Origin of the sequence: Pseudonocardia kongjuensis, assembly GCF_039526905.1 — a bacterium.
Classification (GTDB): Bacteria; Actinomycetota; Actinomycetes; order Mycobacteriales; family Pseudonocardiaceae; genus Pseudonocardia; species Pseudonocardia kongjuensis.
Genome location: NZ_BAAAJK010000053.1, coordinates 1 through 56,006 on the forward strand (window position 1 = coordinate 1; position 56,006 = coordinate 56,006).

At 72.7% G+C, this 56,006-nt stretch carries 62 protein-coding genes (1 of these 62 running past the window's edge); 54 read left to right on the forward strand and 8 right to left on the reverse strand.

Annotation, left to right across the window (positions count from 1 at the left end):
- From ABD160_RS29665 to ABD160_RS29685, 5 genes are all read left to right on the forward strand, one after another.
- The coding region (locus ABD160_RS29665) for a hypothetical protein (protein ID WP_344028811.1) at positions 1–722 on the forward strand (722 nt) is incomplete at its 5' end.
- Between the two features lie 292 nt (positions 723–1,014).
- Positions 1,015–1,575: a 50S ribosomal protein L10 gene (gene rplJ, locus ABD160_RS29670; protein WP_344028815.1), complete on the forward strand. Its 561-nt coding sequence runs from the start codon at positions 1,015–1,017 to the stop codon at positions 1,573–1,575.
- Positions 1,576–1,616: 41 nt separating this feature from the next.
- Entirely contained in the window at positions 1,617–2,009 is a 393-nt protein-coding gene (gene rplL / locus ABD160_RS29675; RefSeq protein ID WP_344028818.1) for a 50S ribosomal protein L7/L12, read from the forward strand.
- Positions 2,010–2,584: 575 nt separating this feature from the next.
- Positions 2,585–6,082 (forward strand): DNA-directed RNA polymerase subunit beta, encoded by a 3,498-nt coding sequence (gene rpoB, locus ABD160_RS29680; RefSeq protein WP_344028820.1) that lies wholly within the window; start codon positions 2,585–2,587, stop codon positions 6,080–6,082.
- Positions 6,083–6,131: 49 nt separating this feature from the next.
- Positions 6,132–10,043, forward strand: coding sequence for a DNA-directed RNA polymerase subunit beta' (locus tag ABD160_RS29685; protein ID WP_344028823.1), 3,912 nt, complete (start codon positions 6,132–6,134; stop codon positions 10,041–10,043).
- Positions 10,044–10,249: 206 nt separating this feature from the next.
- Here the strand turns inward: ABD160_RS29685 and ABD160_RS29690 are convergent, their stop codons facing one another.
- Complete coding sequence (locus ABD160_RS29690) at positions 10,250–11,146, reverse strand: alpha/beta hydrolase (RefSeq protein ID WP_344028826.1); 897 nt, start codon at positions 11,144–11,146, stop codon at positions 10,250–10,252.
- Positions 11,147–11,768: 622 nt separating this feature from the next.
- Here ABD160_RS29690 and rpsL point away from each other — a divergent pair.
- The 41 genes from rpsL to ABD160_RS29895 all read left to right on the forward strand — a co-directional run bounded on the left by rpsL (position 11,769) and on the right by ABD160_RS29895 (position 38,276).
- Positions 11,769–12,143 (forward strand): 30S ribosomal protein S12, encoded by a 375-nt coding sequence (rpsL, locus tag ABD160_RS29695; RefSeq protein WP_020622943.1) that lies wholly within the window; start codon positions 11,769–11,771, stop codon positions 12,141–12,143.
- Positions 12,143–12,613 (forward strand): 30S ribosomal protein S7, encoded by a 471-nt coding sequence (gene rpsG / locus ABD160_RS29700; RefSeq protein WP_344028829.1) that lies wholly within the window; start codon positions 12,143–12,145, stop codon positions 12,611–12,613. Before rpsL ends, rpsG begins: the two co-directional genes overlap by 1 nt.
- A gap of 47 nt (positions 12,614–12,660) precedes the next feature.
- The gene (gene fusA, locus ABD160_RS29705) at positions 12,661–14,763 is read left to right on the forward strand and encodes an elongation factor G (protein WP_344028833.1); all 2,103 of its coding nucleotides are present in this window, start codon (positions 12,661–12,663) and stop codon (positions 14,761–14,763) included.
- A 179-nt stretch (positions 14,764–14,942) separates the two neighbouring features.
- Positions 14,943–16,136, forward strand: a complete 1,194-nt coding sequence (gene tuf, locus ABD160_RS29710) for an elongation factor Tu (RefSeq protein ID WP_344028836.1) — start codon at positions 14,943–14,945, stop codon at positions 16,134–16,136.
- 482 nt (positions 16,137–16,618) lie between these two features.
- Positions 16,619–16,924 (forward strand): 30S ribosomal protein S10, encoded by a 306-nt coding sequence (gene rpsJ, locus ABD160_RS29715; protein WP_003938093.1) that lies wholly within the window; start codon positions 16,619–16,621, stop codon positions 16,922–16,924.
- Between the two features lie 17 nt (positions 16,925–16,941).
- The gene (gene rplC, locus ABD160_RS29720) at positions 16,942–17,613 is read left to right on the forward strand and encodes a 50S ribosomal protein L3 (RefSeq protein ID WP_344028838.1); all 672 of its coding nucleotides are present in this window, start codon (positions 16,942–16,944) and stop codon (positions 17,611–17,613) included.
- Entirely contained in the window at positions 17,610–18,302 is a 693-nt protein-coding gene (gene rplD, locus ABD160_RS29725; protein WP_344028840.1) for a 50S ribosomal protein L4, read from the forward strand. The genes rplC and rplD overlap by 4 nt, the downstream gene beginning before the upstream one ends.
- A complete protein-coding gene (rplW, locus tag ABD160_RS29730; RefSeq protein WP_344028843.1) occupies positions 18,299–18,598 on the forward strand; it encodes a 50S ribosomal protein L23 in 300 nt (99 codons plus the stop codon). Before rplD ends, rplW begins: the two co-directional genes overlap by 4 nt.
- Positions 18,599–18,614: 16 nt before the next feature.
- Positions 18,615–19,448: a 50S ribosomal protein L2 gene (gene rplB / locus ABD160_RS29735; protein ID WP_344028846.1), complete on the forward strand. Its 834-nt coding sequence runs from the start codon at positions 18,615–18,617 to the stop codon at positions 19,446–19,448.
- Positions 19,449–19,462: 14 nt separating this feature from the next.
- The gene (rpsS, locus tag ABD160_RS29740) at positions 19,463–19,744 is read left to right on the forward strand and encodes a 30S ribosomal protein S19 (protein WP_020622935.1); all 282 of its coding nucleotides are present in this window, start codon (positions 19,463–19,465) and stop codon (positions 19,742–19,744) included.
- A 38-nt stretch (positions 19,745–19,782) separates the two neighbouring features.
- Positions 19,783–20,220: a 50S ribosomal protein L22 gene (rplV, locus tag ABD160_RS29745; protein WP_344028849.1), complete on the forward strand. Its 438-nt coding sequence runs from the start codon at positions 19,783–19,785 to the stop codon at positions 20,218–20,220.
- Complete coding sequence (gene rpsC / locus ABD160_RS29750; RefSeq protein WP_344028852.1) at positions 20,220–21,056, forward strand: 30S ribosomal protein S3; 837 nt, start codon at positions 20,220–20,222, stop codon at positions 21,054–21,056. Before rplV ends, rpsC begins: the two co-directional genes overlap by 1 nt.
- A gap of 2 nt (positions 21,057–21,058) precedes the next feature.
- Positions 21,059–21,478, forward strand: a complete 420-nt coding sequence (gene rplP / locus ABD160_RS29755; RefSeq protein ID WP_344028856.1) for a 50S ribosomal protein L16 — start codon at positions 21,059–21,061, stop codon at positions 21,476–21,478.
- A complete protein-coding gene (gene rpmC, locus ABD160_RS29760) occupies positions 21,478–21,723 on the forward strand; it encodes a 50S ribosomal protein L29 (RefSeq protein ID WP_020622931.1) in 246 nt (81 codons plus the stop codon). The genes rplP and rpmC overlap by 1 nt, the downstream gene beginning before the upstream one ends.
- Complete coding sequence (rpsQ, locus tag ABD160_RS29765) at positions 21,720–22,004, forward strand: 30S ribosomal protein S17 (protein WP_344028858.1); 285 nt, start codon at positions 21,720–21,722, stop codon at positions 22,002–22,004. Before rpmC ends, rpsQ begins: the two co-directional genes overlap by 4 nt.
- Before the next feature lie 8 nt (positions 22,005–22,012).
- Positions 22,013–22,381: a 50S ribosomal protein L14 gene (rplN, locus tag ABD160_RS29770; protein WP_068797776.1), complete on the forward strand. Its 369-nt coding sequence runs from the start codon at positions 22,013–22,015 to the stop codon at positions 22,379–22,381.
- 15 nt (positions 22,382–22,396) lie between these two features.
- A complete protein-coding gene (gene rplX / locus ABD160_RS29775) occupies positions 22,397–22,723 on the forward strand; it encodes a 50S ribosomal protein L24 (protein ID WP_344029796.1) in 327 nt (108 codons plus the stop codon).
- A 1-nt stretch (position 22,724) separates the two neighbouring features.
- Positions 22,725–23,288: a 50S ribosomal protein L5 gene (rplE, locus tag ABD160_RS29780; RefSeq protein ID WP_344028865.1), complete on the forward strand. Its 564-nt coding sequence runs from the start codon at positions 22,725–22,727 to the stop codon at positions 23,286–23,288.
- Positions 23,289–23,292: 4 nt separating this feature from the next.
- Positions 23,293–23,478, forward strand: a complete 186-nt coding sequence (locus ABD160_RS29785) for a type Z 30S ribosomal protein S14 (RefSeq protein ID WP_068797778.1) — start codon at positions 23,293–23,295, stop codon at positions 23,476–23,478.
- Positions 23,479–23,602: 124 nt separating this feature from the next.
- Positions 23,603–24,001 (forward strand): 30S ribosomal protein S8, encoded by a 399-nt coding sequence (gene rpsH / locus ABD160_RS29790; protein WP_344028868.1) that lies wholly within the window; start codon positions 23,603–23,605, stop codon positions 23,999–24,001.
- Between the two features lie 17 nt (positions 24,002–24,018).
- Positions 24,019–24,558: a 50S ribosomal protein L6 gene (gene rplF / locus ABD160_RS29795; protein ID WP_344028871.1), complete on the forward strand. Its 540-nt coding sequence runs from the start codon at positions 24,019–24,021 to the stop codon at positions 24,556–24,558.
- A 41-nt stretch (positions 24,559–24,599) separates the two neighbouring features.
- Positions 24,600–24,968 (forward strand): 50S ribosomal protein L18, encoded by a 369-nt coding sequence (gene rplR / locus ABD160_RS29800; RefSeq protein ID WP_425563691.1) that lies wholly within the window; start codon positions 24,600–24,602, stop codon positions 24,966–24,968.
- Between the two features lie 34 nt (positions 24,969–25,002).
- Complete coding sequence (rpsE, locus tag ABD160_RS29805) at positions 25,003–25,635, forward strand: 30S ribosomal protein S5 (RefSeq protein ID WP_085912602.1); 633 nt, start codon at positions 25,003–25,005, stop codon at positions 25,633–25,635.
- Between the two features lie 5 nt (positions 25,636–25,640).
- Positions 25,641–25,826: a 50S ribosomal protein L30 gene (gene rpmD, locus ABD160_RS29810; RefSeq protein ID WP_344028880.1), complete on the forward strand. Its 186-nt coding sequence runs from the start codon at positions 25,641–25,643 to the stop codon at positions 25,824–25,826.
- Positions 25,827–25,855: 29 nt separating this feature from the next.
- Entirely contained in the window at positions 25,856–26,296 is a 441-nt protein-coding gene (gene rplO / locus ABD160_RS29815; RefSeq protein ID WP_344029799.1) for a 50S ribosomal protein L15, read from the forward strand.
- Positions 26,297–26,591: 295 nt separating this feature from the next.
- The gene (secY, locus tag ABD160_RS29820) at positions 26,592–27,902 is read left to right on the forward strand and encodes a preprotein translocase subunit SecY (RefSeq protein ID WP_344028883.1); all 1,311 of its coding nucleotides are present in this window, start codon (positions 26,592–26,594) and stop codon (positions 27,900–27,902) included.
- A gap of 127 nt (positions 27,903–28,029) precedes the next feature.
- Positions 28,030–28,584, forward strand: a complete 555-nt coding sequence (locus ABD160_RS29825) for an adenylate kinase (RefSeq protein WP_344028885.1) — start codon at positions 28,030–28,032, stop codon at positions 28,582–28,584.
- Positions 28,585–28,632: 48 nt separating this feature from the next.
- The gene (map, locus tag ABD160_RS29830; protein WP_344028887.1) at positions 28,633–29,478 is read left to right on the forward strand and encodes a type I methionyl aminopeptidase; all 846 of its coding nucleotides are present in this window, start codon (positions 28,633–28,635) and stop codon (positions 29,476–29,478) included.
- Positions 29,479–29,599: 121 nt separating this feature from the next.
- A complete protein-coding gene (locus ABD160_RS29835; protein WP_344028890.1) occupies positions 29,600–30,718 on the forward strand; it encodes a Re/Si-specific NAD(P)(+) transhydrogenase subunit alpha in 1,119 nt (372 codons plus the stop codon).
- The gene (locus tag ABD160_RS29840; RefSeq protein ID WP_344028893.1) at positions 30,718–31,050 is read left to right on the forward strand and encodes an NAD(P) transhydrogenase subunit alpha part 2; all 333 of its coding nucleotides are present in this window, start codon (positions 30,718–30,720) and stop codon (positions 31,048–31,050) included. Before ABD160_RS29835 ends, ABD160_RS29840 begins: the two co-directional genes overlap by 1 nt.
- A gap of 50 nt (positions 31,051–31,100) precedes the next feature.
- Positions 31,101–32,480 carry an NAD(P)(+) transhydrogenase (Re/Si-specific) subunit beta gene (locus tag ABD160_RS29845; protein ID WP_344029803.1) on the forward strand — a complete coding sequence of 460 codons (1,380 nt, stop codon included), beginning with the start codon at positions 31,101–31,103 and terminating at the stop codon, positions 32,478–32,480.
- 244 nt (positions 32,481–32,724) lie between these two features.
- Positions 32,725–32,946, forward strand: coding sequence for a translation initiation factor IF-1 (gene infA / locus ABD160_RS29850; protein ID WP_010228514.1), 222 nt, complete (start codon positions 32,725–32,727; stop codon positions 32,944–32,946).
- A 61-nt stretch (positions 32,947–33,007) separates the two neighbouring features.
- Positions 33,008–33,121, forward strand: a complete 114-nt coding sequence (gene rpmJ, locus ABD160_RS29855) for a 50S ribosomal protein L36 (protein ID WP_010228516.1) — start codon at positions 33,008–33,010, stop codon at positions 33,119–33,121.
- A 197-nt stretch (positions 33,122–33,318) separates the two neighbouring features.
- Positions 33,319–33,699: a 30S ribosomal protein S13 gene (rpsM, locus tag ABD160_RS29860; RefSeq protein ID WP_344028896.1), complete on the forward strand. Its 381-nt coding sequence runs from the start codon at positions 33,319–33,321 to the stop codon at positions 33,697–33,699.
- Entirely contained in the window at positions 33,699–34,106 is a 408-nt protein-coding gene (gene rpsK / locus ABD160_RS29865; RefSeq protein WP_344028899.1) for a 30S ribosomal protein S11, read from the forward strand. The genes rpsM and rpsK overlap by 1 nt, the downstream gene beginning before the upstream one ends.
- Before the next feature lie 17 nt (positions 34,107–34,123).
- Positions 34,124–34,729 (forward strand): 30S ribosomal protein S4, encoded by a 606-nt coding sequence (gene rpsD, locus ABD160_RS29870; RefSeq protein ID WP_344028902.1) that lies wholly within the window; start codon positions 34,124–34,126, stop codon positions 34,727–34,729.
- Between the two features lie 91 nt (positions 34,730–34,820).
- Positions 34,821–35,873 carry a DNA-directed RNA polymerase subunit alpha gene (locus ABD160_RS29875; protein WP_344028904.1) on the forward strand — a complete coding sequence of 351 codons (1,053 nt, stop codon included), beginning with the start codon at positions 34,821–34,823 and terminating at the stop codon, positions 35,871–35,873.
- Positions 35,874–35,875: 2 nt separating this feature from the next.
- Positions 35,876–36,613, forward strand: coding sequence for a 50S ribosomal protein L17, sunset domain variant (gene rplQ / locus ABD160_RS29880; RefSeq protein WP_486362826.1), 738 nt, complete (start codon positions 35,876–35,878; stop codon positions 36,611–36,613).
- A 74-nt stretch (positions 36,614–36,687) separates the two neighbouring features.
- On the forward strand, positions 36,688–37,491 hold the full coding sequence (gene truA / locus ABD160_RS29885; RefSeq protein ID WP_344028906.1) for a tRNA pseudouridine(38-40) synthase TruA: 804 nt from the start codon (positions 36,688–36,690) through the stop codon (positions 37,489–37,491).
- Positions 37,492–37,517: 26 nt separating this feature from the next.
- Positions 37,518–37,964 carry a nucleoside deaminase gene (locus ABD160_RS29890; RefSeq protein ID WP_344028909.1) on the forward strand — a complete coding sequence of 149 codons (447 nt, stop codon included), beginning with the start codon at positions 37,518–37,520 and terminating at the stop codon, positions 37,962–37,964.
- A 15-nt stretch (positions 37,965–37,979) separates the two neighbouring features.
- Positions 37,980–38,276 carry a YciI family protein gene (locus ABD160_RS29895; protein WP_344028912.1) on the forward strand — a complete coding sequence of 99 codons (297 nt, stop codon included), beginning with the start codon at positions 37,980–37,982 and terminating at the stop codon, positions 38,274–38,276.
- Positions 38,277–38,278: 2 nt separating this feature from the next.
- Here the strand turns inward: ABD160_RS29895 and ABD160_RS29900 are convergent, their stop codons facing one another.
- The 5 genes from ABD160_RS29900 to ABD160_RS29920 are packed head-to-tail and all read right to left on the reverse strand — an operon-like array spanning position 38,279 to position 43,406.
- The gene (locus ABD160_RS29900; protein WP_344028914.1) at positions 38,279–38,932 is read right to left on the reverse strand and encodes an ABC transporter ATP-binding protein; all 654 of its coding nucleotides are present in this window, start codon (positions 38,930–38,932) and stop codon (positions 38,279–38,281) included.
- Positions 38,929–39,885 (reverse strand): ABC transporter ATP-binding protein, encoded by a 957-nt coding sequence (locus tag ABD160_RS29905; RefSeq protein WP_344028916.1) that lies wholly within the window; start codon positions 39,883–39,885, stop codon positions 38,929–38,931. The genes ABD160_RS29900 and ABD160_RS29905 overlap by 4 nt, the downstream gene beginning before the upstream one ends.
- Complete coding sequence (locus tag ABD160_RS29910) at positions 39,882–40,811, reverse strand: ABC transporter permease (protein ID WP_344028919.1); 930 nt, start codon at positions 40,809–40,811, stop codon at positions 39,882–39,884. The genes ABD160_RS29905 and ABD160_RS29910 overlap by 4 nt, the downstream gene beginning before the upstream one ends.
- Positions 40,804–41,814 (reverse strand): ABC transporter permease, encoded by a 1,011-nt coding sequence (locus ABD160_RS29915; RefSeq protein WP_344028921.1) that lies wholly within the window; start codon positions 41,812–41,814, stop codon positions 40,804–40,806. The genes ABD160_RS29910 and ABD160_RS29915 overlap by 8 nt, the downstream gene beginning before the upstream one ends.
- Complete coding sequence (locus ABD160_RS29920; RefSeq protein WP_344028924.1) at positions 41,811–43,406, reverse strand: ABC transporter substrate-binding protein; 1,596 nt, start codon at positions 43,404–43,406, stop codon at positions 41,811–41,813. The genes ABD160_RS29915 and ABD160_RS29920 overlap by 4 nt, the downstream gene beginning before the upstream one ends.
- A 127-nt stretch (positions 43,407–43,533) precedes the next feature.
- On the opposite strand from ABD160_RS29920, the gene eccB reads away from it, so the two are divergent.
- On the forward strand, positions 43,534–44,949 hold the full coding sequence (gene eccB, locus ABD160_RS29925; protein WP_344028927.1) for a type VII secretion protein EccB: 1,416 nt from the start codon (positions 43,534–43,536) through the stop codon (positions 44,947–44,949).
- Here the strand turns inward: eccB and mycP are convergent.
- A complete protein-coding gene (gene mycP, locus ABD160_RS29930) occupies positions 44,884–46,242 on the reverse strand; it encodes a type VII secretion-associated serine protease mycosin (protein ID WP_344028930.1) in 1,359 nt (452 codons plus the stop codon). The genes eccB and mycP overlap by 66 nt on opposite strands.
- Entirely contained in the window at positions 46,239–47,615 is a 1,377-nt protein-coding gene (gene eccD / locus ABD160_RS29935; protein WP_344028933.1) for a type VII secretion integral membrane protein EccD, read from the reverse strand. Before eccD ends, mycP begins: the two co-directional genes overlap by 4 nt.
- Before the next feature lie 121 nt (positions 47,616–47,736).
- Here eccD and eccCa point away from each other — a divergent pair, with 121 nt between their 5' ends.
- The 7 genes from eccCa to glmM form a co-directional block, all read left to right on the forward strand.
- On the forward strand, positions 47,737–51,615 hold the full coding sequence (gene eccCa, locus ABD160_RS29940; RefSeq protein ID WP_425563686.1) for a type VII secretion protein EccCa: 3,879 nt from the start codon (positions 47,737–47,739) through the stop codon (positions 51,613–51,615).
- A complete protein-coding gene (locus ABD160_RS29945; protein WP_344028936.1) occupies positions 51,612–52,904 on the forward strand; it encodes a type VII secretion-associated protein in 1,293 nt (430 codons plus the stop codon). Before eccCa ends, ABD160_RS29945 begins: the two co-directional genes overlap by 4 nt.
- A gap of 114 nt (positions 52,905–53,018) precedes the next feature.
- Positions 53,019–53,330 (forward strand): WXG100 family type VII secretion target, encoded by a 312-nt coding sequence (locus ABD160_RS29950; RefSeq protein ID WP_344028939.1) that lies wholly within the window; start codon positions 53,019–53,021, stop codon positions 53,328–53,330.
- A 13-nt stretch (positions 53,331–53,343) separates the two neighbouring features.
- Complete coding sequence (locus ABD160_RS29955) at positions 53,344–53,637, forward strand: WXG100 family type VII secretion target (RefSeq protein ID WP_344028942.1); 294 nt, start codon at positions 53,344–53,346, stop codon at positions 53,635–53,637.
- Between the two features lie 266 nt (positions 53,638–53,903).
- Positions 53,904–54,347: a 50S ribosomal protein L13 gene (gene rplM / locus ABD160_RS29960; RefSeq protein ID WP_344028945.1), complete on the forward strand. Its 444-nt coding sequence runs from the start codon at positions 53,904–53,906 to the stop codon at positions 54,345–54,347.
- Between the two features lie 29 nt (positions 54,348–54,376).
- Complete coding sequence (gene rpsI, locus ABD160_RS29965; protein ID WP_344028947.1) at positions 54,377–54,973, forward strand: 30S ribosomal protein S9; 597 nt, start codon at positions 54,377–54,379, stop codon at positions 54,971–54,973.
- Between the two features lie 11 nt (positions 54,974–54,984).
- Positions 54,985–56,006, forward strand: partial view of a phosphoglucosamine mutase gene (glmM, locus tag ABD160_RS29970; RefSeq protein ID WP_344028950.1) — the 5' portion only. The gene runs 313 nt beyond the window's last position; 1,022 of the gene's 1,335 nt are visible here — the first part of the coding sequence; the start codon lies at positions 54,985–54,987; its stop codon lies beyond the right edge, outside the window.

A 56,006-nucleotide genomic window follows, 5' to 3' on the forward strand; every position in this document is an offset into this window, starting at 1 on the left:
GCCCCGGCGGCCGCGCCGCCGAGGGCAGCCGCGCCGCCGAGGGCAGCCGCGCCGCCGAGGGCAGCGGCACCACCGAGGGCAGCAGCATCGGGGGCAGCAGCACCACCGGGGGCCCCGCCGGCCCGGGCAGCACCGGCCCGGCCGACACCGCGGACGACCCGCCGGCCCCCCGGGCGCGCGGCCGGGCCGCCGCCCTGCTCACCGCCCCGGCGACCACCCGGGGCGCCGCGGCGCTGCTCGCGGTCACCGTGCTGCTGACCGCGGCGGCGGTGTTCTTCGGCGTCTCCTGGTACCGCACCGCCTTCACCGGCTCGGCCGGGAACACCGCACTCACCGACGTCGGCGCCACCGCCCAGGTCAGCGAGCAGGTCACCGAGGCCGTCACCAAGGTCTACTCGTTCGACCACGCCCGGCTCCAGCAGGCCGAGGACGACGCCCGCGCCGTCATCACGCCGGAGTTCCAGCCCGAGTTCGACCGGATCTTCGGCAGCGTCCGGGAGCTCGCGCCGCAGCAGAACGCCGTCGTCACCGCGACGATCCCGAAGTCGGCGGTCGCCCGCATCGACGGCGACGACGCGTCGGTCTACGTGTTCGTCAACCAGGTCATCCGCCGCGAGGACGACGCCGGCGTGCCCCAGGAGGGCGCCGCTGCCGCCCGGCTGCGGGTCGACGCCCAGTTCGTCGACGGCCGCTGGAAGATCTCCGCCATGAACCCGGCCTGAACCCGGCCCGGGCCCGTCCCGCACCCCCGGTGCACGGGGGTGCGGGACGCAGGCGTACCGTTGTCGTCGATCCACCGAAGACCGCAGGTCTGCCCCCCGGACTCGTCCGGAGGCACGAAGGTCCCGGAGCACCGGGCGACCCGCGCAGGAGGACGAGGCGATGCAGGGCGCTCGGCGCCCGCACGATCTTCACGCCCCGTGCCCTGCGCACGGGGCGTTCGTCGTCTCTCGGGGTCCGGGCGGTGGCACACCGCAAGAGCACGAGGACCAACCACCCGAGAGGAGGGCAGCGATGGCACGACCCGACAAGGTCGCGGCGGTCGACGAGATCGCCAACCGGTTCCGCGAGTCATCCGCGTCGGTCGTCACCGAGTACCGCGGGCTCAGCGTCGCCAAGCTGACCCAGCTGCGCCGGGACCTGGGTGCGACCGCGAACTTCCGCGTCGCGAAGAACACCCTGGTCAAGCGTGCGGCAGCGGACGCCGGGGTGCAGGGTCTGGACGACCTGCTCGCCGGCCCGACCGCGATCGCGTTCATCCAGGGCGAGCCCGTCGACGCGGCGAAGGCGATCAAGACCTTCGCCAAGGAGAACCCGGGCCTGTCCATCAAGGGCGGGTACATGGACGGGCGCGCCCTGTCCACCGCCGAGGTGGAGCAGCTCGCGGACCTCGAGTCCCGCGAGGTGCTGCTCGGCAAGCTCGCCGGCGCGATGAAGGCCAACCTGTCGAAGGCGGCGACGCTGTTCAGCCAGCCGGCCTCGCAGGTCGCCCGGCTCGCCCAGGCGCTGGCCGACAAGAAGGCCGACGGCGAGCCCGCCCCGGCCGAGGCCGACGGCGACTCCGCCGAGAGCTGATCTCCACCACCCCCAGTCTGCTGTAGAGAAAGGACGCCATCATGGCGAAGCTGTCCACCGACGAGCTGCTCGACGCCTTCAAGGAGCTCACCCTGATCGAGCTCTCGGACTTCGTGAAGAAGTTCGAGGAGACCTTCGACGTCACCGCCGCCGCCCCGGTCGCCGTCGCGGCCGCCGGCCCGGCCGCCGGTGGCGCCGCTGCTCCCGCCGAGGAGGAGAAGGACGAGTTCGACGTCGTCCTCGAGAGCGCCGGCGACAAGAAGATCCAGGTCATCAAGGTCGTCCGCGAGGTCGTCTCCGGGCTGGGCCTCAAGGAGGCCAAGGACCTCGTCGAGTCCGCCCCGAAGGCGCTCCTGGAGGCCGTGGGCAAGGACGCCGCCGAGGCCGCCAAGACCAAGCTCGAGGAGGCCGGCGCGAAGGTCTCCCTCAAGTGACCTCACGCTGAGCCGGGCGTGCCGCGCACGCCCACTCGCCCGGAGGGGCGGGACCCGCACCGGGTCCCGCCCCTCCGTCGTTGCCGGGCCGTCCGCCCGGTCGGCGCCCGGCCGGTGGCGACGATCATGAAAATCGCCCGGAACGGGCGAGGGGCCTACCGGTCGTCCCGGGCATTCGACCGCTCATCGACGGATCGGGGCTTGACTCGGTGCGCCGCGCAGGTCACTCTTGGACAACGATGGTTGCCTGAGTGTTGGAATCGGCGACCTGTCTCGACAGCTGCGTTCTGAGCAGCTATAGTCATTCTTTGCGCTGCCTGCGGCCAGGCTCTGCGCGCTTGCTACCGGGAAGTATCCGGGCCGGGACTGGTTCTGCCAGGCCGACCGCCGGAGAGGGTCCGGCGGAGCGCGTGTGGGGCCCGACCGCGTTCAGCAGTGCCTGACAACAGACGGCGTGCGACGTGGGCCCGCTATCGACCGTCGGTCCGGGGGAGACCCGATCGGATCGAGGGAGACGGTAGCGCTCGCCACCGGCGTACGCCAGACGAGAAGCGCAGTTCTCGGAAGGACGCATCTTGGCTGTCTCCCGCGCCGCCGCGACCACCTCGACCCTCTCCGCTTCGGCGAACCCGAACTACCCCGGCGCACCCACCCGGGTCAGCTTCGCGAAGATCGCCGAGCCGCTGGAGGTCCCGGACCTGCTCGACCTGCAGATCCAGTCCTACGAATGGCTGGTGGGCAGCGAGGCCTGGTTCCAGCGCCGGATCGAGGCCGGCGACGACCTTCCGGTCAGCGGTCTGGAGGAGATCCTCACCGAGATCTCCCCGATCGAGGACTTCTCCGGGTCGATGTCGCTGTCCTTCTCCGATCCCCGCTTCGACGAGGTCAAGGCCTCCGTCGAGGAGTGCCGGGACAAGGACATGACCTACGGGGCCCCGCTGTTCGTCACGGCGGAGTTCACCAACAACACCACCGGCGAGATCAAGTCCCAGACGGTCTTCATGGGCGAGTTCCCGGTGATGACCGACAAGGGCACCTTCATCATCAACGGCACCGAGCGTGTCGTGGTGTCCCAGCTCGTCCGGTCGCCCGGCGTCTACTTCGACCACGCGATCGACAAGACGACCGAGAAGGACGTCTACTCCGTCAAGATCATCCCGAGCCGGGGTGCCTGGCTGGAGTTCGACGTCGACAAGCGCGACACCGTCGGCGTCCGGATCGACCGCAAGCGCCGGCAGCCGGTCACCGTGCTGCTCAAGGCCCTCGGCTGGACCGCCGAGCAGATCGGCGAGCGCTTCGGCTTCTCCGAGACGATCATGACCACGCTGGAGAAGGACAACACCGCGGGTCAGGACGAGGCGCTGCTCGACATCTACCGCAAGCTGCGCCCCGGCGAGCCGCCGACGCGGGAGAGCGCCCAGGCCCTCCTGGAGAACCTGTTCTTCAAGGACAAGCGCTACGACATGGCCAAGGTCGGGCGCTACAAGGCCAACAAGAAGCTCGGTCTGGACATCGACAACTCGGTCGGCACGCTGACCGAGGAGGACGTCGCGACGACCATCGAGTACCTCGTCCGGCTGCACGCCGGCGAGACCACGATGACCGTCGGGGAGAACGAGATCCCGGTCGAGACCGACGACATCGACCACTTCGGCAACCGGCGCCTGCGCACCGTCGGCGAGCTGATCCAGAACCAGGTGCGGGTCGGCCTGTCCCGGACCGAGCGGGTGGTCCGTGAGCGGATGACCACGCAGGACGTCGAGGCCATCACGCCGCAGACCCTGATCAACACCCGGCCCATCACGGCCGCGATCCGGGAGTTCTTCGGCACCTCGCAGCTGTCCCAGTTCATGGACCAGCACAACCCGCTCGCGGGCCTGACCCACAAGCGCCGGCTCTCGGCGCTCGGCCCGGGCGGTCTGTCCCGGGAGCGGGCCGGCATGGAGGTCCGCGACGTCCACCCGTCGCACTACGGCCGGATGTGCCCGATCGAGACCCCGGAGGGCCCGAACATCGGCCTGATCGGGTCGCTGTCGTCGTTCGCCAGGGTCAACCCGTTCGGCTTCATCGAGACGCCGTACCGCAAGGTCGTCGACGGCGTGGTCACCTCGCAGATCGACTACCTGACGGCCGACGAGGAGGACCGCTTCGTCGTCGCCCAGGCCAACGCCCGGCTCAACGACGACGGCTCCTTCGCCGAGGACCGGGTGCTCGTCCGCCGCAAGGGCGGCGAGGTCGACCTGATCTCGCCCTCGGGCGTCGACTACATCGACGTCTCGCCGCGCCAGATGGTGTCGGTCGCGACGGCGATGATCCCGTTCCTCGAGCACGACGACGCGAACCGCGCGCTGATGGGCGCGAACATGCAGCGCCAGTCCGTGCCGCTGCTCCGCTCCGAGTCGCCGCTGGTCGGCACCGGCATGGAGCTGCGCGCCGCGGTCGACGCCGGCGACGTCGTGGTGGCCGAGCAGGCCGGTGTGGTCGAGGAGCTGTGCGCCGACTACATCACCGTCATGGACGACGAGGGGCAGCGTCAGACCTACCGTCTGAACAAGTTCCGCCGCTCGAACCAGGGCACCTGCAACAACCAGAAGCCGATCGTCGACGAGGGCGCGCGGGTCGAGGTGGGCCAGGTGCTCGCCGACGGTCCGTGCACCGAGAACGGCGAGATGGCGCTGGGCAAGAACCTGCTCGTGGCGATCATGCCGTGGGAGGGCCACAACTACGAGGACGCGATCATCCTGTCGCAGCGCCTCGTGCAGGACGACGTCCTCACCTCGATCCACATCGAGGAGCACGAGGTCGACGCCCGGGACACCAAGCTGGGTGCCGAGGAGATCACGCGGGACATCCCGAACGTCTCCGAGGACGTGCTCGCCGATCTCGACGAGCGCGGCATCATCCGGATCGGTGCCGAGGTCCAGCCCGGCGACATCCTGGTCGGCAAGGTCACCCCGAAGGGCGAGACCGAGCTGACCCCGGAGGAGCGGCTGCTGCGCGCGATCTTCGGTGAGAAGGCGCGCGAGGTGCGCGACACCTCGCTGAAGGTGCCGCACGGCGAGAACGGCAAGGTCATCGGCATCCGGGTCTTCTCCCGCGACGACGACGACGAGCTGGCTCCCGGCGTCAACGAGCTGGTCCGCGTGTACGTGGCCCAGAAGCGCAAGATCTCCGACGGCGACAAGCTCGCCGGCCGGCACGGCAACAAGGGCGTCATCGGCAAGATCCTCCCGGTGGAGGACATGCCGTTCCTCGCGGACGGCACGCCGGTCGACATCATCCTGAACACCCACGGTGTGCCGCGCCGGATGAACATCGGCCAGATCCTGGAGACCCACCTCGGGTGGATCGCCAAGACCGGCTGGGAGATCGAGGGCACGCCCGAGTGGGCCTCCCGGATGCCCGAGGAGCTGTACTCGGTGCCCGCCGACACGAAGACCGCGACCCCGGTCTTCGACGGCGCCCGCGAGCACGAGATCACCGGCCTGCTGGGCAGCACGCTGCCCAACCGGGACGGCGAGCGGATGGTCGGGTCGGACGGCAAGGCGAACCTGCTGGACGGCCGCTCCGGCGAGCCGTACCCGTTCCCGGTCGCGGTCGGCTACATGTACATCCTGAAGCTGGCCCACCTGGTGGACGACAAGATCCACGCCCGGTCCACCGGCCCGTACTCGATGATCACCCAGCAGCCGCTGGGCGGTAAGGCGCAGTTCGGTGGCCAGCGCTTCGGTGAGATGGAGTGCTGGGCGATGCAGGCGTACGGCGCGGCGTACACCCTGCAGGAGCTGCTGACGATCAAGTCCGACGACGTCGTGGGCCGGGTCAAGGTCTACGAGGCGATCGTCAAGGGCGAGAACATCCCGGAGCCGGGGATCCCCGAGTCGTTCAAGGTGCTGCTGAAGGAGCTTCAGTCGCTCTGCCTGAACGTCGAGGTGCTCTCCAGCGACGGTGCGGCGATCGAGATGCGGGACGCCGACGACGAGGACCTCGAGCGCGCCGCGGCGAACCTGGGCATCAACCTGTCCAGCCGCCCCGGCTCGGAGTCGATGACCGTCGACGACGTCGTCAACTGACCCTGCCGTTCGACTAGCCGACCTTAAAACGAAGAAACAGAGGACTTACGTGCTCGACGTCAACTTCTTCGACGAACTGCGCATCGGCCTGGCCACCGCCGAAGGCATCCGCCAGTGGTCGCACGGTGAGGTCAAGAAGCCCGAGACCATCAACTACCGCACCCTGAAGCCGGAGAAGGACGGGCTCTTCTGCGAGAAGATCTTCGGTCCGACCCGGGACTGGGAGTGCTACTGCGGCAAGTACAAGCGCGTCCGGTTCAAGGGCATCATCTGCGAGCGCTGCGGCGTCGAGGTCACCCGCGCCAAGGTGCGGCGTGAGCGGATGGGCCACATCGAGCTGGCCGCGCCGGTCACCCACATCTGGTACTTCAAGGGCGTCCCGAGCCGGCTGGGCTACCTGCTCGACCTGGCTCCCAAGGACCTCGAGAAGATCATCTACTTCGCGGCGTACGTGATCACCTCGGTGAACACGGAGCTGCGGCACAACGACATGTCCACGCTCGAGAACGAGATGAGCGTGGAGCGCCGGCGGATCGAGCAGACCCGCGACGCCGACCTGGAGGCCCGGGCCCAGAAGCTCGAGGCCGACATCGCCGAGCTCGAGGCCGAGGGTGCCAAGGGCGACGTCCGGCGCAAGGTCAAGGACGGCGGCGAGCGGGAGATGCGCCAGCTCCGCGACCGGGCCCAGCGCGAGCTGGACCGGCTCGACGAGATCTGGACCACCTTCACCAAGCTGGACGTCCAGCAGCTGATCGCGGACGAGTCGATCTACCGCGAGCTGTACGACCGCTACGGCGACTACTTCACCGGTGCCATGGGTGCCGAGGCGATCCAGAAGCTGCTGGAGAACTTCGACATCGAGGCCGAGGCCGAGAAGCTGCGCGAGATCATCCGGTCCGGCAAGGGCCAGAAGAAGCTGCGCGCGCTCAAGCGGCTGAAGGTCGTCGCGGCGTTCCAGTCCACCGGCAACTCGCCGATGGGCATGGTGCTCGACTGCGTCCCGGTCATCCCGCCGGACCTGCGCCCGATGGTGCAGCTCGACGGTGGCCGCTTCGCGACGTCGGACCTGAACGACCTGTACCGCCGGGTCATCAACCGGAACAACCGCCTCAAGCGACTGATCGACCTCGGCGCGCCCGAGATCATCGTCAACAACGAGAAGCGGATGCTGCAGGAGGCCGTCGACGCGCTGTTCGACAACGGCCGCCGCGGCCGGCCGGTGACCGGGCCGGGCAACCGCCCGCTCAAGTCGCTGTCCGACCTGCTCAAGGGCAAGCAGGGCCGGTTCCGGCAGAACCTGCTCGGCAAGCGCGTCGACTACTCCGGCCGTTCGGTCATCGTCGTCGGCCCGCAGCTGAAGCTGCACCAGTGCGGCCTGCCCAAGCAGATGGCGCTGGAGCTGTTCAAGCCGTTCGTGATGAAGCGCCTGGTGGACCTCAACCACGCGCAGAACATCAAGTCGGCCAAGCGGATGGTCGAGCGCGGCCGCTCGCAGGTGTGGGACGTGCTGGAGGAGGTCATCTCCGAGCACCCGGTGCTGCTGAACCGGGCGCCCACGCTGCACCGCCTCGGCATCCAGGCCTTCGAGCCGCAGCTGGTGGAGGGCAAGGCCATCCAGCTGCACCCGCTGGTCTGCGAGGCGTTCAACGCGGACTTCGACGGTGACCAGATGGCGGTGCACCTGCCGCTGTCGGCCGAGGCGCAGTCCGAGGCCCGGGTGCTGATGCTGTCGTCGAACAACATCCTGTCCCCGGCGTCCGGCCGCCCGCTGGCGATGCCGCGCCTGGACATGGTGACGGGTCTGTTCCACCTGACCCGCCAGCGCGACGAGGCCGAGGGCGCCGGCAACCACTACGGCTCGTCGGCCGAGGCGATCATGGCCTACGACCGGAAGGTGCTGCACCTCCAGGCGCCGATCAAGATCCGGCTCCCGCAGGTCGTGCCCACCCCGGGTGCCGCTGCCGAGTCGGTCACCGAGGAGGGCGTCTGGACGGCGGAGACGACCCTGGGCCGGGTGCTGTTCAACGAGCTCCTGCCCGCGGACTACCCGTACGTCAACGAGCCGCTGCCCAAGAAGCGCCAGGCCGCGATCATCAACGACCTGGCCGAGCGCTACTCGATGACCGAGGTCGCGCAGGTCCTGGACCGGCTCAAGGACGCGGGCTTCTACTGGGCGACCCGCTCCGGCGTCACCCTCGCCATCGACGACGTCGTGGTCCCCCCGCGCAAGCAGGAGATCCTCGACTCGTACGAGGCGAAGGCCGACCAGATCAACAAGCGCTACCAGCGTGGTGCCCTGTCGCACCAGGAGCGCAACGACGAGATGGTCAAGATCTGGTCGCAGGCCTCCGAGGAGGTCGCGCGGGCGATGGAGGAGAACTTCCCCCAGGACAACCCGATCCCGACGATCGTGCAGTCCGGTGCCGCGGGCAACATGGCCCAGGTCCGCCAGCTGGCGGGCATGAAGGGCCTGGTGGCGAACCCCAAGGGCGAGTACATCCCGCGGCCGATCAAGTCGAACTTCCGCGAGGGCCTGTCCGTGCTGGAGTACTTCATCTCCACGCACGGCACCCGGAAGGGTCTGGCGGACACCGCGCTGCGGACCGCCGACTCGGGTTACCTGACCCGGCGGCTGGTCGACGTGTCGCAGGACGTCATCGTCCGCGAGGTCGACTGCGGCACCGAGCGCGCCATCCCGATGGCGGTCACCGAGGAGACCAGCGACGGGCGGCTCATCCCGCACCGTTACCTGCGCACCTCGGTCTACGCCCGGACCTCCGGCGAGGAGGTCACCGCGCCCGACGGCACGGTCATCGTCCGCAAGGGCGACGACCTCGGTGACCCCGCACTGGACGCGCTGGTCGAGGCCGGCGTGAAGACGATCCGGGTGCGGTCCGCGCTGACCTGCGCGTCGGCCACCGGCATCTGCGGCATGTGCTACGGCCGCTCGATGGCGACCGGCAAGCTGGTCGACGTCGGCGAGGCCGTCGGCATCGTCGCCGCCCAGTCGATCGGTGAGCCGGGCACGCAGCTGACGATGCGTACCTTCCACATCGGCGGCGTGGCCGGCGACGACATCACGACCGGTCTGCCGCGTGTCACCGAGCTCTTCGAGGCCCGGGTCCCGCGCGGCAAGGCGCCGATCGCCGACGTCGACGGCCGCATCCGCATCGAGGACGGCGACCGCTTCTGGAAGATCACGCTGATCCCGGACGACGGCGGCGAGGAGATCGTCTACGAGAAGCTGTCCAAGCGGCAGTGGCTCGGGATGACCTCGGTCGACGGCGTCGAGCGGCCGCTGGCCGACGGCGACCACGTGACGGTCGGCCAGCTGCTCCTCGAGGGCACGGCGGACCCGCACGAGGTGCTGCGCGTCATGGGCCCGCGCGAGGTGCAGCTGCACCTGGTGCGTGAGGTGCAGAAGGTGTACCGCACGCAGAGCGTGGACATCCACGACAAGCACATCGAGGTCATCGTCCGGCAGATGCTGCGCCGGGTCACGATCATCGACTCCGGTGCGACCGAGTTCCTGCCCGGCGCGCTCGCCGAGCGGGGCGAGTTCGAGTCGGAGAACCGGCGCGTGGTGGCCGAGGGCAACGAGCCGGCCTCCGGCCGTCCGGTCCTCATGGGCATCACCAAGGCCTCGCTGGCGACGGAGTCGTGGCTGTCCGCGGCCTCGTTCCAGGAGACCACCCGGATCCTCACCGATGCCGCGATCAACGGAAAGCGCGACAAGCTCGTCGGGCTCAAGGAGAACGTGATCATCGGCAAGCTGATCCCGGCCGGCACCGGCATCAACCGGTACCGCAACATCCAGGTCCAGCCCACGGAGGAGGCCCGCGCGGCCGCCTACGCGCTGCCGAGCTACGACGACGGCTTCTACAGCCCCGACGTGTTCGGCACGGGCACCGGTGCCGCGGTGCCGCTGGACGACTACGACTTCGGCCGCGACTACCGCTAGGTGGTCGCACGCCCCGGGTCCGCGACGGCGGGCCCGGGGCACCGGAGAGGTCCCGGACGGGGCCGGACACCGCTCTCCCGTGGTGGTGTCCGGCCCCGTTCGTGCGTCCGGACCAAGCGGCACACCCCCTCGACCCGCCGCACACCCGCTGCGCCCGGTGTGCGGCAGGGCGGACGGGTGTGCGGCCGCGGGGTCAGGGGGTGGGGTCAGCGGGTGCAGTCGGCGCGCAGGGCGAGGCCGAGCGTGCGGAGCGCGTCGTCGGCCTCGGCGAGGAGGCCGGCGAGGACCGGGAAGGCGTGCCACATCCCGGCCACCCGGGAGTACGTCACGGGCGTGCCGGCGGCGCGGGCCCGCTCCACCAGCGCGTCCGCGTCGTCGACGAGCACCTCCTCGGCGCCGGCCACCACGTGCAGCGGCGGGAGCCCGGCGAGATCGGCGTCGAGCGGGCTGAGCTCGGGCGCCCCGGCGCGGCTGCCGGTGTAGTCGGCGACCGCCGACGCCAGCCACGACGGGTCCAGCATCGCGTCGCTGGACGCGTTGCGGGACAGCGCATCCGCGGTCAGGGTGAGGTCCAGCCACGGCGAGATGAGCCCGACCGCGCCGGGCAGCTCCTCGCCCTCGGCGCGCAGCCGCAGCAGCAGCGACACGGCCAGCCCGCCCCCCGCGGAATCACCGGCCACCGCGATGCGTTGTGCAGGGTGTCCGGCGGCACGCAGCGCGTGCCAGGCGGCCAGCGCGTCGTCCAGGGCGGCCGGGAACGGGTGCTCGGGCGCCAGCCGGTACGCGGGCACGTGCACCGGCGTCCCGGTGGCCCGGGCCAGGCCGGCCACCAGCGGCCGGTGCGAGGCGGGCGAGCCGACCAGATAGCCGCCGCCGTGCAGGTAGATCACCCGGTGCGGGCCGAACGGCCCGGCCGGCGCGATCACCTCGGTGCGGACACCACCGAGCTCGCCGTGCGCGCGGCGGGTGCCGCGGGGGAGGGGGAGCGAGGCGCCGACGAGGTCGAGTCCGGCACGCCGGACGGCTACCGGTAGGGTCGGCGACAGGAGCGGCGCGACGAGCGCACGCGTGGCGAATCGGTTGACGGCCGTCGGCAGGTGCATACCGGACGGTAACCGGAATCGCGGGCGGCCGAGAGGCGGCCCGCATCCGGTGCGGCACACCGATCGCCCATCTCCGGCCCGGACGCGCCGAGCGGCCGACGGTCTGCGACGAGCGGGTGAGTCCGCTTGCCAGGGACTGTCGTCTACGGCAGGGTCCGGGTCAGCAGGTCTCCTCCGGAGCTCATCTCCGGTGGATCAGAGGTCTTCCGAAGCCCCCGGAGGACCCGGAGCGGTGTCCGTGAGGGACCCGCTTTGACCGCCTTCAAGAGGGCCGAGTATCCTCGTGTCTTGCGCTCGACTCCGGTCGGGCGAGTCCGCGTGCCCCGTGGCGTACAGGTCCGAGCCGGTTGTCCCGGCCGGGCCGGCACTGCGTCCCGGTGACGGGCACGGTGGACGTCCCGACAGCCTCCGCGGGGCCCTTCCGGCTCCGAGCGTGCCCGGGGCGACACGCCCGACCTCGGGGATCGGAGCGACGGGCGGCCCGCGAGCAGCGACTCGCCGGAGCCGCTCCGGCGCCCGCCCCCCGGGGCACCGGCAGGGCCGGCAGTGCGAACACAGATGCGAACACAGAACAGCGACGAGCGAGACAGTCGAGCCACCGACGGGAAGAAGCAGACGGTTCATGCCCACGATCCAGCAGCTGGTCCGAAAGGGCCGTGAGGACAAGGTCTCGAAGACCAAGACGGCCGCGCTGAAGGGGAGCCCCCAGCGCCGCGGCGTCTGCACGCGCGTCTACACGACCACTCCGAAGAAGCCGAACTCCGCGCTGCGCAAGGTCGCCCGCGTGCGCCTGTCGAGCGGCATCGAGGTCACCGCCTACATCCCCGGTGAGGGCCACAACCTGCAGGAGCACTCGATCGTGCTGGTGCGCGGCGGGCGAGTGAAGGACCTCCCGGGTGTGCGGTACAAGGTGATCCGCGGATCGCTGGACACCCAGGGCGTCAAGAACCGCAAGCAGTCCCGCAGCCGCTACGGCGCGAAGAAGGAGAAGAGCTGATGCCCCGCAAGGGCCCCGCCCCGAAGCGTCCGCTGGTCTCGGACCCGGTCTACGGCTCGCCGCTGGTCACCCAGCTGGTGAACAAGGTGCTCAAGGACGGCAAGCGTTCGCTGGCCGAGCGCATCGTCTACGCCGCCCTGGAGGGCACCCGCGACAAGACCGGCACCGACCCGGTCGTCACGCTCAAGCGCGCGCTGGACAACGTGAAGCCGGCCCTCGAGGTGCGCAGCCGCCGCGTCGGTGGCGCCACCTACCAGGTGCCGGTGGAGGTGCGCGCCTCCCGGCAGACCACCCTGGGTCTGCGCTGGCTGGTGACCTACTCGGCCCAGCGCCGCGAGAAGACCATGATCGAGCGGCTGATGAACGAGCTGCTCGATGCGAGCAACGGCCTCGGCGCCAGCGTCAAGCGGCGCGAGGACATGCACAAGATGGCGGAGTCGAACCGCGCCTTCGCCCACTACCGCTGGTGACCGGCCGACCGTCGGGCGCCAACTCGCGATCGAGGGAGAGCTGAGCAGTGGCAGCACAGGATGTGCTGACGGACCTCACGAAGGTCCGCAACATCGGCATCATGGCCCACATCGACGCCGGTAAGACCACCACCACCGAGCGGATCCTGTACTACACCGGGATCAACTACAAGCTCGGTGAGGTGCACGACGGCGCCGCCACCATGGACTGGATGGAGGAGGAGCAGAAGCGCGGCATCACGATCACGTCCGCCGCGACGACCTGCTTCTGGAAAGACCACCAGATCAACATCATCGACACCCCCGGGCACGTCGACTTCACCGTCGAGGTGGAGCGGTCCCTGCGGGTGCTCGACGGCGCCGTCGCGGTCTTCGACGGCAAGGAGGGCGTCGAGCCCCAGTCCGAGCAGGTCTGGCGCCAGGCGACCAAGTACGACGTCCCGCGGATCTGCTTCGTCAACAAGATGGACAAGCTGGGCGCGGACTTCTACTTCACCGTCCGCACCATCAAGGACCGGCTGAACGCGACCCCGCTGCCGCTGCAGATCCCGATCGGCTCGGAGAACGACTTCATCGGTGTCGTCGACCTGGTCCAGATGCGCGCGCTGACCTGGCGCGGCGAGGTGGCCAAGGGCGAGGACTACGCGGTCGAGGAGATCCCGGCCGACCTGCAGGAGCGGGCCGAGGAGTACCGCACCATGCTGGTCGAGGCGGTCGCCGAGACCGACGACGAGCTCATGGAGCTCTACCTCGGCGGCGAGGAGCTGACCACCGAGCAGATCAAGACCGGTATCCGGGCACTGGTGACCAACCGTGCCGCGTACCCGGTCCTGTGCGGCTCGGCGTTCAAGAACAAGGGCGTCCAGCCGATGCTGGACGCGGTCATCGACTACCTGCCGTCGCCGTACGACGTGCCGCCGGTCGAGGGCTTCCTGACCGACGGCGAGACCGCGGCGAGCCGCAAGCCGTCGAAGGACGAGCCGTTCTCGGCGCTCGCGTTCAAGATCGCCGCGCACCCGTTCTTCGGCAAGCTGACCTACGTCCGGGTGTACTCGGGCCGGGTCGCCGCCGGCGCGCAGATCATCAACTCGACCAAGGACCGCAAGGAGCGCATCGGGAAGCTCTTCCAGATGCACTCCAACAAGGAGAACCCGGTCGACGAGGCCATCGCGGGCCACATCTACGCGGTGATCGGCCTGAAGGACACGACCACCGGGGACACGCTCTGCGACCCGCAGAACCCGATCGTCCTCGAGTCGATGACCTTCCCGGACCCGGTCATCCAGGTGGCCGTCGAGCCGAAGTCGAAGGCGGACCAGGAGAAGCTCTCCCTGGCGATCCAGAAGCTGGCCGAGGAGGACCCGACGTTCCAGGTCTCCCTGGACGACGAGACCGGCCAGACGATCATCGCCGGCATGGGCGAGCTGCACCTCGAGGTGCTGGTCAACCGGATGAAGTCCGACTTCAAGGTCGAGGCGAACATCGGCAAGCCGCAGGTCGCCTACCGGGAGACCATCCGGCAGCCGGTCACCAAGTACGAGTACACGCACAAGAAGCAGACCGGTGGCTCGGGCCAGTTCGCCCGCGTCATCATCAGCCTCGAGCCGCTCACCGGCGGCGACGGTGCGCTGTACGAGTTCGAGAACAAGGTCACCGGTGGTCGCATCCCGCGGGAGTACATCCCGTCGGTCGACCAGGGTGTCCAGGACGCCATGCAGTACGGCATCCAGGCCGGCTACCCGGTGGTCGGCGTGAAGCTGACGCTGCTGGACGGGCAGTACCACGAGGTCGACTCCTCGGAGATGGCCTTCAAGGTCGCCGGTTCGATGGCGTTCAAGGAGGCGGCCCGCAAGGCGAGCCCCGCCATCCTCGAGCCGATGATGGCCGTCGAGGTCATGACGCCCGAGGACTACATGGGCGACGTCATCGGCGACCTCAACTCCCGCCGCGGCCAGGTCCAGGCCATGGAGGAGCGGGCAGGCGCCCGCGTCGTCAAGGCGCTCGTGCCGCTGTCCGAGATGTTCGGCTACGTCGGCGACCTGCGGTCGCGGACCCAGGGCCGGGCGAACTACACGATGGTCTTCGACTCCTACGCGGAGGTGCCGCAGAACGTGGCCAAGGAGATCATCGCGAAGGCGACGGGCGAGTAAGCATCGCAGCGAGCGCCAGCGAGCGAGGAACGCAGTAACGAGTTCCCCCGGGGCGGGCTCCGGCCCGACCTGCTCGGAGGGTGCGGTCCGCGGATCGGTAAGGTCCGCGGCCCGCACCTCACACCACCAGACCTGCCGTCAGCTCGGCGGAGAACAAGACAGTCCAGGAGGACCCAGCAGTGGCGAAGGCGAAGTTCGAGCGGACCAAGCCGCACGTCAACATCGGCACCATCGGTCACATCGACCACGGCAAGACCACGCTGACGGCGGCCATCACCAAGGTTCTGCACGACAAGTTCCCGAACCTCAACGAGGCTTCGGCGTTCGACATGATCGACAAGGCGCCCGAGGAGCGCCAGCGCGGTATCACGATCTCCATCGCGCACGTCGAGTACCAGACCGAGAAGCGGCACTACGCCCACGTGGACTGCCCCGGTCACGCCGACTACGTCAAGAACATGATCACCGGTGCCGCCCAGATGGACGGCGCGATCCTGGTGGTCGCGGCGACCGACGGCCCGATGCCGCAGACCCGTGAGCACGTGCTCCTGGCCCGCCAGGTCGGCGTGCCCTACATCGTCGTCGCGCTGAACAAGGCCGACATGGTCGACGACGAGGAGATCATGGAGCTCGTCGAGATGGAGGTCCGTGAGCTGCTGTCGGCTCAGGACTACCCGGGCGACGACCTCCCGATCGTCCGCGTCTCGGCGCTGAAGGCGCTCGAGGGCGACGACACCTGGGCCGAGGCCATCGTCCAGCTGATGGACGCGGTCGACGAGGCCATCCCGGAGCCGGAGCGGGACATCGAGAAGCCGTTCCTCATGCCGGTCGAGGACGTCTTCACGATCACCGGTCGCGGCACGGTCGTCACCGGCCGCATCGAGCGGGGCATCGTCAAGGTCAACGAGTCGGTCGACATCGTCGGCATCCGGCCCAACAAGACCTCGACCACCGTCACCGGTGTCGAGATGTTCCGCAAGATCCTCGACGAGGGCCGGGCCGGCGAGAACGTCGGTCTGCTCCTGCGCGGCATCAAGCGTGAGGACGTGGAGCGCGGCCAGGTCGTCGTGAAGCCGGGTTCGATCACCCCGCACACCGAGTTCGAGGGCCAGGTGTACATCCTGGGCAAGGACGAGGGCGGCCGTCACACCCCGTTCTTCAACAACTACCGTCCGCAGTTCTACTTCCGGACGACCGACGTGACCGGCGTCGTGACCCTCCCGCAGGGCACCGAGATGGTCATGCCGGGTGACAACACCACCATGAGCGTTCAGCTGATCCAGCCGATCGCCATGGAGGAGGGCCTGCAGTTCGCCATCCGTGAGGGTGGCCGGACCGTGGGTGCCGGACAGGTCACCAAGATCAACTCCTGAGGTGGCGGGGGCGGCCGGCCGGACCCGATCCGGCCGGCCGCCATCCGATCCACCCCCCGGTCGAGGGCGCTACACGAGCGTGTGGCATCCTTGACGGGTTGCACGATGAGCATGGCGCGCGGAAGCGCCGCCCCTGTTCCCGGACCTCCGGTAGTCCAGGTGTCGCGCCCCACGCGCCATGTTCCTTGTGACCCCCCGGCCGTGAGGCCGGGATAACCGAGCGACATGCCCGCCCCAAGGGGGTGGGACGCGGTGACCCGGGCACGACCATGGGAACCGGGCGCGACACGCCCGACCTCGTGGACCGGAGAGCCCCGGCAGGAGCGAGGTCCCGGAGCACCGGGACCACTCCGGGCCGACAGACCTGAACAGAGCACGGGCCGTAGCCGGCCGCAGACGGTGGAGAGCTCGCGCCGTGCTGTCTCGAACGGGGCCGACACCGCGCAACCCCCGCGGCAGGAAGAAGAGGACGACCGACGACCATGGCGGGACAGAAGATCCGCATCAGGCTCAAGGCCTATGACCACGAGGCAATCGACGCGTCTGCTCGCAAGATCGTGGAGACCGTGACGCGTACCGGTGCCCGGGTCGTCGGCCCCGTGCCGTTGCCGACCGAGAAGAACGTGTACTGCGTCATCCGCTCGCCGCACAAGTACAAGGACTCGCGCGAGCACTTCGAGATGCGCACGCACAAGCGGCTGATCGACATCCTCGACCCGACGCCGAAGACCGTCGACGCGCTCATGCGCATCGACCTCCCGGCGAGCGTCGACGTCAACATCCAGTAGGCGTGGGGGCGAAGACGATGAAGACGACTGCGACCAAGCAGACGAAGAAGGTCACCGGGATCCTGGGCACCAAGCTCGGGATGACCCAGGTGTTCGACGAGAACAACCGCGTCGTGCCGGTCACCGTGGTTCAGGCCGAGCCGAACGTCGTGACCCAGGTGCGCTCCGAGGAGACCGACGGCTACACCGCCGTCCAGCTCGCCTACGGCGCCATCGACCCGCGCAAGGTGAACAAGCCGGAGACCGGCCACTTCGCCAAGGCGGGCGTCACGCCGCGCCGGCACCTGCTGGAGCTGCGCACCTCCGACGCCGCCGACTACACGCCGGGCCAGGAGGTCACCGTCGAGGCGTTCGCCGAGGTGGCCGAGGTCGACGTGGTCGGCGTGACCAAGGGCAAGGGCTTCGCCGGTGTCATGAAGCGTCACGGCTTCCACGGCCTGGGCGCCTCGCACGGCACCCAGCGCAAGCACCGTTCGCCGGGCTCCATCGGCGGCTGCGCCACCCCGGGCCGCGTGTTCAAGGGTGTGCGGATGGCCGGCCGGATGGGCTCGAACCGCCAGACCACGCAGAACCTGAAGGTTCACCGGGTGGACGCCGAGCGCGGCCTGCTGCTCATCAAGGGCGCGGTCCCCGGTCCCCGCGGTGGGCTCGTCGTGGTGAAGACCCCCGCGAAGGGTGATGGCAAGTGAGCACCGTGCAGATCAAGACCCCCGAGGGCACCGCGAAGGGCAGCGTCGAGCTGCCGGAGCACGTCTTCGACACGACGGCGAACATCGCGCTGATGCACCAGGTGGTGACCGCGCAGCTGAACGCGGCCCGCCAGGGCACGCACGACACCAAGGGCCGCGGCGAGGTCCGCGGCGGTGGCCGCAAGCCGTACCGGCAGAAGGGCACCGGCCGCGCCCGTCAGGGCTCGGTCCGCGCGCCGCAGTTCGCCGGCGGTGGCATCGTGCACGGCCCGACGCCGCGCGACTACTCGCAGCGGACCCCGAAGAAGATGAAGGCCGCCGCCCTGCGTGGCGCCCTCTCCGACCGGGCCCGCGCCGGCCGCGTGCACGTCGTGACCGAGTTCCTGGCCGAGGGCACGCCCTCGACGAAGGCGGCCCGCAAGGTCCTCGAGACCGTGCTGCCCGAGGCCGGGACCAGCCGGGTGCTGGCCGTCGTCGAGCGCGGCGCCGAGACCACCCTGCTGAGCCTGCGCAACCTGCCGCAGGTGCACCTGATCGCGCCGGACCAGCTGAACACCCACGACGTGCTGATCAACGACGTCGTGCTGTTCACGCAGGTGGCGCTGGACGAGTTCCTGGCGGGCCCGGTCGCGAAGCCGAAGGCCGCCGGCCGGCGTTCCGCCGGCACCGCTGAGGAGGCCGACAAGTGATCACGGACCCGCGGGACGTGTTGCTGCGTCCGGTCGTCTCGGAGAAGAGCTACGGGCTGCTCGACGAGCGCCAGTACACCTTCATCGTCGCGCCGGACGCGAACAAGACCCAGATCAAGATCGCCGTGGAGAAGGTGTTCGGGGTCAAGGTGACCAGCGTGAACACGCTGAACCGCCCGGGCAAGCGCAAGCGCTCCCGCACCGGCTACGGCAAGCGCAAGGACACCAAGCGCGCGGTCGTCACGCTCTCCCCGGAGAGCAAGACGATCGACGTCTTCGGTGGCCCGGCGAGCTGAGGGAGCGAGCAGACCGATGGCCATTCGTAAGTACAAGCCGACGACGTCGGGCCGCCGTGGCTCGAGCGTCTCGGACTTCGCCGAGATCACCCGGGACCACCCGGAGAAGTCGCTGCTGCGCCCGCTGCACAACCGTGGCGGCCGCAACGTGCACGGGCGGGTCACCGCCCGGCACCAGGGTGGCGGCCACAAGCGTGCCTACCGCCTGATCGACTTCCGTCGCAACGACAAGGACGGGATCCCGGCGAAGGTCGCGCACATCGAGTACGACCCGAACCGCACCTCGCGGATCGCACTGCTGCACTACGCCGACGGCGAGAAGCGCTACATCATCGCGCCGGCCCGGCTGAAGCAGGGCGACCCGATCGAGAACGGCCCCCGGGCCGACATCAAGGTGGGCAACAACCTGCCGCTGCGCAACATCCCGACGGGCACCGTGGTGCACGCGATCGAGCTCCGCCCCGGTGGCGGCGCCAAGATCGCGCGCTCGGCCGGTGCCGGCGTCCAGCTGGTCGCCAAGGACGGGCCCTACGCGCAGCTGCGGATGCCCTCCGGCGAGATCCGCAACGTCGACGTCCGCTGCCGCGCGACGATCGGCGCGGTCGGCAACTCGGAGCACGCCAACATCAACTGGGGCAAGGCAGGCCGGATGCGGTGGAAGGGCAAGCGCCCGACCGTCCGTGGTGTCGCCATGAACCCGGTGGACCACCCGCACGGTGGTGGTGAGGGCAAGACCTCCGGTGGCCGCCACCCGGTCAACCCGGCCGGTACCCCCGAGGGCCGCACCCGCAAGAACAAGCCCTCCGACAAGTTGATCGTCCGCCGGCGCCGTACCGGCAAGAAGCGCTGAGCAGGGAGGTAAAGATGCCGCGCAGCCTGAAGAAGGGCCCCTTCGTGGACGACCACCTGCTCAAGAAGGTGGACGCCCTCAACGAGTCCGGCAAGAAGACCGTCATCCGCACGTGGTCCCGTCGGTCCACGATCATCCCGGACATGATCGGTCACACCATCGCGGTGCACGACGGCCGCAAGCACGTGCCGGTGTTCGTGTCCGACTCGATGGTCGGGCACAAGCTGGGCGAGTTCGCCCCGACCCGGACCTTCCGGGGACACATCAAGGACGACCGCAAGGCGCGTCGGCGCTAGAAGCCGGCCCGAGTAGCGACTAGGAGAGGTGGAGAAAGATGGCTGATGCTGTGAAGACAGCAGCCGACACCACCGGCGCTGCGCTCGAGCCGACTCGTGCGCGCGCCGTGGCAAGGTTCGTCCGCAGTTCGCCGATGAAGACCCGTCGTGTCGTGGACCTGGTCCGCGGCCTGCCGGTCGACGAGGCGCTCGCGATCCTGCGGTTCTCGCCGCAGGCTGCGGCCGAGCCGGTGGCGAAGGTCGTGGCGAGCGCCGCGGCCAACGCCCAGAACAACCTGGACCTGAACCCGGACACCCTCGTGGTGGCCGTGGCGATGGTCGACGAGGGCCCGACGCTCAAGCGGATCCGGCCGCGCGCCCAGGGGCGCGCCTACCGGATCCGCAAGCGGACGAGCCACATCACCATCGAGGTCGAGTCGGTCCCGAAGCGGACCCAGCAGGCCGGCCGTCGTGGTGCGAAGGGGAGGGCCCGCTGATGGGGCAGAAGATCAACCCGCACGGCTTCCGCCTGGGCATCACCACGGACTGGAAGTCCCGCTGGTACGCGGACAAGCAGTACTCGGAGTACGTCAAGGAGGACGTCGAGATCCGCCGCATGCTCTCCAAGGGCATGGAGCGGGCCGGCATCTCCAAGGTCGAGATCGAGCGGACCCGGGACCGGGTGCGGGTGGACATCCACACCGCCCGTCCGGGCATCGTGATCGGCCGGCGTGGCGCCGAGGCCGACCGGATCCGGGGCAACCTCGAGAAGCTGACCCGCAAGCAGGTCCAGCTGAACATCCTCGAGGTCAAGAACTCGGAGTCGGACGCGCAGCTCGTCGCCCAGGGCGTCGCCGAGCAGCTGTCGAACCGGGTCGCCTTCCGGCGGGCCATGCGCAAGGCCATCCAGTCGGCCATGCGCAGCCCGCAGGTCAAGGGCATCCGGGTCCAGTGCTCGGGCCGCCTCGGCGGTGCCGAGATGTCGCGGTCGGAGTTCTACCGCGAGGGCCGGGTCCCGCTGCACACGCTGCGCGCGGACATCGACTACGGCCTGTTCGAGGCCCGGACCTCCTTCGGCCGGATCGGCGTGAAGGTCTGGATCTACAAGGGCGACGTCGTCGGTGGCCGCCGCGAGGGCGCGCCCGCCGCCGAGGCGCCGGGCCGTGGCCCGCGCCGCGAGCGTCCGGCCCGCCGCCGGTCGGGTGCCTCTGGCACCACCGCGACCAGCACCGAGGCCGGGCGTGCCGCGCAGAGCGGCCAGGGCGGCGCGGCCACCGCGACCGTCGAGGCCCCGGCGTCCACCGACAACCAGAGCAACGGTGGGGAGAGCTAGAGATGCTGATCCCACGCAAGGTCAAGCACCGCAAGCAGCACCGGCCGAAGCGTAAGGGCATGGCCAGCGGCGGCACGGCGGTCACCTTCGGCGACTGGGGCATCCAGGCGCTGGAGCCGGCCTACGTGACCAACCGGCAGATCGAGTCCGCGCGTATCGCGATCAACCGGCACATCCGTCGTGGCGGGAAGATCTGGATCAACGTCTTCCCGGACATCCCGATGACGAAGAAGCCGGCCGAGACCCGGATGGGTTCCGGCAAGGGCTCGCCGGAGAAGTGGGTCACGAACGTGAAGCCGGGCCGGGTCCTCTTCGAGATGACCTACCCGAACAAGGAGACCGCTCACGAGGCGCTCCGCCGGGCCATCCACAAGCTGCCCATGAAGTGCCGGATCGTGTCCCGTGAGGGTGGTGACATCTGATGGCGAGCAGTGGCAACACCAAGGCTGCCGAGCTGCGCGAGCTCTCCGACGAGGAGCTGGTCGTGCGCGTCCGGGAGGCCAAGGAGGAGCTGTTCAACCTCCGCTTCCAGATGGCCACCGGGCAGCTGGACAACAACCGGCGGCTGCGGGCCGTCCGCCACGACATCGCGCGTTGCTACACGGTGATGCGTGAGCGTGAGCTCGGCCTGTCCGCCGCCCCGACCGAGAGCGAGGGCGCGGCGTGACTGAGCAGGCCAGCACCGAGCAGAACACCCAGCGCGGGGAGCGCAAGGTCCGCGAGGGCCTGGTCGTGTCCGACAAGATGGAGAAGACGATCGTCGTCTCCCTCGAGGACCGCGTGAAGCACCCCCTGTACGGCAAGGTCATCCGCCGGACCAGCAAGGTCAAGGCGCACGACGAGGGGAACACCGCCGGCGTCGGCGACCGTGTTCGCCTCATGGAGACCCGCCCGCTGTCGGCGACCAAGCGCTGGCGGCTGGTGGAGATCCTCGAGAAGGCCAAGTAGGAGTCACAGTGATCCAGCAGGAGTCGCGGCTGCGCGTCGCCGACAACACCGGTGCCAAGGAGATCCTGTGCATCCGGGTGCTGGGCGGCTCCGCGCGGCGCTACGCCGGGATCGGCGACGTCATCGTCGCCACGGTCAAGGAGGCCATCCCCGGCGCCGGCGTGAAGCGCGGTGACGTCGTCAAGGCGGTCATCGTGCGCACCAAGAAGGAGAAGCGCCGTCCCGACGGCAGCTACATCCGTTTCGACGAGAACGCCGCTGTCCTGATCAAGCCGGACAACGGACCTCGGGGGACCCGAATCTTCGGCCCGGTCGGGCGCGAGCTGCGCGACCGCAAGTTCATGAGGATCATCTCCCTCGCTCCGGAGGTGCTCTGATCCATGAAGGCGAAGATGAAGGTGAAGAAGGGCGACACCGTGCTGGTGATCGCCGGTAAGGACAAGGGCGCCAAGGGCAAGGTCATCGCGGCCTACCCGGAGCGTCAGCGCGTGCTGGTCGAGGGCGTGAACCGGATCAAGAAGCACACCCGGATCAGCCAGAACCAGCGTGGAGCCGAGAGCGGCGGGATCGTCACCCAGGAGGCGGCCATCCACGTCTCGAACGTGATGGTCGTCGACTCCGACGGCAAGCCGACCCGCGTCGGCCGGTCGACCGTCGAGGGCGAGGACGGCACGTCCCGCCGGGTCCGGATCTCCAAGCGCAACGGGAAGGAGATCTGAGATGACCACCGCAGAGAAGACCCTCCCGCGTCTCAAGCAGCGCTACCGCGACGAGATCCTCGACAAGCTCCGTGAGGACTTCGGCTACACCAACGTCATGCAGATCCCCGGCCTGACCAAGGTCGTGGTGAACATGGGTGTCGGTGACGCCGCCCGGGACTCGAAGCTGATCGACGGCGCCCTGCGCGACCTGGCCATCATCACCGGCCAGAAGCCGCAGCTGCGCCGCGCGACCAAGTCGATCGCGCAGTTCAAGCTGCGCGAGGGCATGCCGATCGGCGCCAAGGTGACCCTCCGGAACGACCGCATGTGGGAGTTCCTGGACCGGCTGCTGACGATCGCGCTGCCGCGTATCCGGGACTTCCGGGGTCTGTCCGGCGACCAGTTCGACGGTCGCGGCAACTACACGTTCGGCCTCACCGAGCAGTCGATGTTCCACGAGATCGACCCGGACACCATCGACCGCCCGCGGGGCATGGACATCACCGTGGTGACCACCGCGACCACGAACGCCGAGGGCCGGGCGCTGCTGCGTCACCTGGGCTTCCCGTTCAAGGAGAACTGAGCGAATGGCGAAGAAGGCGCTCATCAACAAGGCGAACGCGACGCCCAAGTTCGCGGTTCGCGGTTACACCCGCTGCCAGAAGTGCGGCCGGCCGCGTGCGGTCTTCCGCAAGTTCGGCCTCTGCCGCGTGTGCCTGCGCGACATGGCACACGCCGGCGAGCTGCCGGGTGTGAGCAAGTCCAGCTGGTGATCCGAGAGGCCCCGCGCCGCGGGGCCCGGGTCGACCCGATCGCCGAAGGCCCGCACCGGCACGGCGCCCCGAGCAGGGGCGCCGCGCCGGTACGCGGAACCACGGTGGGAAAGAGACAGACACCATGACGATGACCGATCCGATCGCAGACATGCTCACCCGTCTGCGGAACGCGAACTCGGCCTACCACGACCGCGTGGTGATGCCGCACTCCAAGCTGAAGGTCTCCATCGCGGAGATCCTGCAGAAGGAGGGCTACATCGCCGCCCACCACACCGAGGACGCCGAGGTCGGCAAGTCCCTGGTCGTCGAGCTGAAGTACGGCCGCAACCGGGAGCGGAGCATCGCCGGCCTGCGCCGCGTCTCCAAGCCCGGTCTGCGGGTCTACGCGAAGTCGACGAACCTGCCGCGGGTCCTCGGGGGCCTCGGCGTGGCGATCATCTCGACCTCGCGGGGTCTGATGACCGACCAGCAGGCCTACCGGAGCGGCGTGGGCGGGGAAGTCCTCGCCTACGTCTGGTGAGAGAGGGGTAACGAACGATGTCTCGCATCGGAAAGCTGCCCGTCACCGTCCCGTCCGGCGTGGAGATCACCATCGACGGCCGTACGGTCACCGCGAAGGGCCCCAAGGGCACCCTGTCGCACACCGTCGTCGAGCCGATCTCGGTCGAGCGCGACGACGACGGTGCGGTGCTGGTGAAGCGCCCGAACGAGGAGCGCGAGGTCCGGGCCTTCCACGGCCTGTCCCGCTCCCTCGTCAACAACATCGTGGTCGGCGTCAGCGCCGGCTACGAGAAGAAGCTGGAGATCCACGGCGTCGGTTACCGGGTCCAGCTCAAGGGCTCGAACCTGGAGTTCGCCCTGGGCTACTCGCACCCGGTCGTGATCGAGCCGCCGGAGGGGATCACCTTCGCGGTCGAGTCCCCGACCCGGTTCTCGGTCTCCGGTATCGACAAGCAGCTGGTCGGCGAGATCGCCGCGAACATCCGGAAGCTGCGCCGCCCGGACCCGTACAAGGGCAAGGGCGTGCGGTACGCCGGCGAGCAGGTCCGCCGCAAGGTCGGGAAGACGGGTAAGTGATGGCCGAGAACGACACCGTGTCGGGTGCCGCCCGGCGGCGGATGGCGTCGCAGGTGGCGCGTGCGCGCCGCGACTCGCGCCTCCGCCGGCACGCCCGGCTCCGCAAGAAGATCTCCGGGACGCCGGTGCGCCCGCGCCTGGCGGTCAACCGCTCGTCGCGGCACATCACCGTGCAGCTGATCGACGACCTGGCCGGGCACACCCTGGCGCACGCGTCGACGCTGGACACCGAGGTGCGCGGCGTGGACGGCGACAAGAAGGCCAAGGCGGCCAAGGTCGGCGAGCTCATCGCCGCCCGCGCCAAGGAGGCCGGCATCTCCGCGGTCGTGTTCGACCGCGGTGGGCTGCGCTACCACGGGCGGATCGCCGCCCTGGCCGACGCCGCCCGCGAGGGGGGCCTGGAGTTCTGATGAACCAGACCGAGAACACTGAAGGGATCGTCTGATGCCGGGACGTACGCGGCGTGACGGCGGAGGGCCCGGCGGCGGTAGCAACGACAACCGCAACAGCCGGGACCGCCGCGACGGTGGCCGTGGCGGGGCGGCCCAGGACAAGACCCCGTACATCGAGCGGCTGGTCACGATCAACCGCGTGGCCAAGGTCGTCAAGGGCGGCCGCCGGTTCAGCTTCACCGCGCTGATGATCGTCGGCGACGGTGACGGCCTGGTGGGCGTCGGCTACGGCAAGGCCAAGGAGGTGCCGGCCGCGATCGCCAAGGGCGTGGAGGAGGCGAAGAAGAACTTCTTCCGCGTCCCGCGCATCGGCGGCACGATCGTGCACCGCGTGCAGGGTGAGGCCGCCGCGGGCGTCGTCATGCTGCGCCCGGCCTCGCCGGGTACCGGTGTCATCGCCGGCGGCCCGGTCCGCGCGGTGCTGGAGTGCGCGGGGATCTCGGACATCCTGTCCAAGTCCCTCGGCTCCGACAACGCGATCAACATCGTGCACGCCACGGTGGCCGCGCTGAAGGCGGTGCAGCGTCCGGAGGAGGTCGCGGCCCGCCGCGGCCTGCCGCTCGAGGACGTCGCCCCGGCCAGCATGATGCGTCAGCGCGCCGAGGCCGACGCGGCGAGGGTGTGAGCGACATGGCCACGTTGAGGATCACCCAGGTGAAGAGCCGGATCGGGGCGAAGCAGAACCAGCGCGACACGCTGCGTTCGCTGGGCCTGCGCAAGATCCGGCAGACGGTGGAGCGCCCGGACACCCCGCAGAACCGCGGGTACGTCCACACGGTGCGCCACCTCGTGACCGTGGAGGAGGTGGCGCAGTGAGCACTGCGGACGAGAACTCCGGCAGCGGCGTGATCAAGCTGCACGACCTGCGTCCGGCCCCGGGCTCGAAGACCGCCAAGACCCGGGTGGGTCGCGGCGAGGGCTCGAAGGGCAAGACCGCGGGCCGCGGCACCAAGGGCACCAAGGCCCGCAAGACGGTGTCGCCGCGCTTCGAGGGCGGGCAGATGCCGCTGCACATGCGGCTGCCCAAGCTCAAGGGCTTCAAGAACCGGTTCAAGGTCGAGTACCAGGTCGTGAACGTCGGCGACCTCGCCACCCTGTTCCCGCAGGGCGGCGAGATCGGCCCGGCCGAGCTGGTCGAGGCCGGTGCGGTGCGCCGCAACCAGCTGGTGAAGGTGCTCGGCGAGGGTGAGCTCTCGGGCGTCGCCCTCACCGTGAAGGCACACAAGTTCTCCGCCTCCGCCCGGGAGAAGATCTCGGCGGCGGGCGGCTCGGTCACCGAGCTCTGACCCGGACCGAGCACAGAACACCGCCACGGCGCCGTCCATGTGCCCGTGACCCGCTCCGCCGGGTCGGGGCCCGTGGGCGGCGCCGAGGCGTTTCCGGGCCGCTGTTAGAGTCACGATCGGGCCTCGGGTCCACGTGCAGCGGGAGCGGCGCGGCCACGGCCGGGTCCCCCGCAGGGAGGGACCGTTCGGTCCCCACCCGGCCCGGGAGGCGCGGAACGCGCCCCCCATCCGGCCGACCCCGTCCGGGGCCGGCGCAGGCGGTGTCGGGCCGCCGACGTCGTAGGAGGATCACCGAGTGCTCAGCGCAGTCCGGTCGGCCCTGACCACGCCGGATCTCCGCAAGAAGATCCTCTTCACGCTGGCGATCGTGGCGGTGTACCGGCTCGGGGCGAACATCCCCTCGCCGGGGGTGTCCTACCCGAACATCCAGGAATGCGTCCGCCAGGTCGAGGGCGGCGACAATGCGAGCGTCTACTCGCTGATCAACCTGTTCTCCGGCGGGGCACTGCTCCAGCTGTCGATCTTCGCGCTGGGCATCATGCCCTACATCACCGCGAGCATCATCGTGCAGCTGCTGCAGGTCGTCATCCCGCGGTTCGAGCAGCTGAAGAAGGAAGGCCAGTCCGGCCAGGCGAAGCTGACGCAGTACACCCGGTACCTGACGATCGGCATCGCGATCCTGCAGGCGACCGGGTTCGTGGCGCTCGCCGAGCGCGGGCAGCTGTTCCAGGGCTGCGCGCTGCCGATCATCCCGGACTCGTCGGTCTTCACCCTGGTCGTCATCGTGACCACGATGGTCGCCGGCACCACGCTGGTGATGTGGCTGGGCGAGCAGGTCACCGAGCGCGGCGTCGGCAACGGCATGTCGCTGCTCATCTTCGCCTCGATCGCGCACCGGATCCCGGCCGAGGGCCGGCTCATCCTGGAGAACTCCGGCGGCCTGGTCTTCGCCGGTGTCTGCGTGTTCGGCCTCGCCATCATCGCGAGCGTCGTGTTCGTCGAGAACGGCCAGCGCCGGATCCCGGTCCAGTACGCCAAGCGGATGGTCGGGCGCCGGATGTACGGCGGCACCTCGACCTACCTCCCGCTGAAGGTCAACCAGGCCGGCGTCGTGCCGGTGATCTTCGGCAGCTCGCTGCTGTACCTGCCCGACCTGGTGGCCCGGCTCGCCGGGAACGAGGGCGGCTGGTTCCAGCAGTTCGTGCAGACCTATCTGGTCGATCAGTCCAGTCCTGTGCACATCGTCATGTACATGGCGCTGATCATCTTCTTCACGTACTTCTACGTCGGGATCACGTTCAACCCGGACGACCGCGCCGAGGACATGAAGAAGTACGGCGGCTTCATCCCGGGCATCCGGCCGGGCCGCCCGACCGCCGAGTACCTGAACTTCGTGCTCAGTCGCATCACCCTGCCGGGATCGCTGTACCTCGGCATCATCGCGGTGCTCCCGAACTTCTTCCTCGGCATCACCGGCACCGGGCAGAACCAGAACTTCCCGTTCGGCGGGACGGCGGTTCTGATCATGGTGACAGTGGGCCTCGACACCCTGAAGCAGATCGAGAGCCAGCTCATGCAGCGGAACTACGAGGGTTTCCTGCGTTAGGCTCGCCGCAGCGTGGCCGTGCGGGAACCCCGGTCGGGGCCCCGGCCTCGGATCGGGTGCCGTGGCACCGTGGCGCCGGCGGCGATGCCGGTGCCGAGCAGATGAGACTTCAGGAGGTCGGGTTCGCGTGCGACTCGTTCTGGTGGGACCGCCCGGCGCGGGCAAGGGAACGCAGGCTGAGCAGATGGCGAAGCGGCTGGACGTCCCGCACATCTCGACGGGCGACCTGTTCCGCGCCAACCTCCGCGACGAGACCGAGCTCGGTCGCGAGGCGAAGCGGTACATGGACGCGGGGGACCTGGTCCCCGACGAGGTGACCGTGGGCATGGTCCGCGACCGCCTCGGCGACGCCGACACCGCGAAGGGCTTCATCCTCGACGGGTTCCCGCGCAACACCGCCCAGGCGGCGTCGCTCGGCGAGATCCTGGACGAGAAGGGCCTCCGGCTCGACGCGGTCGTGCAGTTCGACGTCGAGGACGAGGTCGTCGTGCAGCGGCTGCTCGGTCGCGGCCGCAGCGACGACAACGAGGACACCATCCGCAACCGGCAGCGCGTGTACCGCGAGGAGACCGCGCCGCTGCTGGACCACTACCGTGACCAGCTGGTCACCATCGACGCGGTCGGCGAGGTCGACGAGATCACCGACCGGGTGTTCGCGGCGCTGAAGAAGTACGGCGCCTGACACCCGGCCGCCGGCGTCGGCCGGCACCGCGAGGAACCGAGGGAACGCATGAACGGACGGGGCGGCCTCCGCGGCGCCATCGCCCGCTACCGGGGCCGGGACATCGAGCTCAAGACCCTGCGCCAGCTGGAGGCGATGCGGGAGGCGGGCGCGCTGGTCGCGGCCACCCTGGCCGCGGTCACCGAGCAGGCGAAGCCGGGCGTGAGCACGGCCGAGCTGGACGCGCTGGCCGAGCAGACCATCCGGGACGGCGGAGCCGTCCCGTCGTTCCTCGGCTACCACGGCTTCCCGGCGAGCATCTGCGCATCGGTGAACGAGCAGATCGTGCACGGCATCCCGTCGTCGTCGCAGGTACTGGCCGAGGGTGACCTGCTGTCGGTGGACTGCGGCGCGATCCTGGACGGCTGGCACGGCGACTCGGCGGTCACGATCGCGGTCGGCGACGTGGCGCCCGCCGATCTCGCACTGTCCGCCGCCTGCCGGTCGGCGCTGGACGCCGGCATCCTCGCGGTGCAGCCCGGCGCCCGGCTCACGGACATCTCCTACGCCGTGCAGGAGGCCTGCCGGGCGGCGGCCGAGGCGGACGGCGCCGACTACGGGATCGTGGCCGAGTACGGCGGGCACGGCATCGGCACCTCCATGCACATGGACCCGTTCCTGCCCAACCACGGCGAGCCGGGCCGCGGCCCGCGGCTGCGGCCCGGGATGGCACTCGCGGTCGAGCCGATGCTCGTCGCGGGCGACCCGGAGACCCTGGAGCTGCCGGACGGCTGGACGGTCGTCACCGCCGCCGGCGGCCGCGCCGTGCACTGGGAGCACACCGTCGCCGTCACCGAGGACGGGCCCTGGCTGCTGACCGCGCCGGCCGGCGCGCCGGACCGGCCCGGAGCCTGAGCCCACCGCCGGATCGACGCCGTCCGGATCGATCCAGGCGATCGATCAAGCACTCACCGGGCGGGTAGTCCGCGTCACGTCGCGGGACCACGGACCGTTGCGGGTGGACTAGGTTCCCGGCATGGGCGAAGAGGCCGGGCGGGACGACCCGCAGAAGACGGTCACGGTCGGTGTGCCGACGGAGATCCGGGCGGGCGAGCGCCGGGTGGCGCTGGTACCGAAGGTGATCGGGAAGCTCGGCGGGCGTGGTGCGACCGTCGTGGTCGAGGCCGGGGCCGGCGCGGGTGCGCTGATCCCGGACGAGGAGTTCACGCAGGCGGGCGCCTCGATCGGCGATCCCTGGGCGTGCGACGTGGTCGCGGTGGTGAACCCGCCGACCACCGAGCAGATCGGGAAGCTCCGCCGGGACCAGGTCCTGGTCGGGTTCCTGTCGCCGCTCACCCACCCGGAGACCGTGCAGCAGCTGCGCGACGCCGGTGTCACCGCGTTCGCGATGGAGTCGATCCCGCGGATCTCCCGGGCGCAGGGCATGGACGCGCTGTCGTCGCAGGCGAACGTGGCGGGCTACAAGGCGGTGCTGGCCGCGGCCGAGCACTCCACCCGCTTCTTCCCGATGCTGACGACGGCGGCGGGCACCGTGAAGCCGGCCACCGCGCTGGTCCTCGGGGTCGGCGTCGCCGGACTGCAGGCGCTGGCCACCGCGAAGCGGCTCGGGGCCCGGACCACCGGCTACGACGTCCGGCCGGAGGTCGCCGACCAGGTGCGCTCGCTGGGCGCGCAGTGGCTCGACCTGGGCATCGACGCGGCCGGTGAGGGCGGCTACGCCCGCGAGCTCACCGACGAGGAGCGGGCCAAGCAGCAGCAGGCCCTGGAGGACGCGATCACCGGCTTCGACGTCGTCATCACCACCGCGCTGGTGCCGGGCCGGACCGCGCCGCGGCTGGTCAGCGCCGCCGCGGTGGAGGGCATGCGGCCGGGCAGCGTGATCGTCGACCTGGCGGGCGAGGCGGGCGGCAACTGCGAGCTGACCGAGCCGGGGGAGACCGTCGTCCGGCACGACGTGACGATCGTGTCCCCGCTGAACCTCCCGGCCGCGATGCCCGAGCACGCGTCCGAGCTGTACGCCCGCAACGTCACCGCGCTGCTGGAGCTGCTGGTCACCGACGGCGAGCTGTCCCCGGACTTCTCCGACGAGGTACTGGCCAAGTCCTGCGTCACCCGTGAGGAGGAGGTGTCCTGATGGACTCCGGACTGCTGGCGAACATCGCCATCCTGGTGCTGGCCGGCTTCGTCGGCTTCGCGGTGATCTCGAAGGTCCCGAACACCCTGCACACCCCGCTGATGTCGGGCACCAACGCCATCCACGGCATCGTGCTGCTCGGCGCGATCGTGGTGCTCGGGCGTGAGGAGGTCGGCGTCGTGGACGCGATCATCCTGGTCGTCGCGATCGTGTTCGGCGTGATCAACGTGGTCGGCGGCTTCCTGGTCACCGACCGGATGCTCGGCATGTTCAAGGGCAAGCAGCCGGGCCGGGCCGGCACCGGCGCCGAGAAGAACGGGAGCGGCTCGTGAGCGGCCACACGGAGATCCTCGCCGCCACCGACACCCTGGCGACCGGTCCGCTGGCCGTGATCGTCCCGGTGCTCTACATCATCGCGTTCGCGCTGTTCATCTACGGCCTGTCCGGGCTGACCGGCCCGAAGACCGCGGTGCGCGGCAACTGGATCGCCGCGGTCGGCATGGCCATCGCGGTCGGCGCGACGCTGCTGCTGGTCCAGGCGAACTGGTTGCTGATCATCCTCGGCCTGGTGGTCGGCACGATCCTCGGCGTGCCGTCCGCGCGCAACGTGCGGATGACCCAGATGCCGCAGATGGTCGCGCTGTTCAACGGCGTCGGCGGTGGCGCCGTCGCGCTGATCGCCTGGGCCGAGTTCCGCAACACCGACGGCTTCGTCGACACCGCGCTCTACGTCGTCATCGCCACCATGTTCGCGGCGATCGTCGGGTCGATCTCGTTCTGGGGCTCGCTGATCGCGTTCGGCAAGCTGCAGGAGATCCTGCCCGGCCGCCCGATCGGCCTCGGCCGGGCGCAGCAGCCGCTGAACCTGCTGCTGCTGGTGCTCGCGGTGGTCGCCGCCGTCGTCGCCGGGCTCGGCGGGGCGGGCGAGATCTGGGTGATCGCGGTGCTGCTGCTGGCCGCGGTGGTCGGCGTGCTCGTCGTGCTGCCGATCGGCGGCGCCGACATGCCGGTCGTCATCTCGCTGCTGAACGCCATGACCGGCCTGTCCGCCGCGGCCGCCGGGCTCGCGCTGAACAACACCGCGATGATCGTCGCCGGCATGATCGTCGGCGCCTCCGGCTCGATCCTGACCAACCAGATGGCCGTCGCGATGAACCGGACCATCCCGGCGATCGTCGCCGGCGGGTTCGGCGGGACGCAGGCCGCGGCGGCCGACGACGGGGTGGAGCGGACCGTCAAATCCACCTCCGCGGCCGACGCGGCCATCCAGATGGCCTACGCGTCGCAGGTGATCGTCGTCCCCGGCTACGGGATGGCGGTGGCCCAGGCCCAGCACGCGGTCAAGGACATGGCCAAGCTGCTGGAGAGCAAGGGCGTCGAGGTCAAGTACGCGATCCACCCGGTGGCCGGCCGGATGCCCGGGCACATGAACGTGCTGCTCGCCGAGGCCGACGTCTCCTACGACGCGCTCAAGGAGATGGACGACATCAACGACGAGTTCTCCCGCACCGACGTGACGCTGGTGATCGGGGCGAACGACGTCACCAACCCGGCCGCCCGCAACGACCCGTCCAGCCCGATCCACGGGATGCCGATCCTGAACGTCGACGAGTCGCGCAACGTCATCGTGCTGAAGCGCTCGATGGGCTCCGGCTTCGCCGGCATCGACAATCCGCTGTTCTTCCAGGACAACACCTCGATGCTGTTCGGCGACGCGAAGAGCTCGGTGGAGAGCGTCAGCGAGGAGCTGAAGGCCCTCTAGCGGCCCGGGCCGCACACGCGCGCGGGAACCCACCGGTCCGGTACCGTCGACGGTGCCGACCGGTGGGTCACCCCGCGTGCACCCGCCCCGCCCGACCTCCGTATACTGGACAGCCGGTGCGCTCTGTGGCGCCGGTTCCGTCGTGTTCCCACACCCGGCCCGGGCCCGTTCGTGCGCATCCGCCGCCCCGCCGGTCAGGCCGGCAGGGTGGAGCAACCGACACCTGTCACGGATAGCGGAGGACATGGCCAAGAAGGACGGGGCGATCGAGGTCGAGGGCCGGGTCGTCGAACCCCTGCCGAACGCGATGTTCCGGGTGGAGCTGGAGAACGGCCACCGGGTTCTCGCGCACATCAGCGGGAAGATGCGCCAGCACTACATCCGGATCCTTCCGGAGGACCGGGTGGTGGTCGAGCTGTCGCCCTACGACCTCAGCCGCGGCCGCATCGTCTACCGCTACAAGTGACTGCCGTGCACGTCACGGTCGGTCGCATGCCCCAGAAGAACAACGGACAGAGGCAGACGACGTGAAGGTCAAGCCGAGCGTCAAGAAGATCTGCGACAAGTGCCAGGTGATCCGCCGCAACGGCCGGATCATCGTGATCTGCTCGAACCTGCGCCACAAGCAGCGCCAGGGCTGATCACCGCCGGACCCGGCGGGCAGCTGTCGTGATCGTCTGATCGCTTCAGAAATGCTTCAGAGAAGCCCCCGACGTACCCGTCGGGCCACGAGGGCCCGGAGGCACCCCCGGAACCAGGCCGGGGCCCGCATCGCAGCGGCGGAGCGGGACGGACGTCGGGAAGACCTGGCACGAGAACCGAACGGAGACAACGCCGCATGGCACGTGTTGCCGGCGTCGACCTCCCCCGCGACAAGCGGATGGAGATCGCGCTCACCTACATCTACGGGGTCGGACGAGCCCGGTCCAAGGAGATCCTCGAGGGCACGGCGATCAGCCCTGACCTGCGGTCGAAGGACCTGACCGACGAGGACGTCACCAAGCTCCGCGACTACATCGAGGAGCACCTGCGGGTCGAGGGTGACCTGCGCCGCGAGGTGCAGGCGGACATCCGCCGCAAGATCGAGATCGGCTCGTACCAGGGCATCCGCCACCGTCGCGGTCTCCCGGTCCGCGGCCAGCGCACGAAGACCAACGCGCGCGGCCGCAAGGGCCCGAAGAAGACCGTCGCCGGTAAGAAGAAGGCAGGTAAGAAGTAATGCCGCCCCGCGCACGCCAGGGCACCGGACCCAAGAAGGTCCGCCGTCGCGAGAAGAAGAACGTCGCGCACGGGCACGCCCACATCAAGAGCACGTTCAACAACACGATCGTGTCGATCACCGACCCGACCGGTGCCGTCATCGCCTGGGCCTCGTCCGGCAACGTCGGCCTCAAGGGCTCGCGCAAGTCGACGCCGTTCGCCGCGCAGCTGGCCGCCGAGAACGCGGCCCGCAAGGCCGCCGAGCACGGCATGAAGAAGGTCGACGTCTTCGTGAAGGGCCCGGGCTCGGGCCGCGAGACCGCGATCCGCTCGCTGCAGGCCGCCGGCCTCGAGGTCGGCACCATTTCCGACGTCACCCCGCAGCCGCACAACGGCTGCCGTCCGCCCAAGCGGCGCCGGGTCTAGGGGAAGGGGACTACACCATGGCTCGCTACACCGGCCCCATGACCCGCAAGTCGCGCCGACTGAAGACCGACCTCGTCGGCGGCGACCAGGCGTTCGAGCGTCGTCCCTACCCGCCCGGCCAGCACGGCCGGATCCGGATCAAGGAGACCGAGTACCTCCTGCAGCTGCAGGAGAAGCAGAAGGCGCGCTTCGGCTACGGGCTGCAGGAGAAGCAGCTCCGCAGCTACTACGAGGAGGCGCACCGCCGGGAGGGCAAGACCGGCGACGAGCTGCTGCAGATCCTCGAGTCGCGCCTGGACAACGTCGTGTACCGGGCGGGTCTCGCCCGTACCCGGCGGATGGCCCGCCAGCTGGTGAACCACGGCCACTTCCTGGTCAACGGGAAGCGCGTGGACATCCCCAGCTACCGGGTCTCCCGCTACGACATCATCGACGTCCGCGACAAGTCGCGGAACACCGATCCGTTCGTGATCGCCCGGGAGACCCAGGGCGAGCGTCCGGTTCCGGCGTGGCTGCAGGTCGTTCCGTCGACGCTGCGCATCCTGGTCCACCAGCTGCCCGAGCGCGCTCAGATCGACACCCAGGTCACCGAGCAGCTCATCGTCGAGTTCTACTCGAAGTAGCTCGACATCCCGCCGCCCCGCAGGGAGGGGCGGCGGTGCACTGCGGCGTCAAATAGCGGTCGTCGCAGGTGTCGTAAGGAGGCACACACCCATGCTGATCTCTCAGCGACCCGCCCTCACCGAGGACGTCGTCACCGAGACCCGGTCCCGGTTCGTCATCGAGCCGCTGGAGCCGGGCTTCGGCTACACGCTCGGCAACTCCCTGCGCCGGACGCTGCTGTCGTCCATCCCCGGCGCCGCCGTCACCTCCATCCGGATCGACGGCGTCCTGCACGAGTTCACCACCGTGCCGGGGGTCAAGGAGGACGTCACCGACATCATCCTGAACCTCAAGGAGCTCGTCGTGAGCTCCGAGGAGGACGAGCCGGTGACCATGTACCTGCGCAAGCAGGGCCCGGGCGCGGTCACCGCCGGCGACATCGTGCCGCCGGCCGGTGTCACCGTGCACAACCCGGACCTGCACATCGCCTCGCTGAACGACAAGGGCCGGCTCGAGGTCGAGCTCGTCGTCGAGCGCGGCCGCGGGTACGTCCCGGCGATGCAGAACAAGGCCACCGGTGCCGAGATCGGCCGGATCCCGGTCGACTCGATCTACTCCCCGGTGCTGAAGGTGACCTACAAGGTCGAGGCCACGCGAGTCGAGCAGCGCACCGACTTCGACAAGCTCGTCCTCGACGTCGAGTCGAAGCCGTCCATCACCCCGCGGGACGCGCTGGCCTCGGCCGGCAAGACCCTGGTCGAGCTGTTCGGCCTGGCCCGCGAGCTGAACGTGGACGCCGAGGGCATCGAGATCGGCCCCTCCCCGCAGGAGGCGGACACCATCGCGGCGTTCGCGATGCCGATCGAGGAGCTGGACCTCACGGTCCGGTCCTACAACTGCCTCAAGCGCGAGGGCATCCACACGGTCGGCGAGCTCGTCGGCCGCAGCGAGGCGGACCTGCTCGACATCCGCAACTTCGGCGCCAAGTCGATCGACGAGGTCAAGATGAAGCTCGTCGGTCTCGGCCTGGCCCTCAAGGACAGCCCGCCCGGGTTCGACCCGTCGGCGGCGGCGAGCGACTACGGCGCCGACGGTGACAGCGGGTTCGACCCCGGCACCTTCGGTGACGACGGTCAGGACTACGCAGAAACGGAGCAGTTGTAGCCATGCCCCAGCCCACCAAGGGGGCCCGCCTCGGCGGGTCACCCGCGCACCAGCGGCTGATCCTGGCCAACCTGGCGACCTCGCTGTTCGAGCACGGCCGGATCACCACCACCGAGGCCAAGGCCCGGCGGCTGCGTCCGTACGCGGAGCGGCTGATCACCAAGGCCAAGGCCGGCGACCTGCACAACCGTCGCCAGATCATGAAGGTGATCCGCGACAAGTCGGTCGTGCACCGCCTCGTCACCGAGATCGGCCCGTTCTTCGCGGACCGCAACGGTGGCTACACCCGGATCACCAAGACGATGCCGCGCAAGGGCGACAACGCCCCGATGGCGGTCATCGAGCTGGTCCAGCAGAAGACGGTCACCGACGAGGCGAACCGCGCCCGCCGCGCGGCCGCCGCGCAGGCCGCCGACTCCGCCCCGGCGGAGGAGTCCACCGCTCCGGCGGACGAGGCCACCACCGAGGAGACCGTCACCGAGGAGAGCACCTCCGCGGAGACGGCCACCGAGGAGACCGCCGAGGCCCCGTACGGCGAGGGCAGCCACGCCCCGCTGGACGACCCGGCGCAGGCCCCCGAGGGCTTCGAGATCAAGGGCAACGCCGACTCGATGCTCTACCACGTCCCCGGTTCGTCGCACTACGACCGCACCGTGGCCGAGGTCTGGTTCGCCAGCGAGGAGGCCGCCGAGGCCGCCGGTTTCGCGAAGCCGGCGTCCCAGCAGGAGTCCGACTCCTGAGCCAGCCGCACCACCCCGCCGGGCCCGCCGTCGACTCCGACGGCGGGCCCGGCGGCGTTGCCGCCCCGTTCCGGGTGCGGCTCGACATCGCCTACGACGGCACCGGCTTCTCCGGCTGGGCCGCGCAGCCCGACCGGCGCACCGTGCAGGGCGTGCTGACCGACGCGCTGTCCACCGTGCTGCGGGTCCCGCTGCGGCTGACCGTCGCCGGGCGCACCGACGCCGGGGTGCACGCCTCCGGGCAGGTCGCCCACGTCGACCTGCCGGGCGAGCTCGACACCCGGGTCGACGGGCTGCTCCGGCGGCTCAACCGGCTGCTGCCCGCCGACGTGCGGGTCCGCGCCGTCGGCCGGGTGCCGGACACCTTCGACGCCCGGTTCTCGGCGCTGCGCAGGCACTACCGCTACCGGGTCAGCACCGCGCCGTACGGCGCCGAGCCGCTGCGTGCGCGGGACACCGTCGCCTGGCCGCACGATCTCGATCCGGAGCCGATGAACGCCGCCTCGGCGCTGCTGCTCGGGGAGCACGACTTCGCCGCGTTCTGCAAGCGCCGCGAGGGCGCCACGACCGTACGCGCGCTGCAGCGGCTGGACTGGGCGCCCGCCGACGGCGAGCCCGGGGTGCTGGTCGCCTCGGTGTCGGCGGACGCGTTCTGCCACTCGATGGTGCGCAGCCTGGTCGGCGCGCTGCTGGAGGTCGGGCGCGGGCACCGCGATCCCGGCTGGCCCGCCGCTCTGCTCACCCGGACCGCGCGGGCGTCGGAGGTGCTGGTGGCGCCGCCGCACGGGCTGTCGCTGACCGGCGTCGACTATCCGGCCGACGACGAGCTCGCCGCGCGCGCCGACACCACCCGCAGGCTGCGGGTCGCGGGCGGCTAGCGACCCGGGACGCTAGGTTCGCCGGCATGGACCCGAGCTGGCTGGACGTCGCGATCGCCGAGGCGCGGACCGGGCTGGCGTCCGGCGGGATCCCGATCGGCGCCGCCCTGGTCGGGCCGGACGGCGAGGTGCTGGGCCGCGGGCACAACCGCCGGGTGCAGGACGACGACCCGTCGGTGCACGCCGAGACCGCTGCCTTCCGGGACGCGGGCCGGCAACGCGACTACCGGGCGACGACCATGGTGACCACGCTGTCGCCCTGCTGGTACTGCTCGGGTCTGGTCCGCCAGTTCGGCATCGGCGCGGTGCTGGTCGGCGAGGCGCGCACCTTCCACGGCGGGCACGACTGGCTCGCCGGGCACGGCGTCCGGATCCGGGTGCTCGACGACGAGCGCTGCGTGGCGATGATGACCGCATTCGTCGCCGAGCGTCCCGAGCTGTGGAACGAGGACATCGGGGTCGCCCCGGGGTGACCTAGGCTGCCGCACGTGACGACCTTCGCCGTGCTCTACACCTACACCGACGACGACGACCGCCGGTTCGCCGCCCGTCCCGACCACCGCGCCTACCTGGAGGCGCAGCCCGGCCTGCTGGTCGCCGGGGCGTGGGCGCCGGACGAGCCCGCCGGCGGGCTGCTGGTGTTCCGGGCGGAGGACCGGGCCGCGGTGCAGGCCGTCGTCGACAGCGACCCGTACACCCTGGCCGGCGTGATCGCGGACGTGCAGATCCGCGAGTGGGCCCCGCCGCTCGGCCCGGTCGCCGCGGCGCTCACCGCCGACTCCTGAGCTCAGGCCCAGGGCCGCACCACCCGGCCCGCCCACGCCGCCAGCAGCGGCTCGTCGTGGCTGACCGCCAGCACGCCGAGCCCGCGGCCGGACACCTCGCCGGCCACCACCGAGACCAGGGCCGCGGTGGTGGAGGCGTCCAGCATCGCGGTCATCTCGTCGCACAGCAGGTAGTCCGGCCGGGGCGCCAGCGCCCGGGCGAGGCAGGCGCGCTGCAGCTGCCCGTCGGACACCTCGTGCGGGCGGCGTGAGCGCAGCTCGGCGGTCAGGCCGACCTGCCGGGCGACCTCGGCGACCCGGGCGTCCACCGCGGGAGCGGGCACACCGGCCGCGTGCAGCGGCTCGGCGACGATCCGGTCCAGGGTGAGCCGCGGGTCGGCCGCGGCGCGCGGCGACTGGAAGACCACCCCGATCCGCCTGCGCAGCGCCGCGGGCGCGTCGAAGCGGAACCGGCGCACCGGCTCGCCGTCCACCGACACGGTGCCCGACCACGGCGCGTGCAGCAGCGCCAGCACCCTGGTCAGGGTGGACTTCCCGCAGCCGGACGGCCCGGCCAGGCCGAGCACCGTCCCGGGCTCCACGGCCAGGTCGATCCGGTCGACGACCGGATGCCCGCGCCGCCAGCCCGCGGTCACCGCCTCCGCGCGCAGGCTCACGACGCCCGCCCCACCGGCCGGTGGCAGGACACCGTCCGGTCGCCGTGCCGGACCGGCGCGGGATCGCCGGAGCAGTCGTCGCGGGCCGGACAGCGCGGCGCGAACGCGCAGCCCTCCGGCAGCGCCGAGAGCTCCGGCGGGTGGCCCGGCACCGGGGTGAACCCGGCGTCCGGCAGCGCACCCAGCAGGCCGGTCGTGTACGGGTGCCACGGGTCGGTGAACACGCCGTCCGCCGGGCCGCTCTCGACCAGCCGGGAGGCGTACATGACGGCGACGTCGTCGGCGACGTCGCGGGCCGCCCGCAGGTCGTGGGTGATCAGCAGGACGGCCCGGCCCTCCGCCGCCAGCCCGGCCAGCAGCCCGGTGACGTGCTCGACCAGCGGCCGGTCCAGCCCGGCGGTCGGCTCGTCGGCGAGCAGCACCGGCGGGTCCCCGGCCAGCGCCGACGCGAGCCCGGCCCGCTGGGCCTGCCCGCCGGACAGCTCGTGCGGGTAGGACCCGAGCACGTGCCGGGGCAGGGCGACCCGCTCCAGCAGCTCGGCCGCCGGGGTGGGGGTGCCGAGCCGGGCGAGGGTCTCGCGCAGCTGCGCACCGACGGTCCGGGTGGGGGTGAGGTGGGTGGCGGCCGACTGCGGGACCAGGCCCAGCAGCCGTCCGCGGACCCGGTCGCGCAGCGCCGCCTCGGGGGCGCCGAGCAGCTCCAGCGGTCCGTCCGGGGTGGACAGGACGGCCCGGCCGCGGACCGAGGCGGTACCGGGCAGCAGCCCGGTGAGCGCCTCGGTGAGCACCGACTTGCCGCAGCCGGACTCGCCGACCAGCGCGGTCAGCCGTCCGGCGTGCAGGTCCAGGTCGGCGCCGGTGACCGCGCGCACCGTGCGGGCCCGGGCGCCGCGGCCCACCCGGAACGCGACGTCCAGCCCGCGGACGGCGAGCACCGGCTCCGCGGCGCTCACAGCGCCTGCTCCGAACGCCGGCGGGGCAGCGAGCGGTCCCGCCACCAGGCGGCGATCCCGGCCACCGACAGCGTCGTCGCGGCCAGCAGGACGCTCGGGAACACCACGATCCACCAGGAGCCCAGCAGCACCGCCTGCCTGCCCTCGCCGAGGATCGTGCCCAGGCTGGCCAGGTGCGGCGGCAGCCCGAGGCCGAGGAAGCTCAGCGCGGTCTCGTGCCAGACCGCGTGCGGCAGGATCAGCACCGCGGACAGCACCGCCTGCGGCAGCACCGCCGGCAGCAGGTGCCTGCGCAGCACCCGCCACCGGGAGGCCCCGCCGGAGATCGCCGCGTCGACGAACGGGCGGCCGCGCAGCGAGAGGATCTCGGCGCGCACCACCCGGGCCACCGTCGTCCAGTGGGTCAGCCCGATCGAGGCGATCACGGCGAGCACGCTGCCCCGGTAGAGCGCGACGATCACGATGCCGAGCAGCAGGTGCGGGACGGCGTTCACCGCGTCCACCACCCGCATCAGCAGCCGGTCGTACCAGCCGCCGAGCAGCCCGGACAGCGCCCCGAACAGCGTCCCGATCACCGTCGAGAGCACCGCGCAGGCTGCGGCGACCTGCAGCGACACCCACAGCCCGGCGAACGAGCGGAGCAGCACGTCGCGGCCCACCGAGTCGATGCCGAACGGGTGCTCCGGGGACGGCGGCAGGCGGATCGCGTCGTAGTCGACGGCGCCCTGGTCGAGCCCGCCCAGCCACGGGACGAGCAGCGCACCCAGCACCAGCAGGGTCAGCCCGGACGCCCCGGCGACCAGCCGGGCCCGCCCGGACCGGCGGCGCCCGCGCGGCGAGCCCGGGCGCGGCCGCCCGGCCGGCCGCCACTCGCCCGCCGGTGGCCGCTCCCGGGTGCGCGGCGCGAGGCCGGTCCGCTCAGACATCGGCGTCCACCCGGGGATCGAGCAGCAGCACCGTCAGGTCCGCCACCAGCGAACCGGCCAGCACGGCCACCGCGGAGAGCAGGGTGAGGGCGGCGAGCAGCGGGAAGCCGACCGCCAGCGCCGCCGTGACGACGGCGGCGGCGATCCCCGGCCAGGAGAACACCGTCTCCACCAGCACGGCCCCGGTGACCAGCTCGGGCAGCCGGTTGCCGAGCACGGTCACGAACGGCAGCAGCGCCGTCGGCAGCGCGTGCCGCAGCACGACGACCGGCTCGGGCAGGCCGCGGGCGCGGGCGCCGGTCACGTGGTCGTCGTCCAGCGAGGAGATCAGCGACGCCCGGACGTGCAGCACCAGCCACGGCGTCTGGGACACCCCGAGCACCAGCGCGGGCAGCACCAGGTGCCGGCTCACCTGGTCGACGGTGGGCGCCGCGCCGGCGTCGGTGAGCCCGGCGACCGGCAGCACCGGCCAGGCGACGGCGAACACCGCGATCGCCCCGAGCGCCAGCACGAACGGCGGCAGCCCCTCCAGGGTGTGCCCGACGGCGGTCACCGCCCGGTCGAACCAGCCGCCCTGCCGCCAGGCCGCGACGGTGCCCGCGACCAGCGCCAGCACCAGCGAGACCAGCAGCGCGCAGGTGACCAGCAGCAGCGTCCAGGGGAGCCGCTCGGCGATCACCTGGGCCACCGGCTGGCGCATCGACAGGCTCTGCCCGAGGTCCCCGGACAGCAACCCGCCGAGCCAGCGGCCGAGCTGCACCCACACCCCGCCGTCCAGGCCGAGCGCGCGCTCGGCGGCCGCGATGTCGGCGTCGCTCGCCGAGAAGATCCCGACCCCGAAGTACTGGTAGACCGGCCGGAACGGCGACGCCGCGGCCAGCAGGAACACCCCGACCGCCACCACCAGCACGGTCGGCACGCCGAGCAGCACCCGGAGCCCGACGAGCCGGGCGACGGCCCGCCCGCGCCCGCGGTGCCCGGCCGCGGCCGCCGGTGCGGTCACTGCCGCGGTGTCCAGTCCTCGAGGTTCCACCACGGCCCCCAGGTGACGCCGTGCGTGTGCGGCTCGACGACCTCGACGTAGCCGTCCCAGTCGTCCCGGGACACGTAGCTGTGGCCGAGGAAGGCCAGGAACACCATCCCGGGATCGGCGACGTAGGCCCGCTGGAAGTCCTTGATCCGCTCGTTGCGGGTCGCCTCGTCGGGCGCCCGCAGCGCCGCGTCGAGCGCCGCGTCCACCTGCGGGTTGCGGTAGGAGCCGGGATTGTTGAAGCCGTCGGCGGCGTTCGCCGAGTGCAGCAGCTGCCACGCCTTGAAGCCCGGGTCGAACGGGTCCCCGCCGCCCAGGACGAGCGCGTCCTGGCCCATCCGCGGCTCGATCGCCTCCCAGCCGAGGCCCTCCAGCCGGACGTCGATGCCGGCCGCCCGCACGTCCGAGGCGAACGCCTGCGCGAGATCGCGCCGGACGGTGTCGGTGGCCGGGTACATCAGGGTGAAGCTCGCCGGCTGCCCGTCCCGGCTGCGCATCCCGTCCGGCCCGGCGGCCCAGCCGGCCTCGTCCAGGATCCGGGCGGCGGCGGCCGGGTCGTGCGGGAACGTCGCGGACGGCTCGACCTGCTCCGGGAGCACCCCGGGGATCGGGTGGTGGGCGGGCTCGCCCTGGCCCGCGAGCAGCGCCTCGATCATGCCCTCGCGGTCGACCGAGCGGTTCAGCGCGGCCCGGATCGCGGGATCGGCGGTGACCGGGTTCGCGAACGGCAGCGCGATGGTGCGGTAGTCCGCGGAGGCGTGCTCGCGCAGCGCGAGGCCGCTCTGCTCGGCGACCGGCCGGGCCAGCGCCGGCGGCAGCACGGTGCCGTCGAACTCGCCGGCGGCGGTGCGCTGGGCGCGGGTGTTGTCGTCGGTGGCGAACACGACCGTCACCCGCTGCACCGCCGGGGCGCCGCCCCAGTACCGCTCGTTCGCCTCCATGATCATCGTGTCCCCGCGGCGCCACTCGGCGAGCCGGTACGGCCCGGTCCCGAGCGCCTCGGTGTTCACCGCCAGGTCGGCGACCGGGCCGCCGTCGTCGAGCACCTCGGACGGCAGGATCCCGGTGGTCAGGCGGTCCGGGAACGCGCCGTAGGGGTAGGCGAGGTCGAACCGGACGGCGTCCTCGCCGACGGCCTCGACGGCGTCGAGCATCGGGACGCCGGAGCGGATGGTCGCCGCCCGGTCCGGATCGAGCACGGCCTGGTAGGTGGCGACCACGTCCTCCGGGCCGAACGCCGAGCCGTCGTGGAAGGTGACGCCGGAGCGCAGCGGGACGGTCCAGGACCGCTGGTCGGCCGACGGGGTCGCGGGGCCGGCGGCCAGCGCCGGTTGCAGCGTCCGCTCGGCGTCCCGGGAGTACAGGCCGTCGTAGAACTTGCTCGCCCCCTCCGAGCCGTACCCGAGCAGCGGGTTGAGGTCGTCCGGCTCGTAGCCGTCGGCGAGCGTCATCGTGGAGCCGTCGCCCCCGGGACCGGCCTCGCCGGGCCCCGGCGTCGGCGCGGCGCAGCCCGCGACGAGCAGGCCCACCAGCAACGGGACCGCGATGTTCCGCAGCGTGATCACGCTGTGGCACATTATGGGCAACTACGTTGATCTGGCAACGAATCCGGACCGTACGGTCAGGGGGTAGTTCCACGCAGCGTGTCCCGAACCGCCACGACCGGGTGGCCGCGTCCCTACCGTCCGGGCGATGAGCCCCGATCCCGACCGCGGAGGCCCGGAGGCGCGCGTGCAGCGGGCCCCGGCGACCACCCGCGACCAGGTCGACGCCTACCGGTTCGGCCTGCGCCGGATGGAGGCCGCGCTGGTCCGCGCCGATCCGGTGCCGCTGCACGAGCAGCTCCGCGCGCAGCGCCGCGCGGTGTTCGCCGGTGTCCTGGTCGGACTGCTGGCGCTCGGCGTCACCGCGCTGCTGGCCAGGCACGATCCGGCGCCGGACTGGCGCCGGCTCGCGCTGGTCCGCGGGGAGCGCTCCGGGGTGCTCTACGCGGTCACCCCGGAGCCGCCACGGCTGGTCCCGGTGCCGGACGCGCTGGGCGGGCGGCTGGTGCTCGCCGCGCTCGGGCGCACCGACGGGGCGGACGCGGTACCGGTCGCGGTGCCCGACGAGGCACTCGCCGGCGCACCCCGCACCCCGCCCGCTGCGGTGCCCGCGGCGTTCGGCGCGGCCCTGGACGGGACCGCGGTGCCGCCCGCCTGGGCGGTCTGCGACAGCCCGGCGGATCCCGCCGACGGCGGTGCGGCGGAGCCGTCCGGCCCGGTGGGCGGCACGTCGACGGTGCTCGCCGGGTCGCTCGGCGCTGACCCCGCCGGGCCGCCGTCGGCGGTGCTGCTGGGCGTCGACGGCGGCGCGACCTACCTGGTGCACGACGGCCGCAGGCACCGGCTCGACCCGGCCGACCGTGCCGTGCTCGACGGGCTCGGCCTGCTCGACGCCGGGATCCGCCGGGTCGGTGAGGGCCTGCTGTCGGCGATCCCGGAGGGCCCGCCGCTGCGGCTGCCCGACGATCCCGGCGAGGTCGTGGTCGATCGCCCGCTCGGCGGGCCCGCCGGGTACCACCTGCGGACCGCCGACGGGCTGGCCCCGATCCCGGTCACCCTCGCCGACGCGGTGCTGTCCCGGACCGGGCAGGGCGCCCCCGCGGAGCTCCCGCCCGGTGCGGTCGCGGCGGCGCCGGCGCGGACCCTGCCCGGCGCCACGGCGTGGCCGGCGGCCCGGGTCACCGTGGCCGGTGCGCCGGTGCTGTGCCGGACCTGGCGGGACGTCCGGGGCGGGCTGTTCCTCGGCGACCGGCTCCCGGTCGCGGACGGCGCGGTGCCGGTGGCGCTGGCCGGTGCCGACGGGCCGGGCCCGCGGCTCGACGCGGTGGTGCTGCCCCGGACCGGACCTGGGCCGCTGCGGGCCGCCCCGGCCGGGGGCGCCGGCGGGACCCGGTGGCTGCTGGCGTCGTCCGGGGCGGTGTTCGGCGTCGCCGACGACCCGACGGCCGCGGCGCTCGGGATCGGTGAGCCGGGCGCCGCCCCGGCCGAGCTGGTGCGCCTACTGCCGCGGGCCGGAGCGCTGGACCTCGCGGCCGCGCGGGACACCACCGACGTGCCGGGGTGAGCCGCCGGCGCCGGGTGGGCCGCCGGGTGGGCCGCCGGGGTGGCCGGGGGAGCGGCCGCTGTCGCGGGCCGCGGGGCGGCGGCGCACCGCGGTCAGCGCCAGCGCCAGCGCACCCCCGCCCGCCGCGACGGCGCCCACCCCGGCCGCCGTGGGGAGCCCGGCCCGCGGCGCGGCCGGGACGGGCAGCGGGACCCGGCCGGTGCCGGCCGCCGCGCCGCCGTGGTGCCCCGGGACGAGCAGCAACGGCTCCGCGGTGAGGGCCGCCGCCGGATCGACGACACCGGTGCCGACCCGGTCGTCCCGACCGGCGGCCGGGCGGCGTGCGGTCGCCAGGATCCGGTCGGCGACCTGGCCCGCGGTGAGCATCGGGAACCGCTCGCGCAGCAGCGCCGCCGTGCCGGCGACCACCGGTGCCGCGTACGACGTGCCGCTGACCACGGCGCCCTCCGGCCCGGCCGGCGCGGGCAGGTCGACGCCCGGTGCGGCGACGTCGATCCACGGCCCGGCGATCGAGAACCCGGCCGGATGGTCGCGGGCGTCGACCGCGCCGACGGCCAGCACCTCGTCGTAGGCGGCTGGCAGCGGCCGCAGGTCCGGATCGCCGGTGCAGGTCCCCGCCGGATCGACGTTGCCGGCCGCCGCCACCACGAGCACGTCCGCCGCCGCGGCGGCGGTGACGGCGGCGTGCAGGGCGGCACCGGCGTCGTCGGCCGCGGCGGCCGGCACGCACACCACCTGGGACACGTTGACCACCGACGCGCCGAGCGCGACGGCCCGCCGGATCGCCGAGGCGAGCGTCGCGATGTCACCGGCCGGGCGCTCGGACCCGTCGGGGTCGCCCACCACGAACCGGGTCGACGACTGGCGCAGCGACAGCACCCCGGCACCCGGCGCGATCCCGGCGCCGCCGCCGGTCACCGGATCGGCCGCGCCGGCGAGGACCAGTGCGACGCCGGTCCCGTGGCCGTCGCAGTCGGTCAGCCCGTCGCCGCCGGTGAGGTAGTCCCCGCCGCCCTGCAGCCTGCCGGCGAGCCGCGGCACCGGCGCCACCCCGGTGTCGATCACCGCGACCAGCCGGCCCGCGCCGGACGCCAGCCCGGGCGGGGGCGCCGACGGTGGTGGCGTGCTGCCCGGGCCGCCCGGGCCGGGCTCGGTGCAGCCGGTGGTCTGCCGGAGCCCGTCGGCCGGGCGCGGCGGCCCCGGGTCGGCGGCGGCGGGCCCCGCGGCGGCCAGCGCGGCGAGTACGGCGAGTGCGGCGGCGGCCAGCGCGGTGGCCGTCCGGAGGCCGCTCACAGCCCGCGGACCAGGGCGAACAGGCCCATCGCGGCGAGCGATGCCGGGATCGCGGCGGCGGTCAGCAGCAGCTCGGCGATGTCGAGCGCCCGGCGCGCGGGTGGGGACGGGGTCGCCCGGACCGCCAGCGCCCCGACCGCCGTCGCGACCAGCAGCCCGATCCCGGCGGCGAGCCGGGCCGGCGGGCCGAACGCCAGCGCGGCCGGGACGGCCGCCACCGCGACGGCCAGCACCGCGGTGCCCGCGAGCACCCGGGCCGGGACCGGTTCGGCGAGCGCCCTGGCCCGCATCAGCAGCACCGCCGCGGTGACCGCGAGCAGCACGCAGCCGGCCGGGCCGCCGGTCGCCGCGGCCACCACCGCGCCGCCCGCGGCCGGGACCGCGGTCCCGGCGAGCGCGCCGGAGTGCAGCCCGCGGGCCAGCCGCGCGCGGACGGCGAGCCCGTCGGCGGGCGGCATCGGCTCGGCCGCCGCGAGCTCGCCGGCGTCGGCCGGGACCGCCGGTGCCGGCATCCCGGCGAGCCGCAGCGCCAGCCGCGGCAGCAGCGGCCCGGCGGCGAGCGCCGGCGCGGCCAGTCCGGCGGCGACGGCTCCGGCGGGCGCGTCGAGCAGCAGCCGGGCGAGCGCGGCGAGCGCGGTACCGGTCCCGGCGACCGCGACCGCGAGCAGCACCGGGGACACCGCCCGGACCAGCACCTGGCCGGCGGCCGCGGCGACCACCGCACCGGCCGCTGCGAGCAGCACCGCCCCGGCCCCCGGCGGCCCGGGGACCGCCAGCAGGCCGGCGGTCGCCGCCGCCGGGACGGCGCAGAGAGCCGCGGCCGCCGCGGTGTCCGGTTCGGACCGGTTGCGGTGGTGGGTGACGGCGAGCGCCGCGAGTGCCGCGGCCGCCGCCACGCCGGCCGCCGCCGGGCGCAGCGGACCGGCCACGGTGCACAGCACCGCGCAGCCCGCGACGGTGCCGAGCAGCGCGGCGCCGAGCCCGGACCGGTGCGTGCCGGTCGCCCGGTCGCGGGCCTCGCCGACGGCGTGCGCGACGGCCTCCGCGGCGTCGTCGAACACCGGTGCGGCGGGTGCCGGGCGGGCGGGACCGAGATGGAGCAGCTCGCCGTCGCGGACCCGGAGCTCGTCGAGCGTCGCGTCCGGGGGCAGCGGGCCGCCGGCCGGGCCGGTGAACCGCCACGCCTCCGGCACCCCGGTGCGGACCGGGCCGCCGACGAGCTCGCGGACCATCGGCACCAGCTCGGCGACCGGCACGTCCGCCGGCAGGGCCAGGTCGGCCCGCCCACGCGGGGTGAGCACGGACAGCCGCACCCAGCGGCCGGTCGGTTCGGGGACGGCGCCCGCCGCCGGCGGGGGGAGGACGAGGGTCACGGGCGGGCTCCGGGGAGTTGTCGGAAACGGCCGCGGGGGCACCGGGCCGCTGCGAGTATTCGCCGGTCCCGGCGCCGGCCGCGGGCGTTCGGGAGAACTCGTGTCCACAGAGGAGGCACCGGTGGGCGGGACGATCGGGTTGCGGCGGCCACGCCGGACGGTGCCGGAGATGCCCGGCGGGGAGCTGGTGCCCGAGCCGCCGCCGGAGCCGGAGCGGCCGGTCCCCGGCGGGCTCGCGCAGCGGCTGCTGCCGCTGGCGATGGTCGGCGGCGCGGTGCTGTTCGTGGTGCTCGGCCGCGGCGACACCGGGACGTGGCTGTTCGGCGGGATGTTCGCGCTCTCGGCGTTGGGCATGCTGCTCACCGGCGGCGGGCGCGGGGCCGGCGCGCGCACCGCGACGATGGACGAGGACCGCCGCGACTACCTGCGCTACCTCGAGGTGCTCGGCGGCCGCGCGGCCGGGATCGCCGCCCGGCAGCGCCGCGCGCTGGAGACCGTGCACCCCGATCCCGGGGCCTGGCCGGACGTGCTCGCCGCGGGCCGGCTGTGGGAGCGTCGCCCCGCCGACGACGACTTCGGCCGGTTGCGGGCCGGTCGCGGCACCCAGCGGCTCGCCGCCCGGCTCAGCGCACCGCACACCGGCCCGCTGGAGAGCCTGGAGCCGCTGTCCGCGCTCGCACTGCGCCGCTTCCTGCGCCGGCACTCCACCGTGGACGACCTGCCGGTGGCGGTGGACGCGCGGGCGTCGGCGACGATCTGGGTGGAGCCGGACGGGAGCGCCGCCGCGGCCGCCGCGGTCGACCTGGCCCGCGCGCTCGTCGTCCAGTACGTGCTGTGGCACGGGCCGGACGACGCGCGGCTGGCCGTCGTCGCGCCGGGGACGGCCGCCGGGCGCTGGGACTGGGTGAAATGGCTGCCGCACGCCGGGCACCCGGCGCTCGCCGACGCCGTCGGGCCGCTCCGGATGCTCACCGACGACCCGGACCGGGTCCGCCGCTGGTGGGTGGACGAGCCGTCGTCGGGCGACCGGCACCTGCTGGTGGTGCTGGACGGCGCCGCCGACACCCCCGGCGCCTGGGCCGGGGTGCCCGGCGTCACCGTGCTGCGGATCGGCCCGGCCCGCGGCCGCCGGCCCGCGGTGTCGGTGCTGCGGCTCGCCGTCGGCGTCGAACCCGGCGGGGCACGCACGCTGCGCCGCGGCGGCCCCGGCGGGACACCCGTCGGCGTCCCGGACGCGGTCACCGGGGCCGAGGCGCGCGCGCTCGCCCGGCGGCTGGCGCGCTACCGGCCGGACGGCCCGGCCGACGCCGCGGGCCCGGACGGTCCGGTGGACGTCCGGGCGCCCGGGCTGGGGCCGCTGCTCGGCCTCGGCCGCCCGGACCGGGACGGGATCGCGGCGCTGCGCGGGCGCCGCGGCCCGGCGGACCGGCTGCGCGTCCCGCTGGGCACCGACCCGGCGGGCCGGCCGGTCGTGCTCGATCTCAAGGAGTCGGCGCAGGGCGGCGCCGGGCCGCACGGGCTGTGCATCGGCGCGACCGGGTCCGGCAAGTCCGAGCTGCTGCGGACGCTGGTGCTCGGCCTGGTCGCCACCGCGGGTGCGGACGAGCTGAACCTGGTGCTGGTCGACTTCAAGGGCGGTGCGACGTTCCTCGGGCTGGCCGGGCTCCCGCACGTCTCGGCGGTGATCACGAACCTGGCCGAGGAGCTGACCCTGGTCGACCGGATGGCCGACGCGCTCGCCGGGGAGATCACCCGGCGGCAGGAGCTGCTGCGCGCCGCCGGGAACCTCGCGTCGCTGGCCGAGCACGACGCGGCCCGGCGCGGCGGGGCTCCGCTGGACCCGCTGCCGTCGCTGCTGGTGGTGGTCGACGAGTTCTCCGAGCTGCTCGCGCAGCGCCCCGAGATGATCGACCTGATGGTGACGATCGGCCGGCTCGGCCGGTCGCTCGGGATCCACCTGCTGCTGGCCTCGCAGCGGCTGGAGGAGGGGCGGCTGCGCGGCCTGGAGTCGCACCTGTCCTACCGGATCGCGCTGCGGACGTTCTCCGCCGCCGAGTCCCGCGCCGTGCTCGGCGTGCCGGACGCCCACCTGCTCCCGCCGACCCCCGGCTCGGCCTACCTGTCCGCGGGCACCGACGAGCTGGTCCGGTTCCGGGCCGCCTACGTCTCCGGCCCGCAGGACGAGCCGGCCGGCCGGGGCCGGGCGTCCGGCGGGCCGCGCCGCGCGCTGCCGTTCCCGGCCGGGCCGGTCGCGCTGCCGGACCCGGTGCCGGTCCCGGAACCGGCCGGGCAGCCGGTCGCCGCGGCGAGCCTGCTCGACCGGGTCGTCGCCGCCGTCGGTGCGGCTCCCGGCCCGCGGGCGCACCGGGTGTGGCTGCCGCCGCTGGAGGAGCCGCCGCCGCTGACCGCGGTGCTCGGCGAGCCGGCCGTGCGGCCCGGCCGCGGCCTGCAGGTGCCCGGCCCGGGCGGCTGGGCGGTGCCGGTCGGCCTCGTCGACCGGCCCTACCTGCAGAGCCGGGACCTGCTCACGCTCGACCTGTCCGGGGCGGCCGGGCATCTCGCCGTCGTCGGCGGGCCCCGGTCGGGCAAGTCGACGGCGCTGCGCACGGTGGTCACCGCGCTCGCGCTCACCCGCACCCCGCACGAGCTCGGCGTGCACGTGCTCGACCTGGGGGGCGGCGGCCTCGGCCCGCTCGCCGGGCTGCCGCACGTCGGGACGGTCGCCGACCGGCGCCGGACCGACCTGGTGCGCCGGGTCGTCGCCGAGGTCGTCGCGACCGTCGACCGGCGCGAGCAGCTGTTCGCCGCGCACGGCATCGCCGGGATCGAGGAGTTCCGGGCCCGGCGCGGCGCCGGGGACCTGGCGGACGAGCCGTGCACCGATCTGCTGCTCGTCGTCGACGGCTGGACGGCGCTGCGGGCCGGGTTCGAGGACCTCGACGAGCGGGTCACCGCGCTGGCGTCGGGCGGGCTGGCCTACGGCGTGCACGTCGCGGTGACCGCCGCCCGCTGGGCCGACTTCCGGCCCGCGCTCAAGGACCAGCTCGGCAGCCGGATCGAGCTGCGCCTCGGCGATCCCGGCGAGTCCGAGGTGGACCGCAGGCGGGCGGCGGCGGTGCCGGTCCGGCCCGGGCACGGGCTCGCCCCGGACGGCGCCCCCGCCGTGCTCGCCGCGCCGTGGCCCGGTCCCGGAGCCGATCTCGCCCCGGCCGTCGCGGCGGCCTGGGACGGGCCCACGATGCCGGAGGTCCGGCTGCTCCCCGAGCGGATCGCGGTCGACGAGCTGCCCACCGGACCCGGCCGCGGGCCCGCCGTCGGCGTCGACGAGGACCGGCTCGCCGCCGTCGAGCTCGACCCGGACGAGCCGCACCTGCTCTGCTTCGCCGACTCCGGCGGCGGCAAGACGAACCTGCTCCGGCTGCTGGCCCGCGACATCACCCGCCGGTGGACGCCCGAGCAGGCCCGGATCGTCGCCGTCGACCACCGGCGGACCCTGCTCGGCGCGATCGACGCCACGCACCTGCTGGCACACACCTCCACCGCCCAGGCCACCGCGCAGGCCTGCGCCGACATCGCCGGCTCGCTGGGGCGCCGGTTGCCGGGGCCCGGCGTCTCCGCGCAGCAGCTGCGCGACCGGTCCTGGTGGAGCGGGCCCGAGGTGTGGCTGCTGGTGGACGACTACGACCTGGTCGTCCCGCCCGGCGGGACGACGCCGCACCCGCTGCTGCCGCTGGCCGAGTTCCTGCCGCAGGCCCGCGACGTCGGGCTGCACGTGGTGCTGGCCCGCCGCACCGGCGGCGCGGCACGGGCGCTGTTCGATCCGGTGCTCGGCAGGCTGCGCGAGCTCGGCGCGCCCGGTCTGGTCGGGTCGGGCAGCCCCGACGAGGGCGCGCTGCTGGAGAAGGTCAAGCCGCGGCCCGGGCCCCCCGGGCGGGCCGTGCTGGTCGACCGCAGGCACGGCGCCCGGCGGCTGCAGCTCGCCTGGACCGAGCCGGGATGACCGGGTACGCGGTCGCGGTGCACGCCCGCCCGGACCGGGTGCTGCTCGCCGCGGCCGATCCGGACGGCATCCGCCTCCTCGCCGCCGCGCCCGGCGGCACCGATCCGGCGGCCGCGGTCGCCGACTTCTTCGGGGACCATCCGCCCGCGGTGGTCGTCCGGGTCGGTGCGACCCCCGGCGGGCGGTTCCCCGGCACGCCGCGGGTGGAGACGGTGCCGGTCGCGGTCGCCGCGCTCGCGGTGGGGCCCGCGCCGCCGCCCGGGCCGGTCCTGGTCGCGGAGACCTGGTCGGCGGATCCGTCCCGGGGCGGGCCCGCGGTCGTCCGGGACGGCGCGGTGGTCGAGCCGGTGCCGGCGGCGCTCCCGCTCGGGATCGCGGCACGCGCCGTCGGTGCGGTGGAGATCGTGCTGGTGGGGGAGCCGGCGGGGGACGTCGCCGCCGCACCCTGCCCGGTGCGGCGGGCCGGCCCGGTGGACCCGGACGACCCCGCCGACCCGGCCGCGGTCGACGGCGCGGGTCCGGACACCGCCGCGGTGCTGGGGGCGGCGCTGCTGGGTGCCGGGCTGCTGGGTGCCGGGCTGCTGGGTGCCGGGCTGCTGGAGTCGGGGCCGGTAGACGCCGTGCTGCCCGGGCCGGTCCGGCCCGGGCCGCCGCCGGGACCGCCCGCCGGCCGGGACCGGCGGGACCGCATGCCCCGGGTGCCCCGGGTGCGCCGGGTGCGCCGGGTCGTCGGCCGGGCCGCGCTCCCGGCCACCGCCCTGCTCGGGGCGGCACTGCTCACCGCCGGGCTCCTGGCGGGCGGCCCGCCACCCGGACCGCCACCCGGACCGCCACCCGGACCGCCACCCGGACCGTCACCCGGTGCACCAGCCGGCGGGACCCTCGTCCAGTACGGGTACGCGGCCGTCCTCCCGGCGGGCTGGGAGCACACCGGCGGCGACCCGGCCCGCCGGCGCAGCCTGCTCACCCCGGCCGGGCGGCCGGACGGGGCCGAGCTGGTGGTCGTCGAGCGCAGCCCGCTCGGCTACGACGCCGGACGCGAACCGGACCGCGCCCGCCGGGAGCTGGCCGCCCGGCTGGCCGGTGCCCGCGGCGTGACCCCGCCGGAACCGGGCGCGGCCCCCGGGACGCACCGCTACCGCCAGCATCCCGGCGACGGCACCGTCGTCGACTGGCTGGTCCTGTTCAGCGGCACCGACCAGCTCGTCGTCGGCTGCCGCAGGCCGGTCGCGGCCGAGCCGCCGGCCGCCTGCGCCGAGATCGCCGGATCGCTGCGCCGGACGCGGTGATCCGTTCCCGGTCGCGAACAGTCACCCCGGGAACGGCCGCGGCCGCCGGGCGTCGGATGGCACGGTCCCCGCCGGCCGGGCGACCGCCCGGCCGGAACGGGACGGGGTGGGCGGATGACCCAGGGATTCGGCACGACGACCGACGAGATGGCCCGCGCGGCCGGGCGGGTGCGGGAGGTGAGCCAGGCCGTCAACGGCGAGCTCGGCGGGCTGCGCTCGCGGCTCGAGGCGACCCGCGGGCAGTGGGCGGGTGCGGCGGCCACGGCGTTCACCGCGCTGATGGCGGAGTGGGACGCCGAGGCGAAGCGGCTCAACGCCGCGCTCGCCGACATCGCCGAGCAGCTCGGCGGCACGGCCACGGCCTACCAGGCGGTCGAGGACGAGAACGCGCGGAACGTCTCCGCGATCACATCGGCGCTGGGCTGAGAGGGGAACGGGCATGGGATCGGAGATCAGGGTCACGTTCGCGGCGATCGACCAGGCGGCCGCGGACATCGACGGGGCGAGGGCGAGGATCACCGCGCAGCTCGGGGAGCTGCAGAGTCATCTGACCCCGGTCGTGGCGGGCTGGACCGGCGACGCGGCGAACCGGTACAACGAGGCGCAGCAGCGCTGGGACCGCTCCGCCGCGGACCTCACCGGGACGCTGCAGCGGATCCGGGCGCTGGTGTCCGCCGCGGGCCAGGGATACCAGGACGTGGAGCGTCGCAACGCGGGCCGATTCGGCGTCTGACCATCCCGGGAGCGGGCCGACCGACCCCCCTCGCGCCCGCTCCCGGGATCGCCGGGTACTCTTGACACTCGTTGTGCAGCGGTGGAGACCCGCGGGCGCCGACCGTCGTTCCTCGAGAAGGTGCGAGGCAGCGAACTCCGGCGGGCGAGCGTCCCTCCGGCGTCCACCAGCGGCACGCTAGGAACCACACCAGTGTGGGCCGGATCCGAGCGGACGAGTCCGCCGGTACCGCCCACCGCAGCCGAGAACGACGACGAGGTAGATCCGTGCCCACGTACAGCCCCAAGCCCGGCGACATCACCCGCGCCTGGCACGTGATCGATGCCGACGACGTGCGCCTCGGTCGGCTCGCCACGCACGCCGCCACGCTGCTGCGTGGCAAGCACAAGCCGACCTACGCGCCGCACGTCGACAACGGCGACTTCGTGGTGATCGTGAACGCGGAGAAGATCTCGGTGTCCGGCAACAAGCGGACCGACAAGTTCGTCTACCGCCACTCCGGCTTCCCGGGTGGCCTCCGCCAGCGCTCCGTCGGCGAGATGATCGACAGCCAGCCCGACCGCCTCGTCGAGAAGGCGATCAAGGGCATGCTGCCGAAGAACCGGCTCGGGCGTGCGATGGCCAAGAAGCTGAAGGTCTACGCCGGTCCGGACCACCCGCACGAGGCGCAGAAGCCGCAGCCGTTCGAGATCACCCAGGTCAGCCAGTGACCACCCCGAGCAACGAAGAGGGACAGCCCGTGACCAGCCCCGAGAACGGACCCGACGAGGTCGTCGACGCGGTCGAGACCGAGGGTGCGGCCGCCGCGGCGACCGAGACCGAGCTGACCGAGACCGTCGGCGAGGCCGTCGGTGACGTCGAGGCCGCAGACGCCGAGGCCGTCGACGAGGTCGACTACTCGATCGAGGAGAACGCCGACGCGTTCGCCGCCGAGGCGCCGCTGCAGGGCGACCGTCCGGTGCAGACCGTCGGCCGCCGCAAGGAGGCCGTGGTCCGCGTCCGGCTGCTGCCGGGCACCGGTGGCTTCACGCTCAACGGCAAGCCGCTCGAGACCTACTTCCCGAACAAGCTGCACCAGCAGATCGTGAAGGAGCCGCTGGTCACCGTCGAGAAGACGGAGCGGTTCGACATCTTCGCGAACCTGCGCGGCGGCGGCACCGCGGGTCAGGCCGGCGCGCTGCGCCTGGCCATCGCCCGCGCGCTGGTCGAGCTCGACTCCGAGGACCGCCCGGCCCTGAAGAAGGCCGGCTTCCTCACCCGGGACGCCCGCGCCGTCGAGCGCAAGAAGTACGGCCTCAAGAAGGCCCGCAAGGCGCCCCAGTACTCCAAGCGCTGATCGCAGACCGGATGCGTCGCCTTTTCGGGACAGACGGCGTCCGGGGCCTGGCCAACGGCGAACTCCTCACTCCGGAGTTCGCCGTTGGTGTGTGTGCCTCGGCCGCGCGCACCCTGTCGAACGGAGCCGGCCGCCGCCCCGTCGCGGTCGTCGGCCGGGACCCGCGCGCGAGCGGGGAGATGCTGGAGGCCGCGGTCGTCGCGGGCCTGACCTCGGCCGGTGCGGACGCGATCCGGGTCGGCGTGCTGCCCACCCCGGGCGTCGCGCACCTGGTCGCCGAGGCGGGCGCCGATCTCGGCGTGATGATCTCCGCGTCGCACAACCCGATGCCCGACAACGGCATCAAGCTGTTCGCCGCGGGCGGTCACAAGCTGCCCGACGACGTCGAGGACGAGATCGAGCGCGGTCTCGGCACCCGCGCGGACCGGCCCACCGGTGCGGACATCGGGCGGGTCTGGGACGCGCCGGACGCGACCACCGTCTACGTCGACCATCTGCTGTCGGCGGCCCCCGGCTCGCTGGCCGGGCTGAAGGTGGTCGTGGACTGTGCGCACGGCGCCGCGTCCGTCGCCGCGCCCGAGGCGTACCGCCAGGCCGGCGCGGACGTGATCGCGCTGAACGCCGAGCCGACCGGGCTGAACATCAACGACGGCGTCGGGTCCACCCACCTGGAGCCGTTGCAGCGCGCCGTCGTCGAGCACGGGGCCGATCTCGGCATCGCGCACGACGGCGACGCCGACCGCTGCCTGGCGGTGGACGCCGCCGGGAACGTCGTCGACGGCGACCGGATCATGGCGGTGCTCGCGCTCGCGATGCGCGACGCCGGCGAGCTCGCCCACGACACGCTCGTCGCGACCGTGATGAGCAACCTGGGCCTGCACCTCGCCATGCGCGACGCCGGGATCACCCTGGACACCACCAAGGTCGGTGACCGGTACGTGCTGGAGCGGCTGCGCGAGGGCGGGTACTCGCTCGGCGGGGAGCAGTCCGGGCACGTGGTGCTGCCGGGTCACGCGACGACCGGGGACGGCCT

Excerpts from the sequence above, each read along its gene's own strand:
- rplP (WP_344028856.1), top strand. The coding sequence starts at position 21,059 with ATGCTGATCCCACGCAAGGTCAAGCACCGCAAGCAGCACCGGCCGAAG.
- rpsH (WP_344028868.1), top strand. The coding sequence starts at position 23,603 with ATGACGATGACCGATCCGATCGCAGACATGCTCACCCGTCTGCGGAAC.
- ABD160_RS29945 (WP_344028936.1), top strand. The coding sequence starts at position 51,612 with ATGACCGGGTACGCGGTCGCGGTGCACGCCCGCCCGGACCGGGTGCTG.
- map (WP_344028887.1), top strand. The coding sequence starts at position 28,633 with ATGAACGGACGGGGCGGCCTCCGCGGCGCCATCGCCCGCTACCGGGGC.
- rpsK (WP_344028899.1), top strand. The coding sequence starts at position 33,699 with ATGCCGCCCCGCGCACGCCAGGGCACCGGACCCAAGAAGGTCCGCCGT.
- rplE (WP_344028865.1), top strand. The coding sequence starts at position 22,725 with ATGACCACCGCAGAGAAGACCCTCCCGCGTCTCAAGCAGCGCTACCGC.
- rplC (WP_344028838.1), top strand. The coding sequence starts at position 16,942 with ATGAAGACGACTGCGACCAAGCAGACGAAGAAGGTCACCGGGATCCTG.
- ABD160_RS29910 (WP_344028919.1), bottom strand. The coding sequence starts at position 40,811 with ATGTCTGAGCGGACCGGCCTCGCGCCGCGCACCCGGGAGCGGCCACCG.
- rplL (WP_344028818.1), top strand. The coding sequence starts at position 1,617 with ATGGCGAAGCTGTCCACCGACGAGCTGCTCGACGCCTTCAAGGAGCTC.
- ABD160_RS29840 (WP_344028893.1), top strand. The coding sequence starts at position 30,718 with ATGGACTCCGGACTGCTGGCGAACATCGCCATCCTGGTGCTGGCCGGC.
- rplR (WP_425563691.1), top strand. The coding sequence starts at position 24,600 with ATGGCGTCGCAGGTGGCGCGTGCGCGCCGCGACTCGCGCCTCCGCCGG.
- rplF (WP_344028871.1), top strand. The coding sequence starts at position 24,019 with ATGTCTCGCATCGGAAAGCTGCCCGTCACCGTCCCGTCCGGCGTGGAG.
- ABD160_RS29890 (WP_344028909.1), top strand. The coding sequence starts at position 37,518 with ATGGACCCGAGCTGGCTGGACGTCGCGATCGCCGAGGCGCGGACCGGG.
- rpmC (WP_020622931.1), top strand. The coding sequence starts at position 21,478 with ATGGCGAGCAGTGGCAACACCAAGGCTGCCGAGCTGCGCGAGCTCTCC.
- rplV (WP_344028849.1), top strand. The coding sequence starts at position 19,783 with ATGGCTGATGCTGTGAAGACAGCAGCCGACACCACCGGCGCTGCGCTC.
- rpsD (WP_344028902.1), top strand. The coding sequence starts at position 34,124 with ATGGCTCGCTACACCGGCCCCATGACCCGCAAGTCGCGCCGACTGAAG.
- rplQ (WP_486362826.1), top strand. The coding sequence starts at position 35,876 with ATGCCCCAGCCCACCAAGGGGGCCCGCCTCGGCGGGTCACCCGCGCAC.
- infA (WP_010228514.1), top strand. The coding sequence starts at position 32,725 with ATGGCCAAGAAGGACGGGGCGATCGAGGTCGAGGGCCGGGTCGTCGAA.
- rplJ (WP_344028815.1), top strand. The coding sequence starts at position 1,015 with ATGGCACGACCCGACAAGGTCGCGGCGGTCGACGAGATCGCCAACCGG.
- ABD160_RS29875 (WP_344028904.1), top strand. The coding sequence starts at position 34,821 with ATGCTGATCTCTCAGCGACCCGCCCTCACCGAGGACGTCGTCACCGAG.
- rpsS (WP_020622935.1), top strand. The coding sequence starts at position 19,463 with ATGCCGCGCAGCCTGAAGAAGGGCCCCTTCGTGGACGACCACCTGCTC.
- rplX (WP_344029796.1), top strand. The coding sequence starts at position 22,397 with ATGAAGGTGAAGAAGGGCGACACCGTGCTGGTGATCGCCGGTAAGGAC.
- rpsC (WP_344028852.1), top strand. The coding sequence starts at position 20,220 with ATGGGGCAGAAGATCAACCCGCACGGCTTCCGCCTGGGCATCACCACG.
- ABD160_RS29690 (WP_344028826.1), bottom strand. The coding sequence starts at position 11,146 with ATGCACCTGCCGACGGCCGTCAACCGATTCGCCACGCGTGCGCTCGTC.
- rpsJ (WP_003938093.1), top strand. The coding sequence starts at position 16,619 with ATGGCGGGACAGAAGATCCGCATCAGGCTCAAGGCCTATGACCACGAG.
- eccB (WP_344028927.1), top strand. The coding sequence starts at position 43,534 with ATGAGCCCCGATCCCGACCGCGGAGGCCCGGAGGCGCGCGTGCAGCGG.
- ABD160_RS29835 (WP_344028890.1), top strand. The coding sequence starts at position 29,600 with ATGGGCGAAGAGGCCGGGCGGGACGACCCGCAGAAGACGGTCACGGTC.
- rpsG (WP_344028829.1), top strand. The coding sequence starts at position 12,143 with ATGCCCCGCAAGGGCCCCGCCCCGAAGCGTCCGCTGGTCTCGGACCCG.
- ABD160_RS29785 (WP_068797778.1), top strand. The coding sequence starts at position 23,293 with ATGGCGAAGAAGGCGCTCATCAACAAGGCGAACGCGACGCCCAAGTTC.
- rpsE (WP_085912602.1), top strand. The coding sequence starts at position 25,003 with ATGCCGGGACGTACGCGGCGTGACGGCGGAGGGCCCGGCGGCGGTAGC.
- ABD160_RS29950 (WP_344028939.1), top strand. The coding sequence starts at position 53,019 with ATGACCCAGGGATTCGGCACGACGACCGACGAGATGGCCCGCGCGGCC.
- rplB (WP_344028846.1), top strand. The coding sequence starts at position 18,615 with ATGGCCATTCGTAAGTACAAGCCGACGACGTCGGGCCGCCGTGGCTCG.
- rpsL (WP_020622943.1), top strand. The coding sequence starts at position 11,769 with ATGCCCACGATCCAGCAGCTGGTCCGAAAGGGCCGTGAGGACAAGGTC.
- rpsM (WP_344028896.1), top strand. The coding sequence starts at position 33,319 with ATGGCACGTGTTGCCGGCGTCGACCTCCCCCGCGACAAGCGGATGGAG.
- ABD160_RS29955 (WP_344028942.1), top strand. The coding sequence starts at position 53,344 with ATGGGATCGGAGATCAGGGTCACGTTCGCGGCGATCGACCAGGCGGCC.
- rpmD (WP_344028880.1), top strand. The coding sequence starts at position 25,641 with ATGGCCACGTTGAGGATCACCCAGGTGAAGAGCCGGATCGGGGCGAAG.